Annotated in this window: 50 protein-coding genes and 1 other RNA gene (2 of these 51 running past the window's edge); 25 read left to right on the top strand and 26 right to left on the bottom strand. The window is 37.8% G+C overall.

Annotation, left to right across the window (positions count from 1 at the left end; all coding sequences use genetic code 11):
* The 5 genes in view from bamA to lpxA are tightly spaced (at most 42 nt apart) and all read left to right on the top strand, a layout consistent with a single transcriptional unit that may run on beyond the window.
* On the top strand, positions 1–1,343 hold the 3' portion of the coding sequence (gene bamA / locus OSH00_RS06690) for an outer membrane protein assembly factor BamA (RefSeq protein ID WP_266129776.1). 1,231 nt of this gene lie to the left of the window's left edge; 1,343 of the gene's 2,574 nt are visible here — the last part of the coding sequence; its start codon lies off the left edge, out of view; its stop codon occupies positions 1,341–1,343.
* A 42-nt stretch (positions 1,344–1,385) separates the two neighbouring features.
* Positions 1,386–1,871: an OmpH/Skp family outer membrane protein gene (locus OSH00_RS06685; RefSeq protein WP_196075309.1), complete on the top strand. Its 486-nt coding sequence runs from the start codon at positions 1,386–1,388 to the stop codon at positions 1,869–1,871.
* Positions 1,872–1,874: 3 nt separating this feature from the next.
* Positions 1,875–2,945: a UDP-3-O-(3-hydroxymyristoyl)glucosamine N-acyltransferase gene (gene lpxD, locus OSH00_RS06680; protein WP_266129775.1), complete on the top strand. Its 1,071-nt coding sequence runs from the start codon at positions 1,875–1,877 to the stop codon at positions 2,943–2,945.
* 2 nt (positions 2,946–2,947) lie between these two features.
* Entirely contained in the window at positions 2,948–3,433 is a 486-nt protein-coding gene (fabZ, locus tag OSH00_RS06675; RefSeq protein ID WP_266129774.1) for a 3-hydroxyacyl-ACP dehydratase FabZ, read from the top strand.
* Positions 3,430–4,218 (top strand): acyl-ACP--UDP-N-acetylglucosamine O-acyltransferase, encoded by a 789-nt coding sequence (gene lpxA / locus OSH00_RS06670; RefSeq protein WP_266129773.1) that lies wholly within the window; start codon positions 3,430–3,432, stop codon positions 4,216–4,218. Before fabZ ends, lpxA begins: the two co-directional genes overlap by 4 nt.
* Before the next feature lie 74 nt (positions 4,219–4,292).
* Here lpxA and OSH00_RS06665 read toward each other — a convergent pair whose 3' ends face one another.
* On the bottom strand, positions 4,293–5,165 hold the full coding sequence (locus OSH00_RS06665; RefSeq protein WP_266129854.1) for a YbgF trimerization domain-containing protein: 873 nt from the start codon (positions 5,163–5,165) through the stop codon (positions 4,293–4,295).
* A 1,232-nt stretch (positions 5,166–6,397) separates the two neighbouring features.
* Here OSH00_RS06665 and ffs point away from each other — a divergent pair.
* Positions 6,398–6,494, top strand: an RNA gene (gene ffs, locus OSH00_RS06660) — signal recognition particle sRNA small type.
* 98 nt (positions 6,495–6,592) lie between these two features.
* On the opposite strand, the gene OSH00_RS06655 is transcribed toward ffs, so the two are convergent.
* The 6 genes from OSH00_RS06655 to OSH00_RS06630 form a co-directional block, all read right to left on the bottom strand.
* Positions 6,593–7,198: a regulatory protein RecX gene (locus tag OSH00_RS06655; protein ID WP_266129772.1), complete on the bottom strand. Its 606-nt coding sequence runs from the start codon at positions 7,196–7,198 to the stop codon at positions 6,593–6,595.
* 111 nt (positions 7,199–7,309) lie between these two features.
* On the bottom strand, positions 7,310–8,728 hold the full coding sequence (locus OSH00_RS06650; RefSeq protein WP_266129771.1) for a class I adenylate-forming enzyme family protein: 1,419 nt from the start codon (positions 8,726–8,728) through the stop codon (positions 7,310–7,312).
* 17 nt (positions 8,729–8,745) lie between these two features.
* On the bottom strand, positions 8,746–9,594 hold the full coding sequence (locus OSH00_RS06645; protein WP_266129770.1) for an SDR family NAD(P)-dependent oxidoreductase: 849 nt from the start codon (positions 9,592–9,594) through the stop codon (positions 8,746–8,748).
* 156 nt (positions 9,595–9,750) lie between these two features.
* Positions 9,751–10,797, bottom strand: coding sequence for a recombinase RecA (gene recA, locus OSH00_RS06640; protein ID WP_151960220.1), 1,047 nt, complete (start codon positions 10,795–10,797; stop codon positions 9,751–9,753).
* Positions 10,798–10,956: 159 nt separating this feature from the next.
* Positions 10,957–11,397 carry an RNA-binding S4 domain-containing protein gene (locus OSH00_RS06635; protein ID WP_196075316.1) on the bottom strand — a complete coding sequence of 147 codons (441 nt, stop codon included), beginning with the start codon at positions 11,395–11,397 and terminating at the stop codon, positions 10,957–10,959.
* Positions 11,381–12,079, bottom strand: a complete 699-nt coding sequence (locus OSH00_RS06630) for an HAD-IA family hydrolase (RefSeq protein WP_266129769.1) — start codon at positions 12,077–12,079, stop codon at positions 11,381–11,383. Before OSH00_RS06630 ends, OSH00_RS06635 begins: the two co-directional genes overlap by 17 nt.
* A gap of 194 nt (positions 12,080–12,273) precedes the next feature.
* On the opposite strand from OSH00_RS06630, the gene OSH00_RS06625 reads away from it, so the two are divergent.
* The 3 genes from OSH00_RS06625 (at position 12,274) to OSH00_RS06615 (ending at position 17,620) form a co-directional block, all read left to right on the top strand.
* On the top strand, positions 12,274–13,125 hold the full coding sequence (locus OSH00_RS06625; RefSeq protein WP_266129768.1) for a 3'(2'),5'-bisphosphate nucleotidase CysQ family protein: 852 nt from the start codon (positions 12,274–12,276) through the stop codon (positions 13,123–13,125).
* An 88-nt stretch (positions 13,126–13,213) separates the two neighbouring features.
* Positions 13,214–13,942, top strand: a complete 729-nt coding sequence (locus OSH00_RS06620) for a histidine phosphatase family protein (protein ID WP_266129767.1) — start codon at positions 13,214–13,216, stop codon at positions 13,940–13,942.
* A gap of 714 nt (positions 13,943–14,656) precedes the next feature.
* Positions 14,657–17,620, top strand: coding sequence for a M66 family metalloprotease (locus OSH00_RS06615; protein WP_266129766.1), 2,964 nt, complete (start codon positions 14,657–14,659; stop codon positions 17,618–17,620).
* Positions 17,621–17,740: 120 nt separating this feature from the next.
* Here OSH00_RS06615 and OSH00_RS06610 read toward each other — a convergent pair whose 3' ends face one another.
* From OSH00_RS06610 to OSH00_RS06590, 5 genes are all read right to left on the bottom strand, one after another.
* Positions 17,741–18,265 (bottom strand): protein tyrosine phosphatase family protein, encoded by a 525-nt coding sequence (locus OSH00_RS06610; RefSeq protein WP_266129765.1) that lies wholly within the window; start codon positions 18,263–18,265, stop codon positions 17,741–17,743.
* Positions 18,266–18,339: 74 nt separating this feature from the next.
* Complete coding sequence (locus tag OSH00_RS06605) at positions 18,340–19,431, bottom strand: 3-deoxy-7-phosphoheptulonate synthase (RefSeq protein WP_196075321.1); 1,092 nt, start codon at positions 19,429–19,431, stop codon at positions 18,340–18,342.
* Between the two features lie 142 nt (positions 19,432–19,573).
* A complete protein-coding gene (locus OSH00_RS06600; protein WP_266129764.1) occupies positions 19,574–20,452 on the bottom strand; it encodes a sulfite exporter TauE/SafE family protein in 879 nt (292 codons plus the stop codon).
* A gap of 316 nt (positions 20,453–20,768) precedes the next feature.
* Positions 20,769–22,259, bottom strand: a complete 1,491-nt coding sequence (locus tag OSH00_RS06595; RefSeq protein ID WP_266129763.1) for an amidase — start codon at positions 22,257–22,259, stop codon at positions 20,769–20,771.
* Between the two features lie 22 nt (positions 22,260–22,281).
* A complete protein-coding gene (locus OSH00_RS06590) occupies positions 22,282–23,754 on the bottom strand; it encodes a GGDEF domain-containing protein (RefSeq protein WP_266129762.1) in 1,473 nt (490 codons plus the stop codon).
* 254 nt (positions 23,755–24,008) lie between these two features.
* Here OSH00_RS06590 and OSH00_RS06585 point away from each other — a divergent pair, with 254 nt between their 5' ends.
* On the top strand, positions 24,009–24,503 hold the full coding sequence (locus tag OSH00_RS06585) for a hypothetical protein (protein ID WP_266129761.1): 495 nt from the start codon (positions 24,009–24,011) through the stop codon (positions 24,501–24,503).
* Between the two features lie 136 nt (positions 24,504–24,639).
* Here the strand turns inward: OSH00_RS06585 and accC are convergent, their stop codons facing one another.
* The 4 genes from accC to OSH00_RS06565 all read right to left on the bottom strand — a co-directional run bounded on the left by accC (position 24,640) and on the right by OSH00_RS06565 (position 28,466).
* Positions 24,640–26,004: an acetyl-CoA carboxylase biotin carboxylase subunit gene (accC, locus tag OSH00_RS06580; protein WP_005031915.1), complete on the bottom strand. Its 1,365-nt coding sequence runs from the start codon at positions 26,002–26,004 to the stop codon at positions 24,640–24,642.
* Between the two features lie 16 nt (positions 26,005–26,020).
* On the bottom strand, positions 26,021–26,440 hold the full coding sequence (gene accB, locus OSH00_RS06575) for an acetyl-CoA carboxylase biotin carboxyl carrier protein (RefSeq protein WP_196077435.1): 420 nt from the start codon (positions 26,438–26,440) through the stop codon (positions 26,021–26,023).
* Between the two features lie 17 nt (positions 26,441–26,457).
* Complete coding sequence (gene aroQ / locus OSH00_RS06570) at positions 26,458–26,913, bottom strand: type II 3-dehydroquinate dehydratase (protein ID WP_266129760.1); 456 nt, start codon at positions 26,911–26,913, stop codon at positions 26,458–26,460.
* Positions 26,914–27,149: 236 nt separating this feature from the next.
* Positions 27,150–28,466, bottom strand: a complete 1,317-nt coding sequence (locus OSH00_RS06565) for a Y-family DNA polymerase (RefSeq protein WP_266129759.1) — start codon at positions 28,464–28,466, stop codon at positions 27,150–27,152.
* 350 nt (positions 28,467–28,816) lie between these two features.
* Between OSH00_RS06565 and OSH00_RS06560 the strand changes: the two genes are divergently transcribed.
* A complete protein-coding gene (locus OSH00_RS06560) occupies positions 28,817–28,996 on the top strand; it encodes a hypothetical protein (RefSeq protein WP_196077438.1) in 180 nt (59 codons plus the stop codon).
* Positions 28,997–29,142: 146 nt separating this feature from the next.
* Here OSH00_RS06560 and OSH00_RS06555 read toward each other — a convergent pair whose 3' ends face one another.
* Positions 29,143–30,345, bottom strand: coding sequence for a winged helix-turn-helix domain-containing protein (locus tag OSH00_RS06555; RefSeq protein WP_266129758.1), 1,203 nt, complete (start codon positions 30,343–30,345; stop codon positions 29,143–29,145).
* A gap of 81 nt (positions 30,346–30,426) precedes the next feature.
* Positions 30,427–30,966 carry a LexA family protein gene (locus OSH00_RS06550; protein ID WP_266129757.1) on the bottom strand — a complete coding sequence of 180 codons (540 nt, stop codon included), beginning with the start codon at positions 30,964–30,966 and terminating at the stop codon, positions 30,427–30,429.
* Between the two features lie 166 nt (positions 30,967–31,132).
* Between OSH00_RS06550 and OSH00_RS06545 the strand changes: the two genes are divergently transcribed.
* The 3 genes from OSH00_RS06545 (at position 31,133) to hpaR (ending at position 32,824) form a co-directional block, all read left to right on the top strand.
* Positions 31,133–31,471, top strand: coding sequence for an immunity protein Imm33 domain-containing protein (locus OSH00_RS06545; RefSeq protein WP_196077440.1), 339 nt, complete (start codon positions 31,133–31,135; stop codon positions 31,469–31,471).
* A gap of 15 nt (positions 31,472–31,486) precedes the next feature.
* Positions 31,487–31,867 carry a hypothetical protein gene (locus OSH00_RS06540; RefSeq protein WP_266129756.1) on the top strand — a complete coding sequence of 127 codons (381 nt, stop codon included), beginning with the start codon at positions 31,487–31,489 and terminating at the stop codon, positions 31,865–31,867.
* Positions 31,868–32,392: 525 nt separating this feature from the next.
* On the top strand, positions 32,393–32,824 hold the full coding sequence (hpaR, locus tag OSH00_RS06535; protein ID WP_266129755.1) for a homoprotocatechuate degradation operon regulator HpaR: 432 nt from the start codon (positions 32,393–32,395) through the stop codon (positions 32,822–32,824).
* 305 nt (positions 32,825–33,129) lie between these two features.
* Here hpaR and dsbG read toward each other — a convergent pair whose 3' ends face one another.
* From dsbG to OSH00_RS06515, 4 genes are all read right to left on the bottom strand, one after another.
* A complete protein-coding gene (gene dsbG, locus OSH00_RS06530) occupies positions 33,130–33,888 on the bottom strand; it encodes a thiol:disulfide interchange protein DsbG (protein WP_266129754.1) in 759 nt (252 codons plus the stop codon).
* A 60-nt stretch (positions 33,889–33,948) separates the two neighbouring features.
* Complete coding sequence (locus tag OSH00_RS06525) at positions 33,949–34,785, bottom strand: TlpA disulfide reductase family protein (RefSeq protein WP_266129753.1); 837 nt, start codon at positions 34,783–34,785, stop codon at positions 33,949–33,951.
* Entirely contained in the window at positions 34,782–36,791 is a 2,010-nt protein-coding gene (gene dsbD, locus OSH00_RS06520) for a protein-disulfide reductase DsbD (protein ID WP_266129752.1), read from the bottom strand. The genes OSH00_RS06525 and dsbD overlap by 4 nt, the downstream gene beginning before the upstream one ends.
* A gap of 90 nt (positions 36,792–36,881) precedes the next feature.
* Positions 36,882–37,289: a hypothetical protein gene (locus tag OSH00_RS06515; RefSeq protein WP_266129751.1), complete on the bottom strand. Its 408-nt coding sequence runs from the start codon at positions 37,287–37,289 to the stop codon at positions 36,882–36,884.
* A gap of 510 nt (positions 37,290–37,799) precedes the next feature.
* Here OSH00_RS06515 and pepN point away from each other — a divergent pair.
* Positions 37,800–40,409, top strand: coding sequence for an aminopeptidase N (pepN, locus tag OSH00_RS06510; protein ID WP_266129750.1), 2,610 nt, complete (start codon positions 37,800–37,802; stop codon positions 40,407–40,409).
* 89 nt (positions 40,410–40,498) lie between these two features.
* Here the strand turns inward: pepN and OSH00_RS06505 are convergent, their stop codons facing one another.
* Positions 40,499–40,783: a hypothetical protein gene (locus OSH00_RS06505; protein ID WP_266129749.1), complete on the bottom strand. Its 285-nt coding sequence runs from the start codon at positions 40,781–40,783 to the stop codon at positions 40,499–40,501.
* A 321-nt stretch (positions 40,784–41,104) separates the two neighbouring features.
* Between OSH00_RS06505 and OSH00_RS06500 the strand changes: the two genes are divergently transcribed.
* From OSH00_RS06500 to OSH00_RS20530, 5 genes are all read left to right on the top strand, one after another.
* A complete protein-coding gene (locus tag OSH00_RS06500) occupies positions 41,105–41,320 on the top strand; it encodes a hypothetical protein (RefSeq protein WP_196077794.1) in 216 nt (71 codons plus the stop codon).
* Positions 41,321–41,442: 122 nt separating this feature from the next.
* Positions 41,443–42,441, top strand: coding sequence for an alpha/beta hydrolase (locus OSH00_RS06495; protein ID WP_266129748.1), 999 nt, complete (start codon positions 41,443–41,445; stop codon positions 42,439–42,441).
* 81 nt (positions 42,442–42,522) lie between these two features.
* Positions 42,523–42,747 carry a hypothetical protein gene (locus OSH00_RS06490; RefSeq protein ID WP_004830522.1) on the top strand — a complete coding sequence of 75 codons (225 nt, stop codon included), beginning with the start codon at positions 42,523–42,525 and terminating at the stop codon, positions 42,745–42,747.
* 888 nt (positions 42,748–43,635) lie between these two features.
* Positions 43,636–43,968: a DMT family transporter gene (locus OSH00_RS06485; protein WP_420909508.1), complete on the top strand. Its 333-nt coding sequence runs from the start codon at positions 43,636–43,638 to the stop codon at positions 43,966–43,968.
* A 21-nt stretch (positions 43,969–43,989) separates the two neighbouring features.
* Positions 43,990–44,586: a TetR/AcrR family transcriptional regulator gene (locus tag OSH00_RS20530; RefSeq protein WP_266129746.1), complete on the top strand. Its 597-nt coding sequence runs from the start codon at positions 43,990–43,992 to the stop codon at positions 44,584–44,586.
* A 725-nt stretch (positions 44,587–45,311) separates the two neighbouring features.
* Here OSH00_RS20530 and putA read toward each other — a convergent pair.
* Positions 45,312–49,067, bottom strand: a complete 3,756-nt coding sequence (gene putA / locus OSH00_RS06475) for a trifunctional transcriptional regulator/proline dehydrogenase/L-glutamate gamma-semialdehyde dehydrogenase (RefSeq protein WP_266129745.1) — start codon at positions 49,065–49,067, stop codon at positions 45,312–45,314.
* A 120-nt stretch (positions 49,068–49,187) separates the two neighbouring features.
* On the opposite strand from putA, the gene OSH00_RS06470 reads away from it, so the two are divergent.
* Complete coding sequence (locus tag OSH00_RS06470) at positions 49,188–49,694, top strand: Lrp/AsnC ligand binding domain-containing protein (RefSeq protein WP_266129744.1); 507 nt, start codon at positions 49,188–49,190, stop codon at positions 49,692–49,694.
* Between the two features lie 37 nt (positions 49,695–49,731).
* Here OSH00_RS06470 and putP read toward each other — a convergent pair whose 3' ends face one another.
* Positions 49,732–51,237 (bottom strand): sodium/proline symporter PutP, encoded by a 1,506-nt coding sequence (gene putP / locus OSH00_RS06465; RefSeq protein WP_266129743.1) that lies wholly within the window; start codon positions 51,235–51,237, stop codon positions 49,732–49,734.
* Positions 51,238–51,616: 379 nt separating this feature from the next.
* Here putP and aspA point away from each other — a divergent pair, with 379 nt between their 5' ends.
* Positions 51,617–53,074 carry an aspartate ammonia-lyase gene (aspA, locus tag OSH00_RS06460; RefSeq protein ID WP_266129742.1) on the top strand — a complete coding sequence of 486 codons (1,458 nt, stop codon included), beginning with the start codon at positions 51,617–51,619 and terminating at the stop codon, positions 53,072–53,074.
* Between the two features lie 134 nt (positions 53,075–53,208).
* Positions 53,209–54,207 (top strand): DUF4349 domain-containing protein, encoded by a 999-nt coding sequence (locus tag OSH00_RS06455; protein WP_266129741.1) that lies wholly within the window; start codon positions 53,209–53,211, stop codon positions 54,205–54,207.
* A gap of 52 nt (positions 54,208–54,259) precedes the next feature.
* Here the strand turns inward: OSH00_RS06455 and OSH00_RS06450 are convergent, their stop codons facing one another.
* Positions 54,260–54,961, bottom strand: coding sequence for an SIR2 family NAD-dependent protein deacylase (locus OSH00_RS06450; RefSeq protein WP_266129740.1), 702 nt, complete (start codon positions 54,959–54,961; stop codon positions 54,260–54,262).
* A gap of 175 nt (positions 54,962–55,136) precedes the next feature.
* On the opposite strand from OSH00_RS06450, the gene OSH00_RS06445 reads away from it, so the two are divergent.
* Both OSH00_RS06445 and OSH00_RS06440 read left to right on the top strand, forming a co-directional pair.
* Positions 55,137–57,122, top strand: a complete 1,986-nt coding sequence (locus OSH00_RS06445; RefSeq protein ID WP_266129739.1) for a DUF1266 domain-containing protein — start codon at positions 55,137–55,139, stop codon at positions 57,120–57,122.
* Positions 57,119–57,671, top strand: the 5' portion of a protein-coding gene (locus OSH00_RS06440; protein ID WP_266129738.1) for a DUF4034 domain-containing protein. The gene runs 1,475 nt beyond the window's last position; only the first 553 of its 2,028 coding nucleotides appear in the window; it begins with the start codon at positions 57,119–57,121; the stop codon falls past the right edge of the window. The genes OSH00_RS06445 and OSH00_RS06440 overlap by 4 nt, the downstream gene beginning before the upstream one ends.

Raw genomic sequence — 57,671 nt, 5'->3', positions numbered from 1 at the left:
ATACACCAGACCAAGTGGACTTAAATATTGATGTTGAAGAACAGCATTCAGGTACCAGTACATTGGCAGTCGGCTATTCTCAAAACGGTGGTATCACATTCCAAGCAGGTTTAAGCCAAACCAACTTTATGGGTACAGGTAACCGTGTAGCTATTGATTTATCCCGTTCAGAAACTCAAGATTATTATAACTTAAGTGTGACAGACCCATACTTTACCATTGATGGTGTAAGTCGTGGATATAATATGTACTACCGTAAAACCAAGTTGAATGATAACTATAACGTCAATAACTATGTGACTGACAGTATCGGTGGTGGACTTACCTTTGGTTATCCAATTGATGAAAATCAAAATATCAGTGCAGGTTTGAATATTGACCAAACCAAGGTAACAACAGGTGCTTATGTTTCGACCTATGTACGTGATTATTTGTTAGCGCATGGTGGTAAGCAAACCGATACCAGTAGCTATTGTGCGGGCTCATATAAGTCACAAAAAGATATCGATACTGCAAAAGGTAAGCCAGAACCAAATCCACTACCTGAAGGCTATGATTTAGCAACTAACTGTGTTGATGACAAATTTGATACATTGGCCTTAGATGAGTATGGAAGTGCTTTTGAAGGTAAGTTCTTAACATATAACTTAAACTTGGGTTGGTCATACAATACCTTAAACCGTCCGATTTTCCCAACCACTGGTATGGCACACCGAGTCAATGCTGAAATAGCATTACCAGGCAGTGATGTAGAGTATCAAAAGATCACTTATGATACTCAGGCGTATTTCCCATTAGGACGCGATTTTGTTTTACGTGGTTATGGTAAGTTAGGTTATGGTAATGATTTACCATTCTACAAAAACTTCTATGCGGGTGGTTTTGGTTCAGTTCGCGGTTATGACAACAGTACTTTAGGGCCTACTTACCCAGGGGTGACATATAACGAACGGAAAACCAAAGATTATGACCCAGAAGAAGTCGGTGGTAATGCTTTAGTGCAGTTCGGTACTGAGTTGGCGCTACCTGTACCATTCAAAGGAGACTGGGCACGTCAGATTCGTCCAGTAGTTTTTGTAGAAGGTGCACAAGTATTTGATACCAATTGTAGTACAGCAACTGGTGACTTGTATTTAAATGGTTCAAAAGATCCGATCTCTGCAAAACAATATTGTAAAGACAACTATGACTTTGACTTAAGCAACATGCGTTATAGTGCTGGTGTAGGCTTTACATGGATCACCATGATTGGACCACTTTCATTGAGTTATGCATATCCATTGAACGATAAACCAGGCGATCAAACCAAGAATATCCAATTTGAGATTGGTCGTACTTTCTAAGTACGATCTTTCTTTAATATTTAAAGACGATAAGGAACACATATGAAAACAATGAAAATGATGGTGATGGGCTTAGGTTTAGGGTTTGCTGGGCTAGTTCAAGCAGCAGGCTTTGGTGTGGTTGACTTGGAAAAAGTTGTAGAGAGTAGTACGTTCTTAAAACAGCAAAATGCAAGTTTAGAGCAATCTGTTAAACCGCAAACCACGAAATTGGAACAAATCACCAAAGATATTGAAGCGTTAAAGCAAAAAGCTCAAGCGCAAGGTGCAAATGTTCAGCAAATCAATGCGCAATATCAAGCCAAAGTCAATGAATTCCAAACCATTCAACAAGGTGTACAGGCAAAAGTTCAGAGCACAATTCAAAATACCAATGTAACTTTTGAAACACGTGTAAAGCAAGCTGCTGAACAATTGCGCCAAGAAGCAGGTTTGGACTTTATTTTGAATAAAAATTCAGCACTTGCGTATGACGCAAAGAATGATTTAACTGCTAAAATGATCCAAAAGGTTAATGCAATTAAATAATCAATGCGATCAAATCAATTTCATCTCGATGAATTAGCTCAACTTGTCCAAGGTGAGCTAATTGGTCAACCAAAGTTGCTGCTCAGCGGACTTGCCAGTTTAGAACAGGCTCAATCCAATCATATTGCTTTTGTCAATGGTGATAAATATTTAGCCGAAGCCCAGAATTCTAAAGCAGGTGCTTTAATTGTAACGGCTGCGTTAAAAGAGCAACTTGCTAATCATCAAAATTTCATTGTGGTTGCAAATCCATATCTCGCCTTTGCAATGCTCACACATCAATTTGAAATTAAAGTAATGAAGCGTGGGATTGAGTCTACAGCTCAAATCTCTCCATCTGCGATTATTGCTGATGATGCCTATATTGGTCATTATGTAGTGATCGGTGAAGATTGTGTCATCGGTTCAAATACGATTATCCAATCCAATACTCGAATTGATGATGGAGTTGAAATTGGTAAAGATAGCTTTATTGATTCTCAAGTCACACTGACTGGTCAGACCAAGATTGCAGACCGTGTTCGAATTCATGCCAATACTGTGATTGGCAGTGAAGGTTTTGGATTTGCGCCCTATCAAGGAAAATGGAATCGTATCGCACAGCTGGGTTCGGTACGTATCGGAAATGATGTGCGGATCGGTTCAAACTGCAGTGTAGATCGTGGTGCCTTGGATGATACGATTATCCATGATGGTGTCATTATTGATAATCTTGTGCAAATCGCACATAACGTACAGATTGGTGAGAATACCGCAATCGCAGCGAAGTGTGGTATTGCAGGCAGTACGATTATTGGCAAAAACTGTATCTTTGCCGGTGCTGTTGGTGTAGTTGGTCACATAAAAATTGCAGATAATGTGACAATTACTGGAATGTCAATGGTCACAAAAAGTATTTCTGAAGCAGGTTCTTACTCTTCAGGAACTGGACAATTTGAAACAAATCATTGGAAAAGAACAGTTGTTCGTTTAAGACAATTAGCAGATGTGCCATTGACCAAATTGGTGAAACAAATAGATCATATGCAGGCTCAAATCGAGTCCATTGAATCAACTTTAAAGTCGCGTAAATAATTATGACTGAGTCTAAATCTCTACCTTTTACGGTTCCTGAATTACCAATGCAAACCCAAACGATTCGTGAGTATCTTCCGCATCGTTATCCGTTCTTGCTTGTAGATCGTGTAACTGAAGTTACAGAGAATGGGATTGTAGGATACAAAAACGTTTCAATTAATGAAGAATTTATGCAGGGTCATTTCCCAGGCTATCCAATTATGCCAGGTGTTTTGATCGTTGAGGCGATGGCACAGGTTTCGGGTGTGCTTGGTTTTATCATGAATAATGAAAAACCTCGCCCTGGTTCTTTGTTCTTATTCGCTGGTGCTGAAAAAATACGATTTAAAAAACAAGTCGTACCAGGCGACCAACTCGTGCTAAAATCTGAATTACTCATGCAAAAACGTGGCATTTACAAGTATTTATGTATTGCCAGTGTTGACGGCGTGGTAGCAGCGACAGCTGAAATTATCATTTCTCATCAGAAATTAGAGCAGGCATGAGCAGTAACGATTTAATACACCCAACCGCTATTATTGACTCTTCTGCAGTGATAGCGCCTGATGTTCAAATTGGTCCATACTGTATTGTTGGACCTCAAGTGACCATTGGTGCTGGTAGCAAACTCCATTCGCATGTTGTGATTGGTGGTTTTACCCGAATTGGAAAAAACAACGAAATTTTTCAGTTTGCGAGTGTCGGTGAAATTTGTCAAGATTTAAAATATCAAGGTGAAGAAACTTGGTTGGAAATCGGTGACAACAATAAGATCCGTGAACATTGCAGCCTTCATCGAGGCACTGTACAAGATCATGGATTAACCAAAGTAGGGAGCAATAATCTACTTATGGTCAATACCCACATTGCACATGATTGTCAGATTGGAAATAACAATATTTTTGCAAATAATGTTGGTATTGCTGGTCATGTTCATATTGGTGACTTTGTCATCGTTGGTGGCAACTCGGGTATTCATCAGTTCTGTAAGATCGACTCTTACAGCATGATTGGTGGAGCATCACTCATCCTAAAAGATGTACCTGCATACGTTATGGTTTCTGGTAATCCTGCACATGCATATGGTATGAATGTTGAGGGCATGCGTCGTAAAGGCTGGTCTAAGAACGTGATTCAAGGCTTAAGAGAGTCTTTTAAATTGATCTATAAAGAAAATTTAACGACTGAACAGGCAATTGAACGCATTCGCCAAGAGATTCTTCCTGAAGTTGAGGAAGCACAATTACTGATTGATTCTGTATTGGAATCTAAACGTGGTATCGTGCGTTAATCACTGCAAGATAAAAATCAAGTAAAAAAATTGCCTCTAGATAGAGGCATTTTTTATGAATTAAATTTTAAAAATTAACCTTTTTTGAAATAACCTGCTTCTTCAGATTTAGGGTAGGTATTTAATAATTTAGTCTTGTAGACATTTGCAGTTTGCGTATTTTTATTGACATCTTTTGCAATACTGTAAAGCTGGTATAAAGCACGTGGTGCTTTGGATGAGTTGGGGAATTTTGCAGCGACGATTTCATAGTTCTTCTTAGCTTCATTGTAGTTTGGTGGATCAATTGCCAATTGGAATTCAGCCAACCAAAAATAAGCATTTCCTGTATAAATACTGTTTGGATAATTTTTAATAAAATTCTGCATTGGTGCAATGGCTTGTTTTGCACCGCCTTTCTTATAAGCATCTAAAGCAACGGTATAAGCGGCTTTTTCAAGCGCGATAGCATCACTGGTATTGTTACTGTTTGCAGATGTTGCTGAGGTTTGAGCAGTTTGTGTTGCAGCTTGCTGCTGTGTGGCTGTTTGATTCGGTGCTGCTGTCTGCGTAGTCTGCTCTGGATTTTCTACAGAAGGATTTGTCGTTGGCGCATTTTCAGCAGGTGCTTGTTGCTCTTGGGAATTATTGTCTGGCTCTAACTTTTGATTCAACAACTCAAGGCGTTGATCGAGGTCAGTATAGCGATTGCTTAATTCTTTATTGAGCTGATCAATGGCATGATCTTGTTCTTCAATTTTGCCACGTAGTTCACGAATCTGATTTTCGAGTTGCTGATTCTTTTGAATAAGATCCCAATTCATATTTCCAGTAATCGGAGCAGGTGAATTTGCGACATCATTTCCTGAAGACGCATTACTTAATCCACGAGACTCAATTGGAATCGCGTATAAAGAGGCTGAACTGAGTAAAGCAATAGAAAATAGAGCATGCTTTTTTAGCATAATTGAAAATCCATTAAAGTCAAAATCTTCCAGAATAGGAATAAAGTTGCTTAAAAATCACTAATGGTGATCATTAAAAACGGCTGGAAGCAGAATTGCAAGGCGCTTTTACAATCTTCAGATAATTCTAGTAAAATATGAAGACTTTTTGTATTAAATCCGTTGATGAATGGGAAATGAAGCTTTTAAGATGAATCACGTATTACAGCAATTTATCTATTGCTGCTGACTCTCAACCAAGTCATGGTTAGGGGCTGTTGACAGTTGGTCTATGCTTGCAGCGAGCTGTGTCCTTTGGCGAGACTGGACACTCAATAAACCAGACACAAGATAAATATGAAATACGAAATTGAGTCACTCTATATGATGAGAAACACTGTTTCGCAAGATCACGAGGAATGGGCAAAAACATATTTGTCATCACTATGCCTTGTACTACAAATAAAGTCATGTTTTGTTCTTGCTCAGGGAAGGCTAAAATGATTCCAGCCTAGGTTATAGAACTTGAAAATAGCCTCACTATTTTCTTCGTTTGCTTGCAGAGTATACTCCTCATGCTGACTCAAGTTTAAATTACAACCTAAATTGCTTATGAAATGTCTATAGACGCTATTGATCTAATAAATTTTATCTATCATTTTTTGAGCTGAATTTTTGCTATGGATCATGCAGTTTAATTTTAAAATATAAATCTTTTGGATTTAGTTTCGTCAAAGCGCCTTAATTTTCAAACATATAAAAATCAGTAAAGATCGCTGGCTGAATGTCACAGTCCTTGTATGTATAATTGTTTCTTTTAAATGAAACTCAATGATGACGTTAAAAATGATTTAATTTGAGCAGGGCATAGGGTTCAAATTATTGATGATAATAAGACCGATGATACTTTGGGTGATAATAATGCTTCAACAGCAACAATGCATGTTAAAGCAGATGTAAATCTTTTGCTCTGATCTTTTTCTGTAGCTTCTACCGGTGACTTTGTGTGCTGCTTTAACGAGAGAAGGTGAATCCCTAAATATGAGCAGAACATCATATATTTTAATGATGATTAAGTTTACTCCTCAAGCCATAACATCCACGTTAAATTCACTTAATTTTCTGTATGGGTTTTTGCAAAAATTAATCATATTGATGAGGAAATAAGCAAACGAATGAATAACTTGAGAAAATCACAATGTTTGTCTTGCAAGAAAATAAAAAATCTCTATACTCTGTTCTTGCAATGGTAGCCCTGCTGGTGGTTTCGCAATTGTACTCTGAAAACCCCGCCAGGACCGGAAGGTAGCAACGGTATCAGAACTATGATGTGCCGAAATTTTGCTAGTAGGGTTGCCACCAGTTTTCAAAATCTGCTTACCATTCAAAATATAATTTTCTCTTTTATTGCTTGATTGCTGTTGTTTTTATTTTTAACTCATTTTACATTCCTATTCATCCTCATTTTCTTTTCTAGAAATAGCTTTCATAATGGCATCCATTTCAAAGCCTCTGTACTGTAAAAAGCGAATTTGTTTGGCCTTGATTTTGGGGTCTTTACTGACCTCTGTGCCATATTTTTTTACTTTTAACTGATAAGCCTGGTCATACCAATCAATTTCAGCTATATCTTCTTGTACTAGGCTTTTATCGAGATGTTTAGCTCGCAAAGCCAACTTAATTCGATTGGGTCCTTTGCCTTTACGGACTTGGCTACGTACTGTCATTTCAGCTACACGCTGATCGCTTTGATAGTTGTTTGCAGATAATTCATCGACCAATGCTAGAACTTCTTCACGATTTTGTGCCAAGGTCATTAATTTATCTATCAGATCTGCTTTTGAGTATTCTTTGCGTGTCAAAACGGCAAAAGCATATGAGCGTAAACGTGTTCCAGTCAAGCCCTGCGGTACAGGTCTGCAATCTTGATCGGCAATAAAGGCATGCTCATGATTGACCTCATTACTTGTTGTAGGATGAGTTTCAGTTTCATCTTCGCCAAATTGCTGCTTTAGCTTTTCGTAGTCTAGCACTTTAGGAAATTTAGCTTGGCTCATATCTTTAATAACAATAACCTTCGTTCGTATTGGTCATAGTGTAGCGCCTATTTTTAGTTTTAACAGCGTATAAGCTGCACAGATAGATGAATAGGTGAACTCTCATGCAGTTTAATGAATAGGTTTGCCAATACTGTCTGATTCAATTTGCTCAATGATAAAAATAGATTTTGGACGTAAATATCGTGGTGCCTTTTGACTGATCCAGTCTTGTAATTGATTTAGATCCAGATATTGTTTAAGAATGATTTTAACGGCTAAACATTGCCCTAGATCTAAATCATCTACAGCATACGCTTGAGCATATTCTATGGATGGATGTTGATATAAAATATTTTCTAAATCGATTGGGTAAACATTGATCCCTCCACAAATTAACATATCATCACGTCGACCTTTTAAAAAATAATAGCCTTGCCCATCTCGTACAGCCAAATCTCCACATTCAATCCATTGATTGGGGGTAATCGACCATGCACATTTACTCCATAATGTACCAATTTGGCCCTGTGCGAGACTTTCTCCTGATGAATCTGTAATTTTAAGTGCTACACCTTGAATGGCTTTGCCAATACTGTCTGGATGTGTTTTTAAATCAGCAGGGGTTGCGAGCAGATTAATCCCAGTTTCTGAACTTCCATATAGGTTAAATATTTGAATGTGTGGGTAGTGTTGTTGAACTTGATCAACCAAATGAGCACTTAAGGGTGCACTTCCAGTAATGATAGTCTGTACTGAACTGAGTATTGAGCGAGACTGAACTAGGCGATGTAGAATTGTTGGTACCACGTTTAAACAATCAATTTGGTATTGTGTAATCCATAAACAGGCAGCTTGTACATCAAAGCGATTTTGTAAGATGACGGTCTTGTTAAAGCTTAAAGCCATTAAACTTGCAGTTAAACCAGCAGCATGACAGATCGGTGTCATGACAAAAATCCGCTGAATTTTAAAGAACTTTAATTGTCTAAGCATGAGATCTAATAAAGGCAGGCATTGCAGTGGATTTGAATGTCGTGTTGCAATTTTAGGAATACCAGTAGACCCAGAGGAACAGACACTAATCTTGTTAAAAAAATAGCTTTTGAGGCGAAAATTTCGCTGTTGCTGCCATGGTGGAATATTTGAAAAATGCTTAATTTTAAATTTTTGTAGTCGTGCAAAATGCCCAATCAAATAAAACTTTTTCTGGTCTAACAGTGTTTGAAGTTTATGTTCGATTAAATTGGGGTTAATAATTACAATATCTTTGCCTAAACGGCTTAAGGCAAATAAAGCAGCTAGGCTATCTAAATCTTGTTCTAGCATGAGCGCAATTTGGCTTGGAAATTGACTTTGATATTCTGGTTTGATCCATTCACAAATAAGTTGATCCGTACGATGTTTCAGATCGTGAAAACTAAATGCTACGCCATCGATAATCAATGCCGTTTTATTTTTATTGATTCGAGTTTGCGCATCTAAAATACTGTATAGATGAACACCATGTCTTATGATGCTGAATAACAGGCTAAGACACCATTTGATCATGAAGCGCCATGACATTTTTATTTTTTCCGTCCAAGCATATAGCAATAAAAATAATAAATCGGTGTTGACAATAGACCAGAAACAATTTGTGCCAAGATGAGCCACCATGGTTGCCATTGTCGTTTATGACCCATCAGGCTATCTAAAATTGCATTCGCCGCACTTTGCACCTGCATTGCAGGCATGTGATCATAGTGTTTGGTTGGCAAAATCATACGTGTGCGTACCAGTGGCAAATAAACTAAGCAGGTATCAACCTGATGAATTGCAAGTTCGGGTTGGATGGCCAGTATCCATTGTTGCATAGCAACTTTAGATGCTTGATAACTTGACCAAAGTGGGGGAGCGAATAGTTTTGCATTAATAGTGGAAACAACCAAAATTTGCCCAGATTGCTGTTTTAATTCTGGCAATAATAAACGAGTCAGATGAGCGGGATTGATGAAATTAATCGCAACACTTCGATCAATATCCTGAGCTCGATTTAAACTTTTCCAAATGGAACGTTGAATGGATTTACCAGCATTATGAATCAGGATGTCCACCTGGATGTCTTGAACTTGAAGGTGTTGAAAAATATTTTCTGCTGCATCCAGTTGATATAAGTCAGTAGTTATGATTTTAACCTGACATTGATTCAGTTCTAATTCATTTTTAAGCTGTAAAAGTTTGTCGGTACTTCGCGCAACTAAAACCAAGGTGCATTCAGTATGTGCTAAACGTTTTGCACATGCTTCACCAATTCCAAAACTGGCACCCGTAATCAATATCGTCTTTTTTTGAAAATGTTGATCTATTTTTGATTGAGCAATTCTTGGGCCCTGAAAAAATAAAAACTCAGCCAATTTTGTGATTTTCGTCTGCATAGGAATACATGTGTTGGATGGTGTATATCATTTTAAATCAGTTATAACTGAAATTTATTTGCTAGTAAAATTTAGCTCAATTCAATAATTTATATAAAAAGCGCCTCGAAAGGCGCTTAGAAAATATAAGGAAACGAAGAAAAATCATAGATGAGATTAAACATCTAAAAAGTCAGGTTCTTCTTCCTCTTTTTCTTCAACAGGTGCAGCATTTGCTGTAGTTAAGAGCTTTTCACGAATCATTCGATCAAGATCTTGTGCCAGTTGTGGATTTTCTTCTAAATGGCGAATGACATTGTTTTTACCTTGACCGATTTTATCGCCTTGGTAGGAATACCATGCACCTGCTTTTTGAACCAGTTCTTGGGCAACAGCGAGGTCAACCAACTCACCCAGATGATTAACACCTTTACCATACATGATTTGGAAAATCGCTTCACGGAAAGGAGGAGCCATTTTATTTTTAACAACTTTCACTTTCGTTTCAGAACCAACGATCTCATCGCCTTCTTTCACTTGACCGATACGGCGGATATCTAAACGTACTGAAGCATAGAACTTCAATGCATTACCACCTGTCGTGGTTTCAGGGCTACCAAACATAACGCCAATTTTCATACGGATTTGGTTAATGAAAATTACCATGCAGTTGGAACGCTTTGCATTACCTGTGATTTTACGCAATGCTTGGCTCATCAAACGTGCTTGTAAGCCCATATGAGAGTCACCCATTTCACCTTCAATTTCGGCTTTCGGGGTCAATGCAGCAACTGAGTCGACAACAATCAAATCAATTGCACCTGAGCGCACAAGCATGTCGGCAATTTCAAGTGCCTGTTCACCATTATCTGGCTGTGAAACTAAAAGGTTATCAATATCGACCCCAAGTTTACGTGCATATTGTGGATCTAAAGCATGTTCGGCATCAATAAAGGCACAAGTTCCACCTGCCTTTTGGCATTGCGCGATTGCCTGTAAAGTCATGGTGGTTTTACCAGAAGATTCAGGGCCATAGATTTCAACAATACGTCCTTTTGGTAAGCCCCCAATTCCTAATGCAATATCAAGTGTTAAAGAGCCTGTAGAAACAGCTTCAACTGCTTGTACAGTATTATCACCTAAACGCATCACTGTGTTTTTACCAAATTGTTTTTCAATTTGGCTGAGTGCTGCATTCAGTGCCTTGCTTTTGTTATCATCCATCTCGTAAACCTCAAACGATGTAATATCACTAATATCTTAAGTGGATGTCATTAAATTTGATCTTTCGTCCACAGGAGTAATAGTGACAGAAAATGAAAAATGGTTCTATCTTTTAAAACAGTAGTGCGACATATTTTGTCGTACTCAACTTAAACGAATTCAGTCATCATCATAGGACCATGATTGGTCAAATTGTTGATCATTTTCTTGTTTAAATTTGCTTATTTGTCGTCGATCTTTTTTACTCGGTCGATGATCAGGCCGCGCTAGATTATGCAATTTTCTTTGGGTTGAAATCAACTCTCTACGTGCCACACTGACTTCTGTTTCTTCATACAGTTGTTGTGCAATTGGCGCACCGCCACGAACAGCAGACAAGGCTTTGATCACCACTGTTTTTCGATCAAATCCTTGCTGTATGGTCAATTCCATGCCCACACGGATTTCTTTAGAAACCTTTACCCGTTCATTGTTATGATGAACTTTGCCACCTTCAATTGCATCTTTGGCAATTGAGCGTGTTTTAAAGAAACGTGCAGCCCAAAGCCACTTGTCTACACGCATTGTTTCAAGTTGTTGTTTCTCAGGCTGTTTTGACATCGACATCCTTATTTTCTAAGTTTAACTCGGTGAGTAAAGGTAAAAGCTCAGTTAAATGGTGAATTGCAGGGTATTCCAACTCAAGTAGATGGCGCGCGGCGCGAGCACTTGATGGCTGAGTAATTGTAATCAAATGCTGTATACCAAATTTTTTAGCAGCTTTGAGTACAGGCGCAGTATCGTCAACCAAACAGGCATTTTGAGGATCAAAAGGATGTTTCTGTTGAAGAATTTCCCAGAATTCAACACACTCTTTAGAGTAACCAATTTCTTCACTACTGATCATTACTTCAAAATAAGGGCTCAAATCGATATTTTCAAGTTTAAGCTGTAAACCTGCACAATCTGCATTGGTCAGTAGCCAGCAACGATAACCTTGTGCTTTCAGTTGTTTCAGGAGTTCAAAGCAACCCGGTCGTGTTGCAATCTTGTCTTTATATTCACATTGTAATTTTAAAACGTCTACACCCACTTTCTCAGACCAGTATTTTGAGGAATACCAACACAGGGTATGATGATGTTGCTGATAAAATGTATTCAGGATGCTATGACTCTGCTCTAAACTACATTGATGTGTTGCTGCATGACGTTCAGGGAGTTTGGTGTTCCAGATGAAATCATCAAAAGCCAAATCGAGGAGCGTACCGTCCATATCAAAAAAGATAACCGGTTTCATGATCATAAAACTTTCCAAGCCTTTGCAGTGCGCTTAGTATAGTAAACCGAATAAAAATTTATAAGCCTATCCATGATATTCAAAATCATATTATCCAGTTAAAGTACAATTAATTATTTAAAAGCTATTGTTTTCATGCACTCAACATCAAAAAATGATAGGCTTAAGCACAAAAATCAGACATCCTACAGGTCGGATCAATGTTTATTACTACTCAAGCACCGCAAGATGACCAAATTTCGAAATTAGTTCCTGTTTTGGTCCGTGCAAGTCAAATTTTACTTGAGGAATATCAAGACTATTGTGCTGGGCGAGCATTTAATATTGATCAAAAGGATGATCAGTCTCCAGTAACCCAAGCTGATTTAAGGGTCAATGCATATCTTATTGATCAATTGGCGCAAGTGACACCAGACATTCCTGTATTATCTGAAGAAAGTGATTATTCAGAACGACATACTTGGACTAAGTGTTGGATGCTAGATCCTTTAGATGGAACCAAAGAATTTATTCATGAACGTGATGAATTTACCATCAATTTAAGCCTGATTCAAAATCATCAAACGATATTTTCTATTATTGCTGTACCGACAGAACAAGTCATGTATTTGGGGTACTTAACAGAACTTCCCTATAAATATTCATTTACTCAAGGAACTTGGGAGCGTTATTGCAAATTTAAAGAAGTTGAAGAAGATGCCATCCAAGTTGGTTTAAGTCATAGCAGTAAGAATCCTAAATATCAGCAATATATTGATTATATTGAGCAAGAGTCACCCGTCATTAAAAGAGAAGCAGGCAGCGCCTATAAATTTTGTATGATGTTGGAAGGTGAAATTGATATTTATCCACGTTTCCACCCAACCTCAGAATGGGATACTAGCGCAGGACAAGGCTTGCTCGAAAGTATTGGTGGAGGACTGGTCAGTTTGGCAGCAGTACCGTTCACCTATAACCAGCGTCATACTGTATTGAATGAAGGTTTTATTGCATTTCGGGATGAAGAAACCAAGCAGATTGCCTTGGATGCGCTTGGCAATGTTCGCTTTTAAGATGATATGGATATCTATTTTATAGATGATTTAACGCTTTATGAGTTATGGTATAGTAAGCCTGTATAGAAAAGAGTTTTGAGTTGATATGGCGTTAGATTTATTGCCGAAAAGCATGCTGAAAGCGATAGATTTATTGCCAGATGCGCAGACCCCAGTGACTTTATTTACGCGTCATTCAATTCGTGAAGTTGTTAATGGACAGGGGTTGGCTGGCTATGATTTACAATTAACGACTCAGGGGCGTGACTTAGCACATGCGTGGGGCTCTTATTTGATAGATCATACCGATCGTGTGATTCAGCATTGTATTTCCAGTCCAATCCAACGCTGTGTCGATACTGCTGCTCTGATGATTCAGGGTGCAGATGGTATTTCGTCTCATCCAAATACCCATCATATAGAAATTATCGAAAAAGGTTTATTGGTTGAGCCAGGAAGCTTTGTGTTGGATATTAAGCAAGCTGCACCATACTTTCGCAAACAGGGTGCGCTGGGTTTTATCAATAGTTTTGTAAATAATGCACTACCGGGAATGAAACATCCGATTAGGGGTGTGGTTGATGTGCTTGAACTGATTTATGAAACACATCCTACAGTAAGCCATGGTATTAGTCTGGCTGTGAGTCATGATACGATTCTTGCTGCAATTATTGCTGTGATTTCCAAACGTACTCAAATTGATCAAAGTGATTGGCCAGAAATGATGGAAGGATTATTTGTTTGGTTCGAAGGAGAGCGTTTTATGGACAGTCATTTAAAATGGATTTGGAGAGGCGAACGAGGCGAATTGTTGATACGTGATTTCCAACAATAATTTGATAAAAAAAGACAATGTTATGTCTTTAGTGCGCAATCGGCGTCGATAGAGTGTGTGATACAGCTGATAGAAGTAAGCCTAAAATTAAAAATTTAACAAAGGTCAGGCTACCTGATGATTCATACAAGGGATTTGATTTCAATCATTTATATCCAATCAATTTTATGTTTTATACAAATTTTAAAAAAATTAGTCATTCATTTATCGTGTTCTGTTAAATCATCGTTAGTTTTTCTATCCCAAGGCAATATTGAGGTTAGCCTATCGAGCAGGGATATGTGAGCAAAAGCAAACAACTGTTTAGTTTAAAGCGCAAGAATGTGGTTACGCTAAAAATGAAGTGAGCAAAGTGAGTCTTTGCCTACACAAAACAAATTTATTTCAACTTTAAAATTAACGTGTGGCAATGAAAGCTTTATCTCATTCAAAATTATTTTCATAGTGTTAATTTTATTGATCAAGAAAATTATATTTAGCGGTATGAATTTTTTAATAGATTGGTGATCCATTCTAATCTTGATCATTTGTTCCAGTCTGCATACACCATCTTATTTTGCTGTTCTGAGATTTTTTCGTCGGTTTATGAGAAAAAAATAATGAAAATTTAATTGGCATGTTATATTTAAGTTGTTGAAATTAAATATTATTTAAATTTAGTCTCAAAAAATATGAATAGAGATAAGTCGTTATAAATATTGGGGAAGTTCTGTGATGCAATTAAGGTTTAAATATTTAACAATCTGTACGCTTTCAGCAATGCTGATTGCATGTGGGGGCGGCAGTGATAACCATTCTGTAAAAGATCAGCCTTCAAACCTGCCACAAAACCCAGGTGATGGTACAAATGAGTTACCTGGAGATGGAACGCCAGAAATACCGAACAATGGTTCGGGTGGTTCAAGTAATGATTCTACAGAAACACCACCAGAGAGTAGTTCGGGAGGCTCCAATAGCGGTTCTACAGAGATTCCACCAGAGAGTGGTTCGGATGGCTCCAATAATGGTTCTACAGTAATCCCACCAGAAAGTGGTTCAGGCGGTTCCACAGAAGCGCCGTCAGAAGATATAGGGGGTTCTGAAGGTAATGCAGGTACGACACCGCCTGTTGTCGATAAATATCCTGAACCTGCTAAAAATAAAATCTCGAATCAGATATTGGGGTTCTATGATTTTAATGGACAGGGTGAAAATCGATTGCTGCGTAATGACTTGACGGGTAATTTTGCTGCAATGGTGCAGTTTGTACAAAGTCATGCGGTCAACCCGAAGAATAACGAACAGGATAAAATGCCGCGTTTGACCACTGAAAAAGATGCTTTGTTATTGGTCACACCTTTGGTTGCAATGGGGGAACTCAACAAATTACAAGCCGAAATTTATCAGGGAAATCAACTGATACGTACGGTAAATTTGAAAGAGCCTTCTCGTCTTGCTGCTGCTGATCAATCCAATCAGGATGATCGAGCACGAGTGATGTACTCTAAGCAAGCATGGTCCGTTGCTTTAAAGTGGGATGAAGTTCGTTCTGGTCTTTCTATCCGAATTGTCGATCCAGTCAATAATCGTAGCGGTACGCTAGGCGGAAGCGATATTGACTTTGCGGCACCTGGAGAGCTTGTGGTTCAAAGTATTCGCTTAGGCTTGCTGACCGACGCACCAAAATCCAATGGGCACTATATGTTGTTGGAACCTGAAAAAGCGGGGACTGATTATTTGCAAACCATCCCAGCGGCAAAAATGATTGTCAGTAAATATGATGAAATGAAGCTTAATCGAGTGATGGTTGCGAGTGGGGTAATTTATGATTCAGTAAGCGCGACCAATGGAGGCGTTTATGATGGTGATATGCGTGAGAATACTGCGAAATCAACATTTAGTGTCGGTATAAATTTAGCCAACTGGGGTGTAACCAGTTCCTCAATGCAGAGTCAGGAGCAACCGCAAGTTACCCAGAGTGTTGTAATTCATCATGCACGCGGTAAATATGCCAATGGTGAGTCGAACCATGGCTTGAGTGGTGGCAATGGAATTTTGACTTTGATTGATTCTATAGGAAATGAATTCAGTCATGAAATTGGACATCATTATGGATTGGGACATTATCCTGGTTCTGTTGAAACCAGCGGTAGTCCAACCAATTATTTCTGGTCCGCACATCATGCGGATAGCGGCTGGGGCTATATTGCCTTCCGTAATAAGATGCGTGGCAACTTAAATTGGGGCAGTACCAATTTAGGAGATGGCAGTAACGGGGTGCCGAATTTCCAAAATTTATACGCGTATGGCTGGGATGCAATGAGTGGTGGCGCGAGTGCCAGTTCGATTTCTAAATATACCCACTATACGGGTTATAGCACTTGGTTAAAAATTCAGCCTGCATTTGATAAGTATATTTGGGATGCAAACTCAACCACTGGTTATAAAAAGTGGAATGCAAGCACACGAGAAATGGTTGATGCCCAACCCAAAACGCCGAATTCAGGCAATGTTTGGTACAACAGTGCAGATGGTAATTTCCTAAAGCCACGGCTGTTTAGTGTGCCCGTTTATACGATTTTAGGGGGATATGACCCAGTAAATCAGGTAGGTATTGTTTATCCTGCAGCACGTGGCAACTGGGGTAATGTATTCAATTTGCCTCAAGCCAATACCGCTGGTACAGCTGCAAGCTGTTGGCTAAATGTACAATATGCCAGTAAGGTTGAACATATTGCTCTTGCGCCACAACGTGTAAATGCAGGAAGCAATGCCAATAAGTTTCATGTCAATCTTGCACAAAGTGATGCACCTCAAAACGTGGATCTTTATTGTCAGAAAGCGGGTCAACAGGCAGTCAAGCTATCCAGTATCAGTATTCCTGTTGCAGTTGAACCCATGACACCTTTTGTGACCATTGGCAAGGAAGCAGAATATTCTGCTTTAAGAAAAATTGAAATGCCCCAACTTGAACAAGCTTTACTGAATAATCAAGGTAAAGCGGTGGTTAAACTTGATGCCAATTCACGGTTATTATTTGACTCTTACCGTCTATTTAAAACCGAGCTTTCTCCAAATGCACAGTTTGAAATGGTACGTTATACCCAACAGCAAATTAAACTCTACCGCTTAAATCGTTGGATGAATGCCTATCGAGTTGATTTGGAAAGTTCGAATGCTGAAGCAATTGAGGCATTGAATAGATTTGTGGCTAAATTGGAGTTAAGCAATGACTTTAATCTTAATGAAGTCTCTAGTCTAAAGAATGGAACCAATTGTTTAAAGGTAGAAACACGGTCCGATGGTAAACTTAACGCCTATATCAGTGGTAAGAGTGCATGTACAGGTGATGACTCTGAACAGTGGATTTATGATGCGATGGGTAAAATCCATAGTAAGAAATATATAGATCAATGTTTAGCGAGTCAGGCAGGTGTGATCAATCTTGCATCATGTAGTAATGAGAGTTCAGCGCAGGCTTGGACGATGAATCCAACTTTGCAGCGCATTGAACAAGGTTCAAAATGTTTTGATTTAGAATACGGTTATTTAAATAACAACCGTGCTCGTTTGATTAGTTATAACTGTGGGACAGGTGCGAATCAAAAATGGACCAGTTTAGCCTCCAATAATAGTTTGATTTTGGCTGCGACAAGTTCAGTGAACTTAGCATTGATCAAACAGTTATTGATTCACTAAGTCGGTATATTGCTTTTATCATCATTAAATAAGCGCCTGAGGGCGCTTGTTTTTATCCTATTGAATGCTTTTATATTGAAATCATTCAAAACGAGCAAAGATGGAATGGATGTTATATTTTTAAGAAAACTGGTCAGCGTGCATCAATGAATGTTGTAAGTCTTCAGTCGCCTTACGTCCTTGAAGTTGAAGACTAACTGCGTGAATTAAGCCCGTCCATGTCTCATTGGGTTGCCACACTTGATGCAATAATGCTTGTGCCGTTGGCATGTCTATATCCATAAAATATTGACGATATAAATACATCAGGCTACTGACACGCATGTTTTTGGCGCAATGTACCCACACCATTTTTTCCTGCACCAAATGTGCAATCAAATCTAGAATAAATAAACATTGGTCATCTGCAGGTCGCTCCCAATGGATGGGAATTTGGATATAGTTTAAGCCTAATTCAGCACAGATTTTATCTTCATGTTCTAAATGTACCGATGCATCTGTAAATGCCAGATTGATCACCGTATCTATGCCGTATTCTTTAATTTGCTTCAGTTGTTCAGCCGTCGGTTGACCTGAAGTCAGTAAATGTTCATGGACAAACTGAAAGTTTGCGATTTGACAGAGTTCTTGTTCAAGTTCGTTCATAGCATTCTTACAGAAAAATTTTAATAACATCATAAACAAAAACGCCATCTATGTAGATGGCGTTTTTATACTAATTAACGATTTGGTAAAATATCTTTTAATGCTGCATCCATTTCAAGCAATGCTTTTTCTGTCGTTTCCCAGTCAATACAGCCATCAGTCACTGATTTACCGTATTCCAAATCGCTTAGATTTTCTGGAATATCTTGGCGACCGCCTTTGATATGACTTTCAACCATGATGCCAACAATCGATTTGTTCCCATCAAGAATTTGTTCAGTGATATTTTTCAATACCAATGGTTGCAAATACGGGTCTTTGTTTGAGTTTGCATGACTGGTATCAATCATGATTTTAGTACTGACTTTAGCTTTGGCGAGGGCATTTTCAGCTTCAGCCACTGAGCCTGCATCATAGTTAGGCTTACCATTCCCGCCACGTAATACAACATGCGCATAAGGGTTGCCGCTGGTGCGAATCACTGAAACTTGCCCTTCGTTATTCAGACCTAAAAAGCTATGTCCATGCTTCACGGATTGCATTGCATTGGTTGCAACAGTTAAGCCACCATCGGTGCCGTTTTTAAAACCTACAGGTGAAGACAAACCAGATGACATTTCACGATGGGTTTGGCTTTCGGTAGTACGTGCGCCAATGGCAGACCATGAAATAAGATCTTGATAATATTGAGGAGAGTTCGGATCCAAGGCTTCAGTCGCACAAGGTAAACCTTTGTCATTTAACTCAAGCAGCAATTTACGTCCTAAGCGTAAACCTTTTTCAATATTAAAAGAATCATTCATATCCGGGTCATTGATCAAACCTTTCCAACCTACAGTTGTACGAGGTTTTTCAAAATAGACTCGCATGATGATATACAAGGTATCTTTTACTTTTTCGCTTAGTACTTTTAAGCGATCTGCATAATCATGTGCAGCTACAGGGTCATGAATCGAGCAAGGACCAATCACAACAAAGAGACGTTTATCTTTACCATCTAAAATATTGCGTACGGTTTCACGACCATGAAGTACGGTTTGGTAGGCATTTTCATTTAATGGAAGTTCAGCTTTAAGTTCAGCTGGCGTTACAAGCGTTTGAATGCTTTGGACATTCACGTCATCAATATCTGATTGAATAATTGGATTTGAATTTAATGTATTCATTGCCGTCACTGGGTATTAGAACATACAGAAAGTATTTTTAGTGGTCAGAATATAACATGAATTGGTTCAAGTTTTGTTATAAATAAATCATTAAAACTTCATAGCCAATTCATAATGATAAGTTATCAATAACAGATTAAATTTAAACCTGCTGCTGTTGAGCCGTTTGAGTCACCATAACGGCCTGTGGTTTTTCAACAGGTTTTGACTTAACTGGATTTAAGATAAAGTTAACGCCCAACGCAAAGAGCGTGACTCCAAGTATTTTACGAATCATTTTTTCAGGCATTTTCGAGCTGATTAATGTTCCAACAATAATGGCAGGAATAGACCCAACCAATAACCAACCAAGTAATTGAAAATCCACATTACCTGAAGTCATATGTGCAAAACCGGCTACAGAGGTGAGTAAAACTGCATGGACCACATCTGAACCAATGATGCGAATCATCGGTAAGTTGGGAAACATGAGAATTAATGCCATGACACCAAAAGCACCAGCACCTACAGAGGAAAGCGTCACGAATACACCGAGTACAATACCCATGAGTACGACATAAAGCCGCTTGCCCTCAATATTAAAATGATTTGCCGCATGGAAATCCTGTTTCTCTGCACGAAATTTGGCAAAAAACTTTTCAATTCTGGCACGAAACATGATCGATAGACCTGTTAGAGTCAGCATAAATCCTAATACCATCGTTAAGATGGCTTTGTAATGCGTTGAACCGCTCAAATAGTTTTCTAAAATCCAATGGGTCACAAATGATGCCGGAACACTGCCTAAAGCGAGCCAAAGTACGATTGGCCAGACAATATTGAGTTTTTTAGCATGTACAAGTGAGCCACAGAACTTTGAAATCGCAGCATAGAGAAGGTCTGTTCCAATGGCGATGTGTGGTTCAATTCGAAATAGACTAATTAAAATGGGGGTCATCAGTGATCCACCACCTACACCCGTAATACCTACACAGAAACCAACTAAAACGCCAGCTAAAATAAACTCAATAGGACCAAACATGACTTATTGCCAGATATCAAAAAACAGGCATATCTTATGACTTTTTTGTATAAGTAGTTGTCTTGATTGTTGATTTGCTTATGCAAAAAAGTGCTAAAGCATATTTTCTTAAATAGGTTTAATTTTTTAAGGGGTGGGTTAAATTATCAAGCCATTTTATAAAAAATAAAACAACAACAGGGTGTCTTAATTGTTTGTCGAGGCATTTGATTTTGCCCTGGAGATGTAAAACTTTAACTAAATGATATAGGCATTAAAAAATGTAAATATTCATATAAGTAATTAAAATTTACATGAATATTTACAAGCGTAAAATTTATATCTTGATGGATTGATAGCGTATTGCCCACGGCTGTGCTTGTTCTAGCTGTGCTGCCAATTGCAATAGCGTATCCTCTTGTCCAAATGGGGCAATAAATTGAGAGCCTAAGGGTAAATGATCTTTATTCCAGTACAAAGGTACAGACATGGCTGGTAAGCCCGTGATATTAGCCAGTTGTGTAAAAGGGACCCATTGCAAATTATTTTTAATCAATTGTTCAACCAATTTTCCTTTTGCCAACAAGTGTGCTTGGTCAACTTTTAGTAAAGCCTTTAAAATAGGAATTTGCCAAGCAGGTGTTTTGACTTCGCCATTTTTAGGTGCAACAGATGCAGTGGAGGGGATAAGAAATAAATCATATTGGCTAAAAAAATGATTCATTTTGGTTACATAAACTCCCCAGTTATTCAGGTTATTGATGTAATCCAATGCAGATGCTTTAGCACCAAATGCAGCAATTGCTAAAGTATCTAATTCAAAATCTTGATCTTTGGCACCAAATTGTTGTTTAACCTGTTTTACGGTATAGGCACATTGACTAAACCATGTGGTAATAAAATCTTTAGCCAAAGCCATACCATCTATCTGGGGTGAGGCTTCTTCAACAATATGCCCTAAGGACTGTAATAGATTTACTGTGTTTTGAATGGCATTGACGGCATCTTGTGATACATGAGTACCGATAGGCGATGCGAATGAAAAACCGATCCGTAATTTTTTTGGCGATTTTTGAATAATCTCTAAATAGCTTTCTGTGGGATTTTGAATATTAAAAAGTGCATTATGATCTGAACCTTGTGTTGCATCCAGCATTGCTGCACTGTCTCGTACGGACTTACACAGTACATGCTGCATTGCTGCACCGTGCATGGCTTCACTAATTTGAGGTCCCCAAGGCGTGCGTCCTCGACTGGGTTTTAGTCCAAACAATCCGCAATACGAGGCGGGAATACGGATTGATCCACCCCCATCACTGGCACCAGCAATAGGCACAATCCCAGCAGCAATACTCGAGGCTGCTCCCCCTGATGAACCACCACTGTTATATTTAAGATTCCATGGGTTTTTACAGCTTCCCCATGCTTCAGGTTCAGTGATGCCTTTAATGCCAAATTCAGGTGAGTTGGTTAAACCAAAAGTCACGACCCCTGATTTAATCCAGCGCGTAACAATTTCTGCGTTTTCTTGAGCAATATACTGGGCATTTTTAAAAGATTTTGAACCGTAAGATGTTGCCACACCTGCGAACTCTTGATGGAGGTCCTTTAATAAAAAAGGAACGCCAGAAAACTGACCTGCATGGTGGTTATTTGCATTTTTCATTGCCTGTTCATACATCGGGATAACGATGGCATTGATTTTGGGATTGACCTGTTCAGCTCGTTGAATGGCGATTTCAAGTAATTCATGTGCTTGTATCTGTTTGCTTTGTACCAGCTGTGCCAAACCGATGCCATCATATTGAATATATTCTGAATATTTCATTGCACTCCCTCGCAATTTAAGTTTATTGGGCAAATAATTTTTGATCTTGCTGAATATCTGTTTCCAAACAAAGTTGATTTCTTCCTCTTTCTTTCGCTAAATACAGTGCTGTATCTGCACGTTTGATGAGCTGTTGAAAAGGAATACAGTAGGGTAAGGTTTGATAACTCAAACCTATACTTACGCTGATATGAAGTGTGCGTTGATCATCTAAATCAATAGGGGTATCGAAGGTTGTATTACAGATTCGTTGAGCAATCGCGATACTTTGTTCTAAGCTTAAATCTTTCAGTAAAATTGCAAATTCCTCTCCCCCTAAACGACCAAACAAGTCATGGGCACGTAGCTGCGTTTTTACTTGTTGAGAAAATGTCTGCAATACATAATCCCCAATCATATGTCCGTATTGATCATTAATTTTTTTAAAATGATCCAGATCCAGCAGCAATATCGCCACACTATGTACAGTTTTTTCAGTATTTCTGGCGATTGTGCGTTCACTTTCCTCATAAAAATAACGTCGATTCAGTGTGGTTGTTAAACCATCATGATTGGCGAGATATAAAATCTGATGATATAGCTTTTGGCGGTTACGGCTGATAATGGTCAGCGTCAAAGGTCCTAGCGCCAGCATGAATAAGCCTATTCGAACGGAAAGTGTGGTTTCTAAATAAGCATCAGGTGACTGGGTGATATAGTATGAGGTCAATGCATTATACAAAAGCATACATACCCCACAGTTGATGACTGAGACAAAAAATAGATTATAACTGAGTGCAGCCCAGATCAGTGCCGCAATGGGGAACATGATTGCGCCAGGACCGATAAAAAAGTGGGTGAGTGCTACTGAAAAAACAACGCCGAGAAAAGGTAAAAAAAGTTGAACTTGAATAGGTTGTTGCTTAAATTCTTGGAAATAGTTCTGTAATGTTGTGCGGTTCGGAATCGCCAAGACAATTGGTAAAAATGCAATCACATTGAGAATTTCTCCAGTCCACCACATCCCAAAGTCAATCCAGATTCGATCCATAGACATAAAGGTATTGGGTAAGTGAGAAACCGTTAAGCAAGCCACTGTAGCTGCGGCGAGACACCCTCCAAATGCACTGATGCCAAAAAGATATAAAAATGTTAAACCTTTATTGTATTGTTTATAGTCCAGTTTAAAAAAATGGATGAGTAACAATGTCACCAAAGCGTGTGATAGATTGGCTAAAGTTAAAAATAAGGTCACTAAAAAGCTATTTCCAGTGATCAGGTCTGCAAGCATAAAACCTGTAAATGCGCCTAACCACCCGCCGATATTTTTAAGGGAATGGAATCTTAAAAAAAGTCCAAGTAAGACAGCATTTGCTGGCCAAAAAATAGCGAGGAAAGAGAGTGGTCTACCCAATATTCCAGCCAAAGCGCAGGCAAATATGATCACTGCAATCAGAAAAAATGCAGAAATATTGTCCTTAAATGTTTGACTTAAATATGGTATCGCTCGTGGCAAATGACTAACCTATTTTTAGAAGAATACTTAATTTCAATTCCAAGTCACATGGCTTTGTCTTTAAGGTAGTAATGATCATCATATCTATATATATCGATAAATCAATAGCTTTAATCGCCTTTAATTCAGCATATCAAACATATATTTTGGAGGGGACGCTGGATAAAGATTGTTCTTATATGGTTAATTTTACATGTTTTATTATAAATATATGATAGTTTATATAAGATAAAATTTGGCATACAAGATTGGGTATGAAAAAAACAGCACTTATAATTTCTTTACTGCTAGGCTTTTCTTCTTACACTAAAGCTGATGAGGCACCTCCACGCGCTCAAGCAACAACGACTAATAATGTAATGGCGACAAATACAACCAGTACCATTCGAATTAGTACTCGGCCAGAAATTTTAGGCTTATGGGGAATGGAAATTCCTGAGAATAAAAAATGCATCGAATATTATAATTTTCGAGGTTCCAATGAGGTTGTGGTCAACAGTGCCAAAGAATGGTCGGTTGGACTTTTCGATTATCAACCATCACCTGACAATACCTTGGAAAAACCACCTGCATTGATCATGCAAATCCGTTATGAAAATAATGAAACGGATTGCTCTGGTCGTAAAGAAGATCAAACCGGGGATGTCTCACAGTATTATGTAAAGTGGATTAATAAAAATACCATGAGTTTCTGTGCGTCTGACCAAGGTGATCAATGTTTTGCTACCTTGCGAAAAGTATTGCCTTAGGATTTAAATGATTAATTTGACCGAGGTCAATACTTGAAGATTTTGTGCTGATACGTAATTGCGTTAGGGATAGGTCGATTTTATTGATACAAAAAAACCTCTGATTTACAGAGGTTTTTTTGTAAAACAAAATCATTTAAGCGTCATTTTCATGACCTTGAAGTTGCTTTAACAAATGTTTTTCAAGGTAATGGATATCCATTGCCTGTGAACAGAAGTTTTTATCTTCAAGAATCAAATCTTTATGTAATGGAATATTGGTTTTAATTCCAGTCAGAATCATTTCATCTAGAGCTTGTTTCATACGTGCAATTGCGGTATCGCGATCTTTACCGTAAGAAATCAATTTTGCAATCATTGAATCATAATATGGCGGGATGCTATATCCTTGATAGATATGCGAATCTAAGCGAATACCTGCGCCACCTGGTGCATAGAACGATTCAATTTTACCGGGCGAAGGTAAGAAGGTCGACGGATCTTCAGCATTGATACGACATTCAATTGCATGACCTTCGATCTTAATATCTTCTTGTTGAAGGTTAAGACCTAGACCGGCTGCAATACGCAGCTGCTGTTCAATAATATCTACGCCTGTGACTTGTTCAGTTACAGGATGTTCAACCTGAACACGTGTATTCATTTCAATGAAGAAGAATTCGCCATCTTCAAATAAGAATTCAAATGTACCAGCCCCACGATATTGCATTAATTTACAAGCGTTTACACATGCTTCTAAAATGTGGGCGCGAGCTTCTTCCGGTAGACCTGGTGCAGGCGCTTCTTCAAGTACTTTTTGATGTCGACGTTGTAATGAACAATCACGGTCATATAAATGAATTGCTTGACCATTCCCGTCTGCCAAAACTTGAACTTCAACATGCCGAGGTTTTTGCAGGAAACGTTCCATATAAACGGTATCGTCCCCAAACCACATTTCAGCATCACGTTGCGCAGCTTGGACAGATTCAAGTAGAGTGTCCACACGTTCAACAATACGCATGCCACGACCACCGCCCCCTGAGGCAGCTTTGACGATCAATGGAAAGCCAATTTCTTTTGCTTCAGCCAAAGCATTGTTTGGTGTTACTGCATGTGCAGAACCTGGAACTGTCGGTACACCAGCTTTACGCATCGCCGTAATTGCTGAAACTTTATTGCCCATTAGGCGAATGTGTTCAGGACGTGGACCAATGAAAATAAAACCTGAACTTTCTACAATTTCAGCAAATTCAGCATTTTCAGACAAAAAACCATAACCGGGATGGATTGCATCTGCACCAGTAATTTCTGCGGCTGTAATAATCGCAGGAATGTTTAAGTAACTTTCACTACTTGCACCTGGACCAATACATACCGCTTCATCACAAAAACGTAAATGCATTAAATCTTTGTCGGCATCAGAATATATTCCGACCGTTTTAATCCCTAAAGTTTTGCAGGCGCGAGTGATGCGTAGTGCAATTTCACCTCGGTTTGCAATTAAAACTTTTTGCAACATATCAACCCCCGAGGTATTACGCGCGGTAGCGGAATAAAGGTTGACCGAACTGGATTACATCACCATTTTTTACAAGAATTTCTTCAACCACACCGCTTTGAGTTGCTTCAATAGGGTTCATAATTTTCATTGCTTCGATGATACCTAAAGTCTCACCCGCAGAAACAGTTTGACCGACATTGACAAATGGAGCTTCACCCGGACTTGGTGCAGAATAGAACACGCCGACCATAGGTGAGGTTTCTACCGCACCGCGAGAGGCAGCTTTAACTACAGGTGCTTCAGCAGCCGGGAGTGCAATAGGTGCTACACCAGCGGCAACCACAGGATTACGACGAGTTAAAGCAATCGATTGATCACCTTCTTTCACTTCAATTGCTTGAAGATCAGATTCGATCATCAAATCGATGAGCTTTTTAATTTTGCGAATATCCATGGGTTCGTATTCCTAAATTATGATTGAGTTGAAGATTGAATTTTGTCGATAGCGTAATCGAGCGCAAAAGAATAGCCTTTAGCACCAAGACCGCAAATTACGCCAACGGCTTTATCTGATAAATAAGAATGATGTCTAAATGGTTCACGTGCATGAACATTAGAAAGATGTACTTCAATAAAAGGGATGGCGACCCCTAAAAGGGCATCACGTACGGCAACGGAAGTATGCGTAAGTGCGGCAGGATTTATGATAATAATTTTAACGCCGTCTCTTTGTGCTTGATGGATACGATCCACTACAGCACCTTCCCAATTGCTTTGAAAAGTATCTAAAGTAATATTGGCTTGCTGAGCTTGCGTTAGGAGTTGTTGGTTAATGTCATCCAATGTGAGGTGACCATAGACCTCTGGTTCGCGCTTTCCTAGCAAGTTTAAGTTTGGTCCGTGAATGACCAAAATGGTCGAACTCATTGAGACTGCTCCAATTCAAAAATTGCAAAAAGTCTTTGCAAGATGTCTGCAAAGTTTGCATATTATGGCATGTTTTTCCACAAATACTTTATATTTTCTTTGAATTGTCGCGGAAATGCTGTGCCTAGTACGGCATATATAATGTAAATTTTGTCGTTAAATGGCAATGTTAAAATATGACATTTTCATGCATTGTTTTTAAGTGCTTCCATTCTAAACTGAGTGACCAAAACTATTCATTTGATTTGTGTAACAGCCATATGACTATCATCAATACATAAGATATCACTCCAGCGTGTGGTATAACTTGGAGAGCGATTTTGTTGACGCATTTTCCATGTTTCACTGGTGGAATGATAGCCGACTTGAATACAATCAGAACCAAAGCGCTGCTTCATATTGGAAAGTGTATCCATGAGTTGATCGCGTTGCTGAATAAAGTCTACGGGATGCCATAAGTCATTGATGTGTTGGCTTTTGTGATGAAGGGCAGAAAGCATCACGGCGACTTTTACATATCTGATATTTTCTTTAAATAAAACATCAATTTGCTGTAATGCAGCCTTGGTTAAAGTCATCAAATCATCTGTTGCATATTGCAAGCCTGCAACGTTGCTTTGTGCTTTTTTATAAGGTGCTTGAGCAATTTTTTCATACAGAGAGACGTGTATCACGGCACAGAGTTGCTGCTGCCGAGTGAGACGTTGATGCGCCCGATTGACATGAAAAATAATCGCCTGTTTGATGATTTCGGGATTATTCAATGCGGAGGCAAAACTTCGAGAAGAAAGAATCCGTTTAGAGGGGATTTCAGGATCGTCCAGAGCAATGCAGGATTGACCTTTTAGCTCACGAATAGTACGTGCAATGACCACTGAGAACTCTCGTGCGAGGTAATGTTCATTGGCAAAAGTTAAGTCATAGCAATTATAAATATTATACGCTTGCAAACGTTTGCTGGTTTTACGTCCAATGCTCCATACCTCAGCGACATTGGTTTCGAGTAGTAAAGCTTCAAAGCTGCATAAATCTAAGCCAGTCAAATCACAAACACTCTCAAATCCATGCCGCTTTTTGGCAAAACTGTTGGCAAGCTTGGCTTGAGTCTTGCTATATCCAATGCCAATACAGCAGGGTAAACCTAACCATTTTTGAATGGTTTTTACCAATCTTCGGCAATAGCTTTCTAAATCAAATAGGTCTCGATAAGAGCTTAAATTAATAAAACATTCATCAATTGAGTAGGGTTCTAGATCATCCTCTTTAAAAAAGGTTTTCAGTGTTTTAAAAAAACGTTCTGAAAAATCACCATATAAAGCATAGTTACTTGAATAGGCGATAACACCTGCCTTTTTCGCTGATTTTTCAACTTCATGCCAAGGTACAGCCATATCTATATTGAGTGCTTTGGCTTCATTGCTGCGTGAAACAACGCAGCCATCATTATTGCTTAATACGACGACAGGTTGGTTGTTTAGGCTGGGATTAAATACACGCTCACAACTGACATAACAATTGTTGATGTCGATTAAAGCAAAAATTTGTTCACTCATGATGATCTTGAAAAAGTTACAAATTCAAATGAAATATTAAAAGAAGTTTAAAATAAATTCAAATTTAAATAGAGGTGGACACGTTGAATTTCACAGCATGAAAATTTTACTACGTCATATATAGATACAGCGCTTTGTAAGGATTGTTGTGCTTCATCATGGTTTAAGTAATTCACGTAAACAACCCGAACCTAGAAGTTGTTCTTTTAAAACATGAATCTCAGATGATGGTTTACGATGTCGAAAAATGAAACATCTATACGCTTGTTTCCACTGCTGAGCACGTTAAATTAACAGTTGTCGTCGATTTGTACGGCATATCCCAATATTTAAAAAGGATGGATATGAAAATGGCTAATCAACACAACCAGCAACAAAATCAGCAGAATGATCAACAAGGTCAACCTAACCAGTCCAATCAACAGCAAAAGCAACAAAGTCAGCAGGACCAACAGAAGCAGCAAAATCAGCAGTCAAACCAACAGGCACAACATAACCAACAAAGTCAGAACAAACCTCAGCAAAAGTAGGAAATTAGGATTGTGACTTAAATTAATTCGATCAAAATAAGTACAGCGCCTCAATTCAGGATTGAGGCGCTGTACTTATTTTAGGTCACTCTATGACTATGGCATTCAATTCGCTTTCAATGACAGATTTGAGATGATTGCCCATGTCATGAAAGCTGTTTTACAGCCTGCTTAAAAAGCTGATTAGGTTGGTTTTTAATTTGAGGGCATTGATTAAATTGCGCAAAACGATGTAATTCATTATTCAGTGCATTGAGCAAGTGATCATGATCTATCTCTTTATTTTTAAAACAATGATCTTCTAAATGCAGACTCAGGACTTCAAATTGTTTCTGGGTTCGGTGTGCTTTACAGTCAATACGTCCTATGATCTGATCTGCATATAAAATAGGTAAACAAAAGTATCCAAATGACCGTTTGGCAGGTGTCACATAACATTCCAAACGATAGTCAAAGTTGAATAAAGTACGCAGACGCTCACGATGGATAACGAGATTGTCAAAAGGAGAGAGGATTTTAACCTCCAATTCAAGGTGCGGTTTTTGTGCCAAGGCTTCGGTTTTGACATAAATATTTGGACTTTCTTTATCGGTATAACCTAACTGGGATAAGGTGATGATCACGCCTGCATCCAGTTGTTCATTGATTATTTGACGCATCGCTTCGCGAATTTGACTGCCGACTTTAAGATGCAGCAATTGTTTCCAGGTAAATATGCCATGTGCTCTCAGTGTAGTGTTGAATAAATAACGTGCATATTCTTCTAGCGTTGGCATGCTGAGGTCGAGTTGGTTGGGAAGACAGCGCTCAGTCAGGTTATAGACTTTTTCCATTCCATTTCGTTCACAAATCATCAAATCACCTTGCATAAACAATTGATCGATTGAACGACGGGCTGAGCTTGAGTTCCACCATCCCCCAGAATTTGACCGATTGCCTTGCTCGATATGACGTAAACGAATGCTACCTTCAGCACGGGTTTTTGCTAAAATTTCATTCATTAAATGTTGATCGCCCCGATTAAAGTAGCGATGTTCACCATTACGCACAGACGTCATCTGAGGAAGTGCATAACGATAGTCTTGGATGGGTAAATAAGATGCTGCATGGAACCAGTATTCAAAAATATGCTGTTGTTGTACCAATTGATTCAAATAATGGGATTGATAGTCTGGAACACGACTCCATAAGATATGATGATGGGCACGTTCGACGACTGAAATAGTGTCAATTTGAACATAACCTAGATGTCGGATTGCTTGAAGTGTTCCAGATAAGCCTAATCCAAATGCAGGTGGAGAAATTAAACCTTGATGTGACAGCGCTAAACGTCTAAATAATTCAGTCATATTATTTAATTTCCCTTAAAATTAATTATATAGGCAATGGTTAGCTTTGATTTTAATGGCCAGCGAGCTGCATGCTGCAGCTTATTTGAGTTTTTTTAAAATACAGGTCACCACGCCCCAAATCATAATCTGTTCTTCACTATGTGGATGAATATCGGGAAAATCTGGATTTTCCGCTTTAAGCCAGATGTCATATGCACCCGTGGATAATTTTTTATGCATAAAACGTTTAACGGTAAATTCATTATTGATTAATGCCAATACCACATCTCCATGTTCAGCATCTAGACTACGATCAATCAGAATTTCATCACCAATTTCAATTCCCGCATTTTTCATCGATAAAGAATTTACTTTTAAAATAAACGTTGCAATCGGGTTATGAATCAGATGTTCATTCAAATCAATTTTCTTTTCAGTATAGTCCTGTGCAGGAGAGGGAAAGCCAGCGGCAACGGTTTCCAATGGATAAGGGATTTCTATTTTGATATGGGGATGTAGGGCATATATATCCTCAGATGAAATAGTACTTCTAAAGGAAAAAGCATGGCGAGTCGATTTAGGTCGAGGATATGCTTCAAGATCAATTAACTCAGACTTTGTCTGTGAAGATTGCTGCATCATGTTTGACCTCGAATAATCAAATTTGAATATGTTACGAAATCAAGTTTAGCAAATTATATATTTTTTGCAATGCTGTCTATCGTTTGAACAGCATGTGAATTTGGTTGTGATTGTCAAAGTGTCAGCTTACAATCTCACAAAATCAGATTGTTTGAGAATAGATATGTTGCAGGATTTTATAGAAGAACAAAAATTGGTCTGTGAAGAATTTGATTCACGTTATATCAAAGTCAATGAAACAGATCTGGTTGCAATTGCTAAACACACCTTGAATAAAGAGCCAATTGTAGGTTTACGTAAACAACCCGATGCTGAAAATGTTGCATGGTTTATTTACGGCGGGGAGTTAGAAGAAGGAGAAGACTTCTTTGATGTCATTAGTGTAAAAGAGTTAGAAGACGTTTTTCCAGATGCAATCCCTTATTTGGCTTTGGAGCAAGGCTTTCGTTTTATGATTGATGCAGATGATTATGAGGATGTCTGGAAAGCTGATGTTTTATAAATCAAAGGTCTGTTTATGAAGCATAAATTTATTTTGCAGCTATTGATGATGACCGGTATTGGATTAATGACCTCAGTTTTTGCTGAAGACAAGCAGCAAAAGCTCACACAAGATGAATATAACCAGCGTATTCAAAAATATACTGCTCAAGTCAATGCAACCAAACAGATTCTAGATGATGAAGTAATGGAAGACCAAGACCCGAATCAACAGAGAAAGGCTTTTTGTTCTCGTTTAGAGGCATATCAAGGGATTGCGCAAATTTCTCAAGAAAATTTGCAACTGGATACGGCAAACATGATGTTAATGATTGCCCATGATTTCTTAGATCGACAAAAGCAGAGTATGCAAGTTTCAGGGGCGGTACTGGAAAAATTCTGTTTGATTGAAAAATAACCAATAAGGTTGTTTAAATTTTATTTTGTCAGGAAATGACATTTATTTGGCTGAAAATGACAAGGAAATTTTTTAGAAATCATGAATAATAAAGGCATTAAAACATGATGATATTTGATTTTCCCTGGTCTTTGTTTCATCTTGTTTTAATCGTCAATTTCGCGATTGATGTATCCTAAACTCGCTTTATTGCGAGTTTTTTTATGGAAGAAATAAAGCTATTATTGACAGTAAATAGATGGATTAAATATGAAAATTGATTTGTTTATAGTTATAAGGTGTTGAATAAAATAGGTAATATTGTTTGATTCCACCAATAAAAAATATCAGATTCAAACGATGGATTAAAAAAAGTAAACTTTATTGTTAATTAAAATTAATTTTTTATTTTATTTCACATCTGATATAAATTTAGATGTAACAAAAAGAAAGTTCACTTAAATCATTGTCGTATATCAATTCGGATCTATTGAATGAAAACTCAATTCATCAATCCATTAACATGAGTTTCATGAAAGGATTTCTATGAAAACAATTCGATTATCGCCTTCGCTGACTTTAGCACTGCTACAGGCGCGTGAAGCCACTAAAACCTATTTTCGACCTGCTTTAAATGAGATGGGCTTGACTGAGCAACAATGGCGTGTGATTTGTACACTTTACCAATACGATGAGCTCGAGAACAACCACTTGGCAGAATTGACTTGTATTTTAAGACCAAGTTTAACTGGCATTGTCAATCGCATGGCTGAGCAGAACTTAATTATCAAAAGTAAGGATTTACATGATCAACGGGTGAGTTTAATCAAACTTACCCAAGCAGGTCGAAATTATTTTGAAACCCAAGCTTTAAAAATGGAAGCCTCCTATAAGAATATTAAAGAGCAATACGGTGCTGAAAAAATTCAACAATTGATGGAGTTACTGCATGATTTATCAAAAATAAAACCCAATTGAAAACACGATGAAATCAGATTAAAACCAACGGTGTGGTGTGAAAAAACTTGAGTATGTTCACCTAAAAGTATTCAATTTGATATAAATCAAAGTGTGATCGAACACACTATATTGGGTCTATTACACAGTTCAAGTCGAAATAAGCTTTACCTGACGCACTGAACATTTTATAGCCAAGATACCATCACAAAATTCGATATAAGCAGAATATCCATGTCATGTCTGCTAGATCAATCTGAAGAAGTGATAAAGATTGTTTATCACTCCTTTGATCTTTGCTAAGTTCTCGTTTTTAAATCGAATATTTATAAAGATTCATTGAATAATTTTTGAATATCTTTGGGTGCACCTTGTTGGCTTTGGATTTCACCTGATGCATTTTTCCAGACCATGGCTGGTGTGGCATAAAATCCATATTTGTCCATCAATTGAGTATTGGCATCTAACTGATCAGCTAATGTTTTGGGAATATTTTTCATTTCAACCAGTTTGTTTTTACCATTGCTTAAATTATATTGTTTAAAAATTTCAGCAGGATTTGCACTATTTAAAATCGTTGCTGCTTGTCCTTTACTACTTGGGCGAATCACACCGACCATAATATGGCGTAATTGCACTTGTCCAGAGGCAACAAAGGGACGTGCGTGTTGCCAAAAGGTATGACAGTAGGGACAATTCGGATCATTAAACACATAGACAATTTTTTTGGCATTTGTATCACCATCCTGGATCCATGTGGATTTTTCTAAGCTTTTCCAAATTTCATCCAACACTGCACCTTTAACATGTGTATCAATTGCTTGTTCTGTTAAATTTTTTCCAGATGCATCAAACAGATCACCTACAATATAGTGTTTCTGATCTTTGGAGATAAACAGGGTAGATGGATATTCATCTTTATAACCTGTCCAACCTTCCAATCCGTCAGGTGCATCAATTTTTTGAACGAAGTGATAACCTTCTTTTTCAAGTTTATTTTTGAGAAAATCAGCATCTGCGGCAAAAAGTGAGCCACTTAAGACTAAACTTAAAGAATAAATACCCAGTGTTTTTAAATCAATCATCAAGATGACTCCTCTGTTAATCTAATCACAATGATTTTTCCTTCATTGTTATGAAATCAATTATTCTGAAACAATGTTTTGAATTTTCTGATGTAAGGCCGCATGGGTAATTTCGCCCATATGCGTATCAACTAATTGACCTTGAGCATTAAAAAATAGGGTACTGGGTAAACCAAACATTCCCATTTTTTGAGCAGTCAGGCTATCTGCATCTAAGAGGACTTGATCTAAATGCAATCCATGTTGTTGTAGATAATGTTGTACAGTTTTTGCATCTTCATTCTGATTAATAAAGACAAACTGAATGTTAGGATTGTTCTTTTGTGCCTTATCAAGAACAGGCATTTCACGTCTGCATGGTGGACACCAGCTTGCCCATAAATTGAGAACTGTCGGTTTACCTAGATATTTTGTGAGTTTTATGGGGTGCTGTTGCAAATTCAGTAATTGAACATCAGGAAATTGCTGATATCGCAGTTGTATTTGCTGATGGGTGTAATGAGCTGAAACACTCAGTAGGCTAAATATTATAAGGAGCAATATGATAAAGCTTTTGTTTAGAAAGCGATTTTTCCATATGATCCAGAGAAAAGCTGCAATGAGTCCTAAATAAAGATTCAATCCTTTGTCTTGAATTTTGATGATTTCAATTGGATGGTCTAAGTAAACTTCTAAATTTAATAGTACAAAGCCGATACGGGCACATAACAAACCCAACAAAATCCCGGACCAAATCGAATCTTTAAAGGTGGACCACTGTGAAGCGTCCAGCCCAAAGTAACGGTAAGTCAACTTTCCTACGATGACGCTGACTAAGATGGCGACCATCAAAATCGTCAGCGTCCAAGGTAGCATGAATGGACCGAGATGAATGGCTTGTGCAGTGATCATGATCATGGTGTTTTCAAGATTTGTTGCACTTGTGCTGTCTGTTTGAGCAATTGTTGTGCTGAGAAAGTTCCAGTGAAGCGTAATTGACGAATTTCTTCTGCATGATGATTCAAGAACAGCATTGTGGGTGGACCAAGTATTTCGCGTTGTTTTAAAATAGTGTCCTGTGAGGCATTATATTCAGTTAAATCTAATTGAATCAGCGTGAAACTCTTTAATGCATCCTGCACGTCGACACGTGGGAAAACTTCTTTTTCAATAGGTTGGCATGCCACACACCAATCCGCATAAACATCAATAATAATGGGTTTATTCTGCTGTTTTGCTTGAACCAATGCACTTTCAAGTTGTTCGGCTGTAGTGACTTTCTTCCAGATCAAATGTTCGGATTGACTGTTTTGAATTTGATAGGCTGCATAGCCTTGCTGAATGTTCCAAAGCCCTGCAAATAGACTTAATATGGCAATGACGGCAAGTATAGCTTTATTGACAGCTTTTTCACTGTCACGCAAAGCAATCAATAAGTAGATTGCTAGTGCGATACACAATAGAGCGAAAATTGCAGCATAAACCGTAGAAGCGAGCATTGGACGGATAAAGTACAATGCAACCATAAGCATTACAAAGCCAAAGCTGACTTTAATGCGGTCCATCCATAAGCCGGGTTTCGGCAATAATTTAGAACCGAATACACTGGCAATAAATAAAGGTAAACCAATGCCTAGACCCAGAATGAATAGATAGAGACCGCCTAAAGCAGCATTTTGGGTTTGTGAGACAAATAATAATGCACCAGCCAGTGGAGCACTCATACAGGGACCCACAATGAGTGCGGATAATGCTCCCATTACGATTGCACCTAAAACGGTTCCTGCTTTCTGATTGTTCTGCAGGTGACTGAGTTTGTTGGTGATGAATTGTGGCAAATTGAGTTGGTATACACCAAATAGATTAAGTGCCAATATGACAAATAACACGGCAAATAATGAAACAATCCAAGGGCTTTGGAACCAGCGTTGAAAACTATAACCGATCTCAGCAACCACGATTCCCATGATGGCGTAAATGATTGCCATACTCACTACAAAGCAAAGCGCAATCACTACAGCTTTATAGCCTTTTGCACGTTGAATAATGATTCCTGAAAGAATCGGAATGAGGGGCAGTGAGCAAGGTAAAAAGGCCAGCAAAATCCCCAGACCAAAAAATACCAATAAATTCAGAAACAAGGAATCTTTTGATAAAAGTTTAAAAAATGATTGATCATCATTCCATTGTAATGACGTTGTATTGCCATCCGTTGCTGAATCCATATTTGGATTTGAAGAAGCGGATGCATTTGTAATGACAGCGCTTGTACCCAGTACCTGATTAACATCTGTAATTGTGTCAGTGGATTGATCTTCATCTATACTTTTTTGTGTGTCTGTTACACTTGCTGTCGTTGAGGTTTTTTCTGCATTCGGTGTTGAGATTTTTACTCTATCAGAATCAGTTTTAATATTTTTATCTTGAGATGGAGCAGTTTCAGCTTGGGTCAACAAAGATTTATTTGTCAGACTGCTCAGCGTATTTTTAGATACAGTATTGTTTTGGGGCAATAAGCCGTCTGCATCTGTCGCAATATTTTTTCTTTGCAGTGGATAGCATAAACCATCAGCAGAGCAACCTTGATACATTACCGTATATTGCGTGTTGGGTTTAACCTGAATCGTGGTGCTCAGGTTTTCATAGTGAACCTCAGTTTTACCAAAGGTCGGATCATCTTTGATATGTCCTTTAGGTAAACTGAAGGGTACTGCTTTATTATTCACAGTGACCTTGAATTGATCGTGATAGAGATAATAATGAGGTGCAATCGTCCAATTTAATTGAGCTTTGTTTTCTGAGAGTGATTCTGCTGAAAATTGAAAAGCTTGATCTGGAGATAAAAATTCAGGATTTGCATGGGTGAACGTGCTAAGTCCTAACCAAGTAAAACAGCACACACTGAACAATGTTCGCAACTTCATAATGACATATCTTTGTTTCGTTTAACGCCATTATCCATAATTTCAGATTAAGAAAGCATTATTCTGCGTGTTTCTTTGTAAAAATATCGTTTAAAAGCAATCAATACCTTGTCGATTCAAGTTTTGCCGTGTGTTTGGATCAAGATGATAAATTCTCTCGAATTTCGTTGGGCGATGGCTATTTTTAGCGGTATGGTTGATGGTAGAGAACATCGCACCTTGATAAATCACTTCATAAGTTCCCATCACTTGATTGTCGATGATTTCTTTATAAAAGTCGTGAAATTCACTTGGTCTATCTCGTGCGGTGTCTATTGCGTCGTAATGAGAGAACTTCAAATCAATCCTTTTTAGATATGGATAATACTGAATCGTTTTGATTTCAGGAAACTCCTCAGTTGAAACCAGCAAAATATTTTGTTGAAGATCTGTTTTAAAGCAAAAGTATGATGCTGTAGCATGTGCATCCGTGGATAGATTCAAGAGATATAACATCATTATAAATAGCCTAAGCATTTTATATTTTTCCCTATATATTGATATTGTTCATTAATTTTCCAGTAATGGATGTTGTCTAAATAGGACTGTAGGTTCTGATACCTAGACAGGAGATGTGTTATTCAATCCTTTATATCCTGTATTAATTGTGCGCTAGGCTAGAAAACTAAAAAGTCTGATTGGATTTTAATCGCATCCATGGTATTGATTAAATCATTCATTTGCTCAGACATGAAGCTTCTTAACTTTGTAAAAAATCAGGATTCAGTATTTTCATATCGAAATCATTTCTAAACTTTCTGATGCGCTATGTGATTCAAGAGCGCTATTTTTGTATAAATAAAGGGCATCTCGCACGTTTTTTGCATTGATTTGCATTGAAACGATTGAAATTAATTTCAACCAGACCCATATATAAATGAATAAACAATACAGACAAATTGTGAAATTTTAAGCATGATCAGATTCACAATACTACGTCTAAACTCAACAATAGGATCAGGACATCATATGAATATTGCGGCAAACCCCATCGTTGAAGCAAATCAAACCATATATTTAAAAGATTATCAGAAACCATCCTATGTTGTAGATTCTATTCATCTGGATATTCAAGTTTATGATGACCATACTGATGTAAGTTCAAAATTAGTAATGAAACGCCAGACCGATGGCGATTTAGTATTACTGGGGCGTGATTTAGAATTAAAATCAATTAAAATCAATGGTAAGAAACTTACTGAAAGTGAGTATAAGCTGGATTCAGAACAGCTTGTCATCCGTAATGCCCCAGAACAAGCGATTGTTGAAACGGTTGTCCTGATTCATCCTGAAACCAATACACAGCTTGAAGGGTTGTATCTTGCTGGCAGTGATTTATTTGTGACCCAAAACGAACCTGAAGGTTTTCGAAAAATTACCTTCTATCCCGATCGACCAGATGTACTATCGGTGTTTACGACACGTGTAGAAGCTGATAAAAAATATCCAGTACTATTGGCAAATGGCAATCTGATTGAAGCAGGTGAATCAGGTGAAGATCGTCATTATACAATTTGGCAGGACCCCACTAAAAAGCCTGCTTACTTATTTGCTTGTGTGATTGGTGATCTCGCGGTATTGAAAGATCGTTATACCACTTCAGAAGGTCGGGATGTTGCCTTGGAAATCTATGCAGAAGAGAAAGATATTCCAAAATGCCATATTGCGATGGAAGCACTCAAACATTCCATGCGTTGGGATGAAGAACATTATGGACGAGCGTATGACTTAGACAATTATATGATTGTTGCAACCAGCCAATTCAATATGGGGGCAATGGAAAATAAAGGTCTGAATATTTTTAATACTTCATGTGTACTTGCTGATGAAGAATATACGACAGATGCAGCGATCATGCGTGTGCAATCTGTAATTGCACATGAATATTTTCATAACTGGACAGGTAACCGTATTACTTGTCGTGATTGGTTCCAGTTGTGTCTTAAAGAAGGTTTAACCGTTTTCCGTGATCAGTCTTTCTCTGAAGATCTCCAATCCGCTGCAGTACAACGAATTGATGATGTTGCTGTTCTGAAAGCACATCAATTCCCAGAAGATGCAGGTCCATTGTCTCATCCACCGCGCCCAGATCATTTTGTAGAGATTAACAATTTTTACACAGCAACAGTGTATGAGAAAGGTGCTGAAATCAATCGGATGATGTCCACATTATTGGGTAAAGAAAAATTCCGTAAAGGCACAGATGAATATTTCCGCCGTCATGATGGACAAGCTGTGACAGTTGAAGACTGGGTTGCTGCTTTAACAGCGGGTTCTGGGGTAGATTTGTCAGCATTCCTCATTTGGTATAACCAACCAGGCACACCAAAACTTGAAGCCAAAGGTGAATATGATGCCTCCACTCAAATCTACCGTTTAACTTTTAAACAAACTTTAAAAGCACATCCTAAATATTCAAATTTAAAACCTGTGCCTATTCCTGTTGCTTTGGCACTGTTCAATGCCCAGACAGGAGCGCAATATACCCTGAAATCCGATCGTCTATTTGAAAATGGGGTGAAAGATGGCGTGTATTTGTTTGATCAGGCAGAAGCGAGTATTGAGTTTACAGGAATAACTGAAAAGCCAATCGCTTCTTTGCTGCGTAATTTCTCTGCACCTGTCAATCTTGAATTTAATTATTCAGATCCAGAACTGGCATTCCTATTGCAGTATGAAACCAATGGATTTAACCAATGGCAAGCGACACAAACTTTACTTGAGCGTATTTTACTCGATGGTCACGATGCTCAAATCTATGTAGATGCAATACAACAAACTTTACCGAATGTGATTGAAAAAGATCCGTTATTGGCATCTCGTTTATTTGATGTTCCTACAGAAAGTTACTTGGGCAGTCGCATTGACCAAGATTATAATCCACTGATTGTTCATGAAGCACGTGAAGCGCTTTTAAATCAATTGGCGAAAGTATTGGGCAGTTTTACCAAAGATACTTATTTATCACTTGATCCTGATTCACAGCATGAATTTTCACAAGCCATGGGTGTCCGCGCTTTGAAAAATATTATGCTGAGTTTAATGGCACGACAAGGCGACAGTGAAGTTTTTGATTTGGCTTATGCGCAATACGAAAACTCAATGAATATGTCGGAACGTTTGGGTGCCTTGAAAGTTTTAGTCTGGAATGATGCCCCTCAAGCCCAAGCGGCTTTGCAGGACTTTTATACGCATTTTAAAGACGAAGATCTGTCATTGGATCAATGGTTTATGATTCAAGCTGCGCATCCAAAAGCAACTGCTGAAACAATCCAGTATTTAACTACACATGTCGACTATGATTTGGGTACACCAAACCGTATACGTTCAGTGAGTGGCGGTTTAAATGCTAATCCTGTCAATACCTGGAGTTTCGGTGTGCAACATTTTGTTGACTTGGCTAAATATCTAGATGAGAAAAACCCGATTGTAGGCTCTCGTTTACTACAGGTACTGACACGTTGGTATACTTTGGCTGAACCACAGCGCAGTGAAGTGAAGGCGTCACTTGAGGCATTGAAATCTCAAGTGAAATCAAAAAATGTCAGTGAGACATTAAACAGTATGTTGAGTATTTAACTCACTATCTAAACTATTGCTATCCCTTTGATATCAAGGGGATAGCTTGGTTTTAATCAAGTGCTAGATAGCTAAATTCATAACCCCCATTACTCAAGACCGATGGCACTTTCATTGTGGATATCCTCCATCCAATCGTTTAAATCCAAATCATTGGTAAAGGAATGTTCTTGATCAATTTTGAATACTAAAAGCGAATCATGGATACTAATAATACTGGCTAAGTGCTGGCGAATGATTGTTGCATCATAATGGGTATGTATGAGCCAAGTTGAAGGATTGACACGAATCGAAGCATCGTAGTCACAGATCAGTCTATGAACTTCCTCAAAATGATGTTGATGTGGAGAATTCAAAATAATTAAATAATTCATATTCACAACCTCCATAAAAGAGATCAAAACAATAACTTTTATTATGTAATGTGATAAATATCACGATTTATTCAATCTAGCACCGATCAAATAACCATGTTGAAAAAATGTCAGACAATTTAGATCAGTTTACTGAAAATAACTTTTATGTTTTAAATCTGATTCATCCTTGTCTAAATTATGTTACATAAAAAACAGATTCAAAATTTTAAAACCTGGCTAAACTGAGATACACTTATCTTTAATTTATTTAAATAGTTGGCTCATCACATTATGAGCTTTTTCACATTTTATGATTATATGAAAATTTGAGGCTGTAAAATGTTGGTTAAAATTGAAGATGGTTTTTATCTAAACTCTTTACATATTATTGCAGTACATGTTTCTAAGAATATGATTACACAAGATTTTTCTATAGATATTAAATATACGCCACATAGCCAAAAGGCGAATGGAACTTATCATAAAAAATGTCAAACCAAAGCGGAGGCTGATTTGTTTTTGCAGAGTTTGCATCAACAAATTGCCAAAATTTGACAACAAACTTTGTTCATATTGCGGGGATCAAAATAGCAAAAAAGTTTTTCATTTTAGGTTATATTGACTTCAATATGTTTTAACTCATCAATCAAAGGGGCAGTGACCATTTTGAGTTTAAAATGCTTAGATTTAATATTCTGATCTGTGCCATATCTTTACTCACACTTTCTGCTTGTCAAAATGTACAGAAAAGTAGCAGAGTTATAGCACGAGTATTTAATACATCAACACATTTTCAACAATTTTTAATGGACAAACATGCACCTGATCAGGTGGTTGTATATCAAAATATTGCTTATCAAACCACGCCGCGATTAAAGTTTGATCTCTATCAACCTGATAGTATTAACCAGTCAACACAACGACCAACTATTGTTTGGATTCATGGTGGAGGCTGGATTTCTGGCGCCAAAGACAATGCTAGAGGTTATTTTAAGTTACTTGCAGCTCAAGGTTATAATGTGGTGTCAGTACAATATCAATTTGCACCTGAATCCATTTATCCCACTCAACTCAATCAAATTAATCAAGCATTACAATTTATTCATTTAAATGCCAAGCAATACGCGATTGATGCAAACCAATTATTTTTAGCAGGGGATTCTGCAGGTGCGAATTTAGCTAGCCATTATGCAGCCCTACTCACAAATGTTGATTATGCAAAGCAGTCTTCATTTACACCCCTTATTCAGCCATCCCAAGTAAAAGGTTTAATTTTGCATTGTGGAATTTATGACATGAATACGTTTGTGGATAAAGCGCCAGACGAAATTAAATTGATTGAATGGGGAGTCAATACCCTTGTAGAAGCATATACCGGAAATCAAAAAAATAATGCTGATTATCTAAAGATGTTATCGCCCATTCATTATTTGACATCCCATTATCCACCGGTTTTTATCAGTGGTGGCAATAAAGATTTCTTGACAGAAACACAGTCAATCCCATTTGTAAAAGCGCTACAAGAAAAGCAGATTCCTGTAAAAGCAGTGTTTTATCCAGAATCAAAAGAATGGTTGGTTCATGAATATCAATTTTTCTTAGGCAAACAAGCCAGCCAACAGACATTTTTAAAAACACTGGATTTTCTAAAGAATAATACGCATTTACAGAAATAAACTTAAAAAAAATCCCTTTTTAAATGGAACTGTCATAAAACAGTGTTATAAAAAATTAAAGTGTTCGTGGGGGAATCAAAGATGGAAATTAGTGTTAAGCAGATTAATAAGCGTATTGAAGAATTTCAACAGTCTGGAAAGCAAGCTGAAACTTTAAAGATTGGATATAAGACGTATGCAAAATTGATGAATGAAGATAAATTTGCCGATGCATTGAAAAAAGATGTGAATGATCCAATGATTCGCTACTACAAAGACATAAAGATTAAGTTAGTCACTGAAAAGCATCACTTTGAAGTGAAATAAGCGCTTTTAGAGACTGAACACTCAGGGAAGAGTGTTAAGATTCATGAGAAAAACTCATTTATAGATTAAAACAATAAATTGAAGCAGTGAACCTTAATCTGGATACGATTAGAAGCTCTCTTATCGCTTCATCATCATAGATTTATTATAAAAATTTTCTTAAATTATTGATCAATAAATTTTTCCAATATATATTGTTGAAAAATATAATATAATTAAGTATTTAATTTATTTTGTTTTTTATCGTAGGGTCAAATTGTTGGCTTAATTCACTGTTAAGTATTATTAAATTAAATTGAAGTGTCTATGCTGTATCGGTATGTTGCATAAATATATGCTTAGTTAAGCAGTAGATTGAAAATAAGCATTGATTATTGAATAAAAACAATAATATGATAAATTTTATCATTCAAAATAGATGGCTTAAATCTTTCTTTCTCAAATAGAAATTGTTCGAAATCACATAAATATGAAGAAAATATGTATTTTGAGTTTTAATCATACTTAATGATCTTACAAATTGTGACAAAATATATTAAAATAAAAAAGTGTTTTATTTTGTGATGAAGGAAAATGGAAATTCTTAATTTTATAAAAAGTTTCAATACCTTAAATACTTATCTAATTTTAGCGATAGCGGTTTTGATCTTTATCATTTCATTTTTTTACTTTATCAATCCGATCTAAGTTGACAAAATGGAAAGAAGAAAGGTGGGAAAATGGATATCCCACCTTTTTTTATAAAAATAATGAAACCAAGAAATAGAGAAGAATATTACCGTAGACAATTTGAATATTTTTTGATGCTCTGATATTTGTACTTTTAATTAAAATTATATAGCATACCAACCATTCGGTATCTTTTTGGTTCAAGCCATGAACTCAATTCTGTTTGCTTATATGTTGTTGGCGATTGCGATTATTGCAGAAGTTACAGGTTCAACTTTTTTGGTCAAATCACAAGGTTTTACCAAACTTGCCCCAAGCTTGTTGGTGGTTCTATTTTACGTCATTTCTTTTTATTTACTTTCACAAGTAATTAAAACCATACCTTTAGGTATTGCTTATGCAATTTGGGCGGGTGTCGGGATCATTCTTACCGCTTTGGTGGGTTATTTCATTTTCAAACAGAGTTTGGATATTGCTGCAATTATCGGTATTGGATTAATTATTTCAGGCGTATTGGTGATTAATCTATTTTCAACTTCTGCAGGGCATTGAGCAAGGAGTGGGCAGAATATCGTGAATATCGATAAAAATGTACAGAATCCTTATCAGCGCAAGAAAGATCCTGAGCGGGTTAAAAAACGTATTATCGAAAACGCGATGCATTTGGCCTCAGAAAAGGGTGTAACTGGGGTCTCAATTCAGACAGTTGCAACTCGATCTGGCATTACAAAGGGGGGCGTGTTTCATCATTTTGCCAGCAAACAGATTCTTATTGAAGCTATGCTTGAGGCTTTAATTCAACAGCTTGACGATCAAATCAGTGAGGTGATGGCGCAGGATACCATTCAATATGGTCGATTTACTCGCGCTTATATTGAGGTTACATTAAGTTCAGCATTTGGGGTAGATACACTGTGGAGTGCTTTAAGCATGACATTGATGACAGATAAATCCTTTAGCAATAAATGGGACCTTTGGTTAACACAAAGATTATTACAACATGTAGAAACAGACCATTCGATTGAATTAAAAATTTTACGCTATGCCGCAGATGGGCTTTGGTTTATTGAAAGTCTAGCGCCAAAAAAACAAGATGATTATATGGAAGTAAAAAAAGAATTATTAACCAGAACCTATCAGCAAGATGAACGGAAAGTTCATTTTGAATAAAACATGTGTCATGCGATTAAGCTAAAAAATTATTGACAATACATCATCCCTACGAACTCACTTGTCAACCAGAACGCTACACCATTCTTGAAAACTTGCATAATATGGATAAAGTATTTCACTGCGCTATATTTTATAAAAAGTTTTGATCGATTGACTAGGCAATACTCTGATTGTCACCACGGCTCATACCAAGACTTAGGCTGAAAAAAGCCATGCTTTGTTTTGTTCATGTTGATCAAAGGGAATATCTTTGTCACCCCTGATCAGCGAATGTATGCATGGTATCAAACAAGATAGCGATTTCAGATAAATCCGACTGATAGAAAAGCAATCGAGATGTTGTTTATTATCTGGGTTCAACAAATATTCGTGATAAAACTTAATCTCCGGAGATTTTGTCTGCAATTGTAACAGAGAGGGCTTCATTGATAATGTATGGTTTCAGCGAATCTTGGAATACGTTGTTGGGTGGCCAGCAGGTTTCGCTGAGCAACGAGGCCAAACTACAGGATGCTTGCCCTTGCGGAGTTTTATTGCTGATTGCAAAACAAAATATACCGTCTCGAACGTCAAGAAATTTTTTAATAGGCTGTTGATATTGGATTGGATGATATGAATTATGCGGATTTTATTTTTATAAACATTTACTTTCTTTCGCGAGTTGGATGTTGAAAAAACCAAGTCAAATGACTTTGACTTGGTATGGAAAAGATCGAACTGTTTTAAGCTTGGTCTAAGGTCATCAAACTTGCATTTCCACCCGCAGCAGCAGTATTAATACTGATGGCCCGCTCAATGAGTAAAGGTACAAGTGGAATCTTATCATTGGCATCATGGAGATGTGTGATTCCAACAATAGCGCCTTGACGTTGTGCTATTGTGGTTTGTAAGGTTTTCAAATCTTGTGTAGAGCCTTGATGGAGTACAGCGTCAAATTCATCAGTGGATAAGTCGTTGATCATAAAAAATTGTTGCTGCAAACTCTTTGGCATCGATTGGATCATTTTTAGAGCCAACCCACTTGTCGCTAAAATGCCGACTTTGCTATTTAAAGTCATTACAGCATTGAATTGGTTCAATAAACCATTTTCTTGCGCTGCAATCACTGCGATGCGATGGCGCGCAACTATATGATATTGATTTGATTCTCCCGTGGGACCTGGCAGTGAGTATAAAGCCAGTGGTGAAGTATATGCGTGCAGATTAATTTGAGGATATTTTTGTTTTGCCCAAAGTTGGAATTGCTTTTGCACTTCGGAAGATGCCAAATTCAATTGCTCAGAAATATTTTTGACTGTGCCAAAGGCAACTGGCGCTAGCTCTGCTTGTTGCATCAGTTTATATAAGTAAACAGGACCACCTGCTTTGGGACCTGTACCTGAAAGTCCTTCTCCACCAAAAGGTTGAACCCCTACAACTGCACCCACAATGTTTCGGTTGATATATAAATTCCCCACTTCAGCATGTTCAATGGTAGTTTGAATCGTTTCATCAATACGCGTATGCAAACCCATGGTCAAGCCATAACCTTTGCCATTAATTTGAGCTAAAAGTTGTTTTAACTCTCCGTATTTATAGGTAATCACATGCAATACGGGACCAAAAACTTCGCGTTTCAAGTCATCAAGGTTTGGTAACTCAATCAGTGTTGGAACAATAAAAGTACCCAGATTTAAGTCTGAACTTGGTATGTCATAAGCCAATTGATGTACTTTATGACCTTTACTACGCATCATTTCAATATGCTTGGCAATATTTTGCTGTGCTTCAAGATCGATTACAGGTCCAATATCCGTCTTGAGTAAAATCGGTTGTCCGATATTTAATTGCTGCATGGCACCCTTCAACATTTTGATTAAAGTGGCTGCATTGTCTTCCTGTACACACAACACCCGCAGGGCAGAACAACGTTGACCAGCACTGTCAAAAGCTGAGTTAACTGCATCAATCACCACCTGTTCAGTCAGTGCAGATGAATCCACGATCATGGCATTTTGCCCGCCTGTTTCAGCGATCAATGGAATGGGTTGACCGGAGGGACTCAGACGTTGAGCAACTGTTTTTTGCAAAATTTTAGCAACTTCTGTAGAACCTGTGAACATAATGCCTTGAATGCGTTCATCTTGACTGAGTTTTGCACCGACTGTTTCTCCACGTCCAGGAAGTAATTGCACGACAGAACGTGGAATACCCGCCTCCCAAAAGATTTGAATTGCCTGTGCTGCGATCAAAGGGGTTTGTTCTGCGGGTTTGGCAATCACGGTATTACCTGCAACCAAGGCTGCTGAGATTTGTCCAGTAAAAATTGCGAGAGGAAAATTCCACGGACTGATACATAAAATTGTTCCAAGAGGCGCAAAATCCCCATTTGTACTTTGCATTTGTGCAGCATAATAACGGAGGAAATCAACAGCTTCACGTACTTCAGCGATGGCATTGCTGTAGGTTTTGCCACTTTCACGACAGAGTAACACCATAAGCTCTTGAAGACGTGCCTCCATCAGATCAGCAGCTTTCAGGAGTAAACTGGCACGAAAATCCTTTGAGGTATTTTTCCATGCGTCAAATGCTCGATGTGCATTGTCCAAAGCCAAATCTACATGTGCAGATTCAGCTTCAATGACATGACCAACAATATCCGTATGATCTGATGGATTAAGAATTTTTTGTGAATGAGCTGCATCAAAATTCGATATATCAATTTCGTCCACTAAACTATAACTGTTCCATTGATGCTCTAGAAAATGTTGAACTGTTTGATTTAAAGCTTTTAATTGGCTGTCATCGGCAAGATCAAAACCTTGAGAGTTTAGACGAATTCCCTGATATAGCTGAGGTGGTAGCGGTATTGCAGGATGTTTCAAACCGATATGCTGCTCTTTTTGCGCAGTTGCAATAATTTCCTGAGCTGGGTTTTCAATCAAATCGTCTATCGGGATATTTTTATCTGCAATACGATTGACAAAAGAAGTGTTGGCACCATTTTCCAAAAGACGACGTACAAGATAAGCCAGCAAGGTTTCATGATTGCCGACAGGTGCATAAATACGACAAGGAATGCCCAATTTTTTTGCCGAAATATCTCCTACCACTTGTTCGTATAAAGGCTCACCCATGCCATGTAAGCATTGGAATTCATATTGCCCCAAATAATATTTTTGTGGATCTGCCAGTTGATAAATTGTGGCAAGCGTTTGAGCATTATGTGTAGCAAATTGAGGGTAGACTTGCTCTGGTGCTGCAAGTAGTTTTTTTGCACAGGCAATATAAGATAAATCGGTATGAACTTTACGGGTAAAGACAGGATAGTCTGAAAAGCCGTCGATTTGTGCTTTTTTAATTTCACTGTCCCAGTAAGCACCTTTAACCAAACGGATCATTAAGCGTTTATGACTTCGTTTGGCGAGGTCGATAATATAATCTACGACAAAGAAACAACGTTTCTGATAGGCTTGTATGACAAAGCCGATGCCTTTCCAATCAGCAAGTTGTGGCTCAAAACATAAGCGTTCCAGCAACTCCAACGAAAGTTCTAAACGATCAGCTTCTTCAGCATCAATATTTAGACCGATATCATAGCTTTTTGCCAATAAGGCTAAATTTAAAATACGTGGATAAAGTTCGTGATGAACACGTTCTGTTTGTGAGCGTTGATAACGTGGATGGAGGGCAGAAAGCTTGATGGAAATCCCTGGACCAGTATAAACGTCTTTGCCATCGGATGCTTTGCCAATCGCATGAATTGCTTGAGTATAATCATCAAAATAGCGATCTGCATCATGTTCAGTGAGTGCGGCTTCACCCAGCATATCGTAGGAATAACGAAAACCTTTATGTTCAAGTGTTTGGGCATTGTCCAATGCTTCTTCAATGGTTTCTCCAGTTACAAACTGTTCCCCCATCATACGCATGGCAACATCAACAGCCTTACGGATGATACCTTTACCTGTACGTGCCAGGAGTGAAGTGAGCACACCTGAAAGACTAGACTGTTTCGGTGTTTCCATTAATTTACCTGTCAGCATTAATCCCCATGCTGCGGCATTGACAAACATCAGGTTACTTTGACCTAAGTGATCTTTCCAGTTGCCTTGATTGATTTTATCGCGAATCAGCAAATCACGCGTGGCACTGTCTGGAATACGCAGCAATGCCTCTGCCAGACACATCAAGGCGATTCCTTCTTGTGAAGATAATGAGAACTCTTGAAGCAAGCCTTGCACAATACCCGCTTTGCCTGATGAACTTTTACGATCTCTTAAGCTATGCGCCAAATTAAATGCGGTGTCATAAATCTTTTGACTCATTTCTTCAGACAGTTGACTGTGTTCAATTAGATTTTCGACACATTCTGGTTCAGCTCGACGCCATGCTGAGTTAATTGCCTCTTCAAAACTAGTTTTTTCTTTGAATTCAGTGATGTAATCTAAACAAGGTGCAAGTTTAGGGTCTAAAATTTGGGGTGAATTCATATTCATTGTCAACATCCTGTGACTCGCAAATATTTTTGTTGAGCTGTGTGGTTTATATAATTTATGATTACAGAATATTTGGTGAATAACTCACTATAATTTTAAGAATATTTAGAGAATTATTCTATGGAAAGTGCTTATTTAACTCTGGATCGTATAGATATTCGGATTTTAGAAATTTTGCAGAAAGATGGAAAAATTTCCAATATTAAACTTGCAGAAGAAGTGAACTTGTCTCCAACAGCAGCTTTAGCGCGTGTACAGAAACTCTCTGCAGAAGGGTATATTCTTGGCTATGAGGCTAAACTTAACCCCAAGATGCTGGGGGCAAATTTTGTGGTATTTGTTGAAATTTTATTAGATAAAACGACGCCCAATGTCTTGGATGCATTTTCAGAGGCTGTACTTCAATATCCAGAAATCATGGCTTGTCATATGATTAGTGGAGGCTTTGATTTTTTAGTGAAAATTCGCTGTGCCAATATGGAAGCGTTTCGCCATATTTCTGGACAAGTATTGTGGCAACTGCCTGGCGTAAAGGAAACACGGAGCTATCCAGTCATGGAAGTAATAAAAGACAGTTCACAATTACATCTTAATTTTAAATCCAGAGCAAAAGCTAAAAAATCATAAAGGGGCATCAGCCCCTTTATGATTGCATATTCGACGATTATAAATTTTTCATTTCGCGTGTATATATTTGTTCAGCATGATCAAAACGTTCAATGACTTCTTTTTCAGGTGCTTTACCCAATAGGCTCACTACAACAATACCGATAAATGAGAAGATAAAACCTGGAATAATTTCATAGAGACCAGTCGCAGCCATGGTATTTTTCCAAACAATAACAGTTACAGCACCGACAATAATCCCGACTAAAGCGCCGTTCAAGGTCATACGCTTCCAGAATACTGAAAGTAAAATCAAGGGTCCAAATGCTGCACCGAAACCTGCCCAGGCGTAAGCAACTAAGCCGAGTACTTTACTTTCAGGATTGAAGGCTAAAATAATGGCCAATACTGAAATTGCAAGTACCATCAAACGGCCAACCCAAACCAATTCAGTCTGTGACGCTTTTTTACGGATAAATGACTTATATAAATCTTCAGTTAATGTACTTGAACATACCAAAAGTTGGCAGCTTAGGGTACTCATAACAGCAGCTAGGATTGCTGCCAAAATAACACCTGCAACCCAGGGATTGAATAATATTTTGGTGAGTTCCATAAATACCGTTTCAGGATTTTTTGCTACAATTGCTGCTGCGGGTATATCTGAATGTGCTTGAAAATAAGCTATACCGACATAACCTACAGCAACAGCACCTGCTAAACAAAGAATCATCCAAGCCATACCGATACGGCGTGCATTCGGAATAGATTTGACGGAATCAGCTGCCATAAAACGGACGAGAATATGGGGTTGACCAAAATAGCCTAAGCCCCATGCCATTGACGATATGATGGCAATAAAACTCACCCCTTGAAACATATTTGTTGCATGTGGGCGGGCAGTTTCAATGAGTTGGGTGACGTGTTGCATATCTCCCACTGCTAAAAAAGTCATGATTGGTGCCAGCAATAACGCAAAAATCATTAAACCTGCTTGGAATGTATCTGTCCAAGAGATTGCAAGGAAACCACCAATACAAACATAACTGATGGTTGCAATCGCACTGACCCAAAGTGCAGTGGTATAGTTCATTGCAAAAATACTTTCGAACAAACGTGCGCCTGCGACCATACCTGATGCGCAATAAATACCGAAGAAAATCAAAATGACCAATGCTGAAATAATACGTAGGACTTTTTTCTTATCGCCAAAACGACTGGTAAAATAATCGGGCAATGTCAGGGCATTATTCTGTACTTCAGTGTGAACACGTAAACGGCCTGCGACCAAATACCAGTTTAACCATGCACCGATAATTAAGCCGATCGCAATCCATGACTCTGATAAACCCGTGAGATAGATTGCGCCTGGCAGACCCATGAGCAACCAACCACTCATATCTGATGCACCTGCCGACAGCGCGGTGACAAAACTACCTAAACTTCGACCACCCAGAATATAGTCTGAAAAATCAGTGGTCTTTCTGTAGGCATATAAGCCGATACAGACCATTGCAATAATATAGAAAATAAAGGTCACAACTGTGGGGTTGATTGAGTCCATATCTAATTCATTCCTTGTGGAGTAGATCTCCAAGTTTTATTTTTTTCACATGAGTTTCACGAGCGGATTCTTTCACATAAATAAAAAATATCGCTGTAATTTTTATAAGGTGATTATGCAAGCTTTTTGTATCCAATTGTACATTTAGATACAAAAGTGGAAATCAGTAATTATAAAGTAAATTTAAATAAAACTCAGCGCAATTTCAGATTGAAAAAATATCAATGACCGTGGTTACATAAAGTTACATGAGCAATAATGTCTTTATACTATTTAAAAATTCCAGAGAGAAATGACATATTTTGCTACTACTAAACTTTTATAGAGCGAATATTATGGTAAATGCATAATTCGAATGCATAAATAACGAGAATATCCCATGGAAACAGTCCAACTTGCTGCAGAAATTACAAGAATAGAAAAAGATTTATTGGGAAGCAAAGAAGTACCTATAAATAGTTACTATGGCATCCATACTGTCAGAGCTCTAGAAAATTTTAATATTTCTAAACATACCATAGGTGAACAAAGCTTTTTTATACGTGCATTAGCTCAAGTTAAAAAAGCTTCAGCACAGACCAACTTTCAATTTAATAAAATATCTGAAGAGATGAGTCTAGCCATTCAACAAGCCTGTGATAAGTTGATTGAAAATCCTCAAGACTGGAAAGACTCATTTCCATCGGATGTTTACCAAGGCGGTGCTGGTACATCCATCAACATGAATACCAATGAAGTGATTGCAAATATTGCTTTAGAGTCGCTTGGCTATGCAAAAGGCCGGTACGATATTATTCATCCCAATGATCATGTCAATAAATCACAATCCACCAATGATGTTTATCCAACGGCATTACGTCTGGCAACATATTATTCTTTAGATCTGTTATTTGAAAAAATCAACAATTTGATCAGTTCACTCATTTTAAAATCATCAGAGTTTCAATTTGTACTGAAAATGGGACGAACTCAATTGCAAGATGCTGTACCAATGACACTGGGACAAGAATTTCATGCCTTTGCTACCCTATTAAAAGAAGATGTGCGTTTAATTCAAAAAACACGAGAACTTTTATTGGAAATTAATTTAGGTGCGACTGCAATCGGGACAGGTATAAATACACCCCATGGTTATGCAGCACAAGTCAATCATAATTTAACCGCTTTAACAGGTTTAAAGTTGATTGGCGCTGAAGATTATGTTGAAGCAACCAGTGATTGTGGTGTTTTTATCATTCTTTCCAGTGCATTGAAACGTTTGGCTGTCAAACTTTCTAAAATTTGTAATGATCTACGTTTATTGAGTTCTGGACCTCGTACAGGGTTATGGGAAATACGCTTGCCCGAATTACAGGCAGGTTCATCAATCATGCCTGCAAAAGTTAATCCTGTTATTCCAGAGGTGGTCAACCAAATTGCTTTCAAAGTGATCGGCAATGATTTAACGATTACTTTTGCTGCTGATGCAGGGCAATTACAGTTGAATGTGATGGAGCCTGTGATTGCACTCTCGATGAATGAATCCATTGAGTTATTGATTCATGGGATTCAAACTTTGGATGAGAAATGTATTCAGGGCATTATTGCCAATGAAAAAACATGCTATGACGCTGTAATGCGCAGTGTGGGCATCATTACTTTACTTGATCCAATTTTAGGGCATACAAAATGTGATGAAATCGGGAAACTGTGCATCGCTGAAAATAAAACCATTCAAGAGGTTGTATTGGAACAAGGTTTGTTAACACAACAACAGCTGGATGAAATTTTCTCATTTGAAAATATGATTTCTGAAATTGCGGTACAGTCTTATGATGAAATGGGGCATACAGGTTAAACCGGCATTAAATCAACAAAATAGATCAGTTCACAATACAGCATTTCGGTGCTGTATTTTTATGCATGGTAAAAAACAAAAAATATCTTTATAATCCCAAAAACTTAAAAATCATTAACTAAAGTCAATAATTTATGAATAATAAACATTTAATCCTCGTGCTTAGTCTCGTTCTAATTTCCGGATGTGCAAAAAAAGCGGAAGAAGCTGCTGAAAGTGCATCTGCACAAGATTCACAAGTGGTTGCGCAAGATGCTGCTCAAGCCGCGGATGCTGCTGAAAAAAGTAATGAACAAGCTACTGAAAATAGTATTGACACCACACCTGTGACTGAACAAAAACCTGAAACCATTTTAAGCACAGATGTCAGTCAAGCAGAAAAAGCGCGTCGTATGGTGCGAGAAGCACAAGTTAATTTTACTGCTAAGGATGTGGTGAAAACTGCTTTAGAAATCGATAAGCTTACTTTTCAGGCAGGTGGTTTTATTGAGCAGAAAAATATCAGCTTTGATGTGTTAGATACACAAACGCAAAAAATCGGTGATGGTAAAATTCGCGTTTTTGAAAAAGTTGATCCACATGCAGAAATTATTGTACGAGTGCCAAGTGATAAGGCTGCTGTGTATGTAAATCAATTGTTGCCTTTAATGTACTTTTTAAACCAACAACAGTATTCTGCAAAACGTTTTGAGTTAAAGCTATTAGAAGAAAAAATGGCACAAACTCAGACCGTACCTAGCGATACCAAACAATCCCAATTGAATGAAATTTCTCGTTTAACACAGCTTGAAGTGCAAGACCGTGTGCGTTTCAGTACCATCAGCATCAGTATTAAACAGCCCGCTATGGTTCGTGAAAGTTTGGATGTTGATGTAGATGCAGTAGCACGTTTAAATGGCGACGGTTTCTGGAAACGTGCTTGGGAAGGTATTCAATATGGTTGGCAATTTATTTTGGACTTATTGGTTATTCTAATAACCATTTGGCCACTGTATCTATTGCTATTTATTGGTCTGGTTATTTATCGATTGACGAAACCTTTGTTGAATAAGTTATTCAATGATTCACTTTCTGCTCAACCTTCAAAAAGTGGAAAAAAAGACCAAATTAAGTCAACAGATGAACACGAATAAGGCTGTGAAGCTTTTTAAATAAATGCCAAGCCAGTGTAATTACACTGGTTTTTTAATGCGTGGTAAGTTTTTCAAAAAGTTGCTGCATACCTTCAGTTGCGTTCATTTTTAGACACTCGTATTGTGCAGGTACACGCGCATGACTGGCCTGCGGGTCAATATAATATGCTTCACAACCCTGTGGAATTTCATGAATCAACCCTGCAACAGGGTATACGCTTAATGTTGAACCAATTACAATAAATATATCAGCATCTTGAACAGTATGGATTGCCTGTTCATAAACGGGTACTGCTTCTCCAAACCAGACTACGTGTGGGCGGAGTGGATAACCTTCAGGGCATTGATGCTTTTCTACATCCAACTCCCATCCAATAATGGGATAAAATTCGTTACTGTATTGCGCATGTGGTTTTGAGCTTTTGGCCAACCTGATATTGCCATGTAAATGGATGACATTTTGGCTCCCGGCACGTTCATGAAGGTCATCTATATTTTGAGTAATGACATCTACATCAAAGTATTCTTCAAGCTTAGCAATGATCCTATGTGCAAGATTGGGCTTCGCTTCAAGTATATTCCTGCGACGTTCATTATAGAAACGCTGAACCAACTCAGGATTACGTTGCCATGCTTCTGGAGTGGCAACTTCTTGAATATTGTAATTTTCCCATAATCCTCCACGATCACGGAAGGTATCAATACCACTTTCCGCGCTCATTCCAGCACCTGAGAAAATCACCATTTTTTTCATGATATAAGCATTTGAAAATTTTTAAGATATTAACATAAATGCAGTTAATTTTTAGGGAATTCTATTTTCTGGACAGTATTTTGTTATAGACTATTCACATTAAATATTCCGATATTTGGAATACTTTTATAAAAATCAGATTGTAATATAGTAGAAATACATTAAATGGAATAGCATGGAAACACGAGATATTGTCAATGCACCTGAACTTAAAAGAACAATAGTAGAACGTAGCCAACGCCGTAAAGATGACCCTGAAATTACCCAATGGTTAGAAAAAAAATTCTTTGAATATGTGATTAAGCATTTTAATCCAGTCTTTCATGTCAACTCAGTTGCTGCTTGGAAAATCTGCCAGTTACCTCAGCCGATTCCTGCATGGTTTTTGAAAAAACTTGAACAACAGCCAGATAGTCAGATGTTGTATATTGATTCTTTGCATGAACAGATTTTAGCGCTAGAGAAACCACTCTTAGAATTTTTTAACTCTAGACTCAAAACCAATCTAAAAGGTAAATTCATGAAAATGACTTATGACCAAGTCTTAGATGCTTGGCATAAAGATCATGAAGCGATGAAAAAGCGTTTAGAAAAGGGGCAATGGGACAGTTCTGAACACGCGATTACTGAGCTATTAACAGTAGATACGGGACGTTTTATTGAAATTACAGCAACAGGAATGTTACTGCGTAAAGAGATGGCTTTTGAGTCACGTTATATGCAGCACTGTCTGGGACAGTTCGCCAACCTGACTGAACTTAAAGATGGTTATGGTGAGCATTATGTAACCCAGAAAGAATATGGTCTATTGCGTTATTTTAGCCTAAGAGATGCTTCCAATAAGCCACATGTCACGATCAGTTTAGAGTGGGATGGAGATGCGTGGTGTATTGAGCAAATTAAGGGGAAACAGAACCAAGTTCCTGTTAAAAAATATGTTGATGATGTTTTATTGTTTTTAAATCATATTCAACCCAAAAATAACCACAATTCAGATTGTTCGAATCTTGGAATTATATACCGGCCTGAACTTTTAGACTCACAGCAAATTGACGGTTCAATTGAGCAACAAAAAAATGGCTTATTGCACAGTGAACAACTGCCATATTTTTACTTTTATGAATTAACTGATCCATTGGTTGTCGAAGGAATAGTGATGCAAAATCCAGATTTAATGGAACTTTGTACACAGCAAAGTCCAGTTTTACAATGGATGATGTTGGCAACAAATAAAGAGGAATATATTCAAAATCCACAAAATACTTTGATTCAACAAGTCATGCAATTTAATCAAACAGATTTTGATCAAAGAAAACTAAATATTTCACTTAAATTTGAAAAGAAGAAAACACTTCCGCTTATTTTACATTTGATCTTACTCCCTTTTTATCTCATTTTTTTAGTATTGGGTTTACTCAGCCAGATTCCTTGGATTGGCTGGATATTTAAAATTTTAATGTTTATGTTTGCAATTCCTGCAATGCCACTTTTAAAAAGCAGGGCAAATCAAAGAAAAAAATGGGCTTTGGCAACAGGTGATTTGATTTATGTACGCAATAAAATTTCTTGTGATGACATTGATACACTCATGCTGGATGATTTTAAAAATCACGAAGCAAAATATAGAACACATTTAGACCAACTTTTGAAATTGGAACAGAATAGCCAAATCGAACGTTTGCAAAAAATTGAATTCTTTTTAAAAGAGTATTTTTATGTTGGTGACTTATATGGTTGGTATGATTTAAATCAAGAAGCCAGACCCTATTACCGTGATGTTTTGGTCTATGCCCACATCCAAAAAATTATCATGATGCGTTTGTTGCATCAGTTTGAATATGTCGGAGAAGATGAAGCTTGGCAATATATCTTGGCTTCAGCCCAAATCATTCAAGAGTGTTGTACAAGTTGGCAGGAAATGGGGCAATACTATGCGCAAGGTCGAGAAATTGACTTGATCATACGCCATTCAGACTATAACAATTATGATAAATCAGCACGTTTTGAAATCCAGCAATATCTTGAAAAAAGCTTGTGTAATTGGAAATCTTTAGACTGGAATTTGACACTCCTGCCAGAACTTACCGACTTAAAAATACAGCCCATCGCACTTGATTCAACCCGGACATCCTCCAATTACAGTAGGGAAGCTTCATCATGATTAAAGCCGAGTATGTCCATGAAACTTTAAGAAAAGAGGGACAGTATCCCCTTGGTTTATTGGAAAATAAACAATATGAAGCCTTAGAGCAATATTTTACTGAACTCTGGAATAGCCGAACTGAGAAAAGTGCATTTGAATGGGAAAGTGAGTGGTTTGCTTATCCTTATCAGATGTTTTCTGAGATGTTTTTAAACCAAGGACCCCAGGCACTTCAGCACCTTCAAGAGTGGTCGAAAACATATCCTGAAAGTTTTTTTCCTTATGTGATCAAAGTGCGCTATTGGGCATTTTGGGCTTCAGAATATCGTGGGGGATCTTGGGCAAACCAAGTCTCAGAAGATATGTGGGATTGTGCTCGTGAAGCGCAAAAGCAAATTTATGTCACTGCAATGCAGGCAATCGTTTTTTCTCCAAACGCATGGACTGTTGTGATTCACTTACTGAATGCAGCAGCAAAACTGGATGAACCAAAGTGGTTTGATAAGTGGCTATTTAAACAGAAACAACCTCAAAATTTAAAACATGTCATTCAGCCCAAATTGCAGA

Origin of the sequence: Acinetobacter nematophilus, assembly GCF_026344175.1 — a bacterium.
GTDB classification, from domain to species: Bacteria; Pseudomonadota; Gammaproteobacteria; order Pseudomonadales; family Moraxellaceae; genus Acinetobacter; species Acinetobacter nematophilus.
The sequence above is the reverse complement of the archived record's forward strand: the minus strand, read 5'-3'. Positions and strand labels throughout refer to the sequence as shown.

Coding starts and splice junctions, on each gene's coding strand:
- OSH00_RS06595 (WP_266129763.1), bottom strand. CDS start 22,259: ATGAAATATTCAGAATATATTCAATATGATGGCATCGGTTTGGCACAG.
- OSH00_RS06505 (WP_266129749.1), bottom strand. CDS start 40,783: ATGAATTATTTAATTATTTTGAATTCTCCACATCAACATCATTTTGAG.
- OSH00_RS06585 (WP_266129761.1), top strand. CDS start 24,009: ATGAAAAAAACAGCACTTATAATTTCTTTACTGCTAGGCTTTTCTTCT.
- OSH00_RS06560 (WP_196077438.1), top strand. CDS start 28,817: ATGGCTAATCAACACAACCAGCAACAAAATCAGCAGAATGATCAACAA.
- fabZ (WP_266129774.1), top strand. CDS start 2,948: ATGACTGAGTCTAAATCTCTACCTTTTACGGTTCCTGAATTACCAATG.
- putA (WP_266129745.1), bottom strand. CDS start 49,067: ATGAATATGAATTCACCCCAAATTTTAGACCCTAAACTTGCACCTTGT.
- recA (WP_151960220.1), bottom strand. CDS start 10,797: ATGGATGATAACAAAAGCAAGGCACTGAATGCAGCACTCAGCCAAATT.
- OSH00_RS06495 (WP_266129748.1), top strand. CDS start 41,443: ATGCTTAGATTTAATATTCTGATCTGTGCCATATCTTTACTCACACTT.
- OSH00_RS06550 (WP_266129757.1), bottom strand. CDS start 30,966: ATGCAGCAATCTTCACAGACAAAGTCTGAGTTAATTGATCTTGAAGCA.
- OSH00_RS06625 (WP_266129768.1), top strand. CDS start 12,274: ATGTTTATTACTACTCAAGCACCGCAAGATGACCAAATTTCGAAATTA.
- OSH00_RS06455 (WP_266129741.1), top strand. CDS start 53,209: ATGAATAATAAACATTTAATCCTCGTGCTTAGTCTCGTTCTAATTTCC.
- aspA (WP_266129742.1), top strand. CDS start 51,617: ATGGAAACAGTCCAACTTGCTGCAGAAATTACAAGAATAGAAAAAGAT.
- aroQ (WP_266129760.1), bottom strand. CDS start 26,913: ATGAGTTCGACCATTTTGGTCATTCACGGACCAAACTTAAACTTGCTA.
- OSH00_RS06540 (WP_266129756.1), top strand. CDS start 31,487: ATGAAGCATAAATTTATTTTGCAGCTATTGATGATGACCGGTATTGGA.
- hpaR (WP_266129755.1), top strand. CDS start 32,393: ATGAAAACAATTCGATTATCGCCTTCGCTGACTTTAGCACTGCTACAG.
- OSH00_RS06620 (WP_266129767.1), top strand. CDS start 13,214: ATGGCGTTAGATTTATTGCCGAAAAGCATGCTGAAAGCGATAGATTTA.
- lpxD (WP_266129775.1), top strand. CDS start 1,875: ATGCGATCAAATCAATTTCATCTCGATGAATTAGCTCAACTTGTCCAA.
- OSH00_RS06545 (WP_196077440.1), top strand. CDS start 31,133: ATGTTGCAGGATTTTATAGAAGAACAAAAATTGGTCTGTGAAGAATTT.
- OSH00_RS06565 (WP_266129759.1), bottom strand. CDS start 28,466: ATGAGTGAACAAATTTTTGCTTTAATCGACATCAACAATTGTTATGTC.
- dsbD (WP_266129752.1), bottom strand. CDS start 36,791: ATGAAGTTGCGAACATTGTTCAGTGTGTGCTGTTTTACTTGGTTAGGA.
- lpxA (WP_266129773.1), top strand. CDS start 3,430: ATGAGCAGTAACGATTTAATACACCCAACCGCTATTATTGACTCTTCT.
- OSH00_RS06610 (WP_266129765.1), bottom strand. CDS start 18,265: ATGAACGAACTTGAACAAGAACTCTGTCAAATCGCAAACTTTCAGTTT.
- accC (WP_005031915.1), bottom strand. CDS start 26,004: ATGTTGCAAAAAGTTTTAATTGCAAACCGAGGTGAAATTGCACTACGC.
- pepN (WP_266129750.1), top strand. CDS start 37,800: ATGAATATTGCGGCAAACCCCATCGTTGAAGCAAATCAAACCATATAT.
- OSH00_RS06685 (WP_196075309.1), top strand. CDS start 1,386: ATGAAAACAATGAAAATGATGGTGATGGGCTTAGGTTTAGGGTTTGCT.
- OSH00_RS06450 (WP_266129740.1), bottom strand. CDS start 54,961: ATGAAAAAAATGGTGATTTTCTCAGGTGCTGGAATGAGCGCGGAAAGT.
- OSH00_RS06600 (WP_266129764.1), bottom strand. CDS start 20,452: ATGTTTGGTCCTATTGAGTTTATTTTAGCTGGCGTTTTAGTTGGTTTC.
- OSH00_RS06630 (WP_266129769.1), bottom strand. CDS start 12,079: ATGATCATGAAACCGGTTATCTTTTTTGATATGGACGGTACGCTCCTC.
- putP (WP_266129743.1), bottom strand. CDS start 51,237: ATGGACTCAATCAACCCCACAGTTGTGACCTTTATTTTCTATATTATT.
- OSH00_RS06525 (WP_266129753.1), bottom strand. CDS start 34,785: ATGATCATGATCACTGCACAAGCCATTCATCTCGGTCCATTCATGCTA.
- accB (WP_196077435.1), bottom strand. CDS start 26,440: ATGGATATTCGCAAAATTAAAAAGCTCATCGATTTGATGATCGAATCT.
- OSH00_RS06650 (WP_266129771.1), bottom strand. CDS start 8,728: ATGATCAAATGGTGTCTTAGCCTGTTATTCAGCATCATAAGACATGGT.
- OSH00_RS06635 (WP_196075316.1), bottom strand. CDS start 11,397: ATGTCAAAACAGCCTGAGAAACAACAACTTGAAACAATGCGTGTAGAC.
- OSH00_RS06645 (WP_266129770.1), bottom strand. CDS start 9,594: ATGCAGACGAAAATCACAAAATTGGCTGAGTTTTTATTTTTTCAGGGC.
- OSH00_RS06515 (WP_266129751.1), bottom strand. CDS start 37,289: ATGATGTTATATCTCTTGAATCTATCCACGGATGCACATGCTACAGCA.
- OSH00_RS06615 (WP_266129766.1), top strand. CDS start 14,657: ATGCAATTAAGGTTTAAATATTTAACAATCTGTACGCTTTCAGCAATG.
- OSH00_RS06490 (WP_004830522.1), top strand. CDS start 42,523: ATGGAAATTAGTGTTAAGCAGATTAATAAGCGTATTGAAGAATTTCAA.
- dsbG (WP_266129754.1), bottom strand. CDS start 33,888: ATGATTGATTTAAAAACACTGGGTATTTATTCTTTAAGTTTAGTCTTA.
- OSH00_RS06445 (WP_266129739.1), top strand. CDS start 55,137: ATGGAAACACGAGATATTGTCAATGCACCTGAACTTAAAAGAACAATA.
- OSH00_RS06555 (WP_266129758.1), bottom strand. CDS start 30,345: ATGACTGAATTATTTAGACGTTTAGCGCTGTCACATCAAGGTTTAATT.
- OSH00_RS06470 (WP_266129744.1), top strand. CDS start 49,188: ATGGAAAGTGCTTATTTAACTCTGGATCGTATAGATATTCGGATTTTA.
- OSH00_RS06605 (WP_196075321.1), bottom strand. CDS start 19,431: ATGAATACATTAAATTCAAATCCAATTATTCAATCAGATATTGATGAC.
- OSH00_RS06500 (WP_196077794.1), top strand. CDS start 41,105: ATGTTGGTTAAAATTGAAGATGGTTTTTATCTAAACTCTTTACATATT.
- OSH00_RS06655 (WP_266129772.1), bottom strand. CDS start 7,198: ATGAGCCAAGCTAAATTTCCTAAAGTGCTAGACTACGAAAAGCTAAAG.